Source organism: Streptomyces sp. NPDC019531 (assembly GCF_044903305.1).
GTDB lineage: Bacteria > Actinomycetota > Actinomycetes > Streptomycetales > Streptomycetaceae > Streptomyces.
Window position 1 is genome coordinate 278,141 of the sequence record NZ_JBJDQL010000003.1, and the last position, 57,671, is coordinate 335,811.

General features: G+C 67.5%; 50 protein-coding genes and 2 pseudogenes (2 of these 52 running past the window's edge). 23 read left to right on the top strand and 29 right to left on the bottom strand.

Translation table 11 applies throughout. The features are described 5' to 3' along the window. The 7 genes from gyrA to dnaA all read right to left on the bottom strand — a co-directional run. Positions 1-1,789: the 5' portion of a DNA gyrase subunit A gene (gene gyrA, locus ACI2L1_RS05575; protein WP_404738002.1), read on the bottom strand. It extends 824 nt beyond the left edge of the window; 1,789 of the gene's 2,613 nt are visible here — the first part of the coding sequence; it begins with the start codon at positions 1,787-1,789; its stop codon lies beyond the left edge, outside the window. Positions 1,790-1,831: 42 nt separating this feature from the next. Beyond that, positions 1,832-3,904, bottom strand: a complete 2,073-nt coding sequence (gyrB, locus tag ACI2L1_RS05580; protein WP_404738003.1) for a DNA topoisomerase (ATP-hydrolyzing) subunit B — start codon at positions 3,902-3,904, stop codon at positions 1,832-1,834. Between the two features lie 372 nt (positions 3,905-4,276). After that, on the bottom strand, positions 4,277-4,837 hold the full coding sequence (locus tag ACI2L1_RS05585; protein WP_404738004.1) for a DUF721 domain-containing protein: 561 nt from the start codon (positions 4,835-4,837) through the stop codon (positions 4,277-4,279). Beyond that, positions 4,834-5,955 carry a DNA replication/repair protein RecF gene (gene recF, locus ACI2L1_RS05590; protein ID WP_404738005.1) on the bottom strand — a complete coding sequence of 374 codons (1,122 nt, stop codon included), beginning with the start codon at positions 5,953-5,955 and terminating at the stop codon, positions 4,834-4,836. The genes ACI2L1_RS05585 and recF overlap by 4 nt, the downstream gene beginning before the upstream one ends. A 64-nt stretch (positions 5,956-6,019) precedes the next feature. Beyond that, positions 6,020-6,895, bottom strand: a complete 876-nt coding sequence (gene gnd, locus ACI2L1_RS05595; RefSeq protein ID WP_404738006.1) for a phosphogluconate dehydrogenase (NAD(+)-dependent, decarboxylating) — start codon at positions 6,893-6,895, stop codon at positions 6,020-6,022. Positions 6,896-7,032: 137 nt separating this feature from the next. Continuing rightward, complete coding sequence (dnaN, locus tag ACI2L1_RS05600; RefSeq protein WP_053847949.1) at positions 7,033-8,163, bottom strand: DNA polymerase III subunit beta; 1,131 nt, start codon at positions 8,161-8,163, stop codon at positions 7,033-7,035. An 870-nt stretch (positions 8,164-9,033) separates the two neighbouring features. After that, a complete protein-coding gene (gene dnaA, locus ACI2L1_RS05605) occupies positions 9,034-11,016 on the bottom strand; it encodes a chromosomal replication initiator protein DnaA (protein ID WP_404738007.1) in 1,983 nt (660 codons plus the stop codon). A 383-nt stretch (positions 11,017-11,399) separates the two neighbouring features. Between dnaA and rpmH the strand changes: the two genes are divergently transcribed. The 9 genes from rpmH (at position 11,400) to ACI2L1_RS05650 (ending at position 18,324) form a co-directional block, all read left to right on the top strand. Next, a complete protein-coding gene (rpmH, locus tag ACI2L1_RS05610; protein ID WP_005482975.1) occupies positions 11,400-11,537 on the top strand; it encodes a 50S ribosomal protein L34 in 138 nt (45 codons plus the stop codon). 21 nt (positions 11,538-11,558) lie between these two features. Continuing rightward, on the top strand, positions 11,559-11,930 hold the full coding sequence (gene rnpA / locus ACI2L1_RS05615) for a ribonuclease P protein component (protein WP_164433043.1): 372 nt from the start codon (positions 11,559-11,561) through the stop codon (positions 11,928-11,930). After that, the gene (yidD, locus tag ACI2L1_RS05620; RefSeq protein ID WP_404738008.1) at positions 11,927-12,280 is read left to right on the top strand and encodes a membrane protein insertion efficiency factor YidD; all 354 of its coding nucleotides are present in this window, start codon (positions 11,927-11,929) and stop codon (positions 12,278-12,280) included. The genes rnpA and yidD overlap by 4 nt, the downstream gene beginning before the upstream one ends. 3 nt (positions 12,281-12,283) lie before the next feature. Beyond that, positions 12,284-13,582, top strand: coding sequence for a membrane protein insertase YidC (gene yidC / locus ACI2L1_RS05625; protein WP_404738009.1), 1,299 nt, complete (start codon positions 12,284-12,286; stop codon positions 13,580-13,582). Between the two features lie 16 nt (positions 13,583-13,598). After that, complete coding sequence (locus ACI2L1_RS05630; protein ID WP_404738010.1) at positions 13,599-14,111, top strand: protein jag; 513 nt, start codon at positions 13,599-13,601, stop codon at positions 14,109-14,111. Positions 14,112-14,229: 118 nt separating this feature from the next. Continuing rightward, positions 14,230-14,946 (top strand): 16S rRNA (guanine(527)-N(7))-methyltransferase RsmG, encoded by a 717-nt coding sequence (gene rsmG, locus ACI2L1_RS05635; protein WP_404738011.1) that lies wholly within the window; start codon positions 14,230-14,232, stop codon positions 14,944-14,946. Between the two features lie 265 nt (positions 14,947-15,211). Continuing rightward, positions 15,212-16,285, top strand: coding sequence for a ParA family protein (locus ACI2L1_RS05640; protein ID WP_078935937.1), 1,074 nt, complete (start codon positions 15,212-15,214; stop codon positions 16,283-16,285). After that, positions 16,282-17,382, top strand: a complete 1,101-nt coding sequence (locus ACI2L1_RS05645; protein ID WP_404738012.1) for a ParB/RepB/Spo0J family partition protein — start codon at positions 16,282-16,284, stop codon at positions 17,380-17,382. Before ACI2L1_RS05640 ends, ACI2L1_RS05645 begins: the two co-directional genes overlap by 4 nt. Positions 17,383-17,706: 324 nt before the next feature. Beyond that, positions 17,707-18,324 carry a GNAT family N-acetyltransferase gene (locus ACI2L1_RS05650; protein ID WP_404738013.1) on the top strand — a complete coding sequence of 206 codons (618 nt, stop codon included), beginning with the start codon at positions 17,707-17,709 and terminating at the stop codon, positions 18,322-18,324. A 54-nt stretch (positions 18,325-18,378) separates the two neighbouring features. On the opposite strand, the gene trxA is transcribed toward ACI2L1_RS05650, so the two are convergent. The 7 genes from trxA to ACI2L1_RS05685 all read right to left on the bottom strand — a co-directional run bounded on the left by trxA (position 18,379) and on the right by ACI2L1_RS05685 (position 28,087). After that, on the bottom strand, positions 18,379-18,711 hold the full coding sequence (gene trxA, locus ACI2L1_RS05655) for a thioredoxin (RefSeq protein ID WP_003991504.1): 333 nt from the start codon (positions 18,709-18,711) through the stop codon (positions 18,379-18,381). Positions 18,712-18,754: 43 nt separating this feature from the next. Next, positions 18,755-19,723, bottom strand: a complete 969-nt coding sequence (gene trxB, locus ACI2L1_RS05660) for a thioredoxin-disulfide reductase (protein WP_404738014.1) — start codon at positions 19,721-19,723, stop codon at positions 18,755-18,757. Positions 19,724-19,890: 167 nt separating this feature from the next. Then, a complete protein-coding gene (locus ACI2L1_RS05665; RefSeq protein WP_404738015.1) occupies positions 19,891-20,784 on the bottom strand; it encodes an anti-sigma factor family protein in 894 nt (297 codons plus the stop codon). After that, positions 20,781-21,506 (bottom strand): RNA polymerase sigma factor SigM, encoded by a 726-nt coding sequence (sigM, locus tag ACI2L1_RS05670; RefSeq protein ID WP_404738016.1) that lies wholly within the window; start codon positions 21,504-21,506, stop codon positions 20,781-20,783. Before sigM ends, ACI2L1_RS05665 begins: the two co-directional genes overlap by 4 nt. A gap of 31 nt (positions 21,507-21,537) precedes the next feature. Continuing rightward, entirely contained in the window at positions 21,538-23,253 is a 1,716-nt protein-coding gene (locus ACI2L1_RS05675; RefSeq protein WP_404738017.1) for a protein kinase family protein, read from the bottom strand. Positions 23,254-23,372: 119 nt separating this feature from the next. After that, positions 23,373-25,673: a murein biosynthesis integral membrane protein MurJ gene (gene murJ / locus ACI2L1_RS05680; RefSeq protein WP_404738018.1), complete on the bottom strand. Its 2,301-nt coding sequence runs from the start codon at positions 25,671-25,673 to the stop codon at positions 23,373-23,375. Positions 25,674-25,717: 44 nt separating this feature from the next. Continuing rightward, positions 25,718-28,087, bottom strand: a complete 2,370-nt coding sequence (locus ACI2L1_RS05685) for a DUF6049 family protein (protein WP_404738019.1) — start codon at positions 28,085-28,087, stop codon at positions 25,718-25,720. A 257-nt stretch (positions 28,088-28,344) separates the two neighbouring features. Here ACI2L1_RS05685 and ACI2L1_RS05690 point away from each other — a divergent pair, with 257 nt between their 5' ends. Continuing rightward, a complete protein-coding gene (locus ACI2L1_RS05690) occupies positions 28,345-29,787 on the top strand; it encodes a CCA tRNA nucleotidyltransferase (RefSeq protein ID WP_404738020.1) in 1,443 nt (480 codons plus the stop codon). Between the two features lie 89 nt (positions 29,788-29,876). Here ACI2L1_RS05690 and ACI2L1_RS05695 read toward each other — a convergent pair whose 3' ends face one another. From ACI2L1_RS05695 to ACI2L1_RS05705, 3 genes are all read right to left on the bottom strand, one after another. Next, positions 29,877-31,151, bottom strand: coding sequence for an MFS transporter (locus ACI2L1_RS05695; protein WP_404738021.1), 1,275 nt, complete (start codon positions 31,149-31,151; stop codon positions 29,877-29,879). A gap of 88 nt (positions 31,152-31,239) precedes the next feature. Beyond that, positions 31,240-32,322 carry an inositol-3-phosphate synthase gene (locus tag ACI2L1_RS05700; protein WP_404738022.1) on the bottom strand — a complete coding sequence of 361 codons (1,083 nt, stop codon included), beginning with the start codon at positions 32,320-32,322 and terminating at the stop codon, positions 31,240-31,242. Between the two features lie 44 nt (positions 32,323-32,366). After that, complete coding sequence (locus ACI2L1_RS05705) at positions 32,367-33,047, bottom strand: helix-turn-helix transcriptional regulator (RefSeq protein ID WP_404738023.1); 681 nt, start codon at positions 33,045-33,047, stop codon at positions 32,367-32,369. Between the two features lie 352 nt (positions 33,048-33,399). Here ACI2L1_RS05705 and ACI2L1_RS05710 point away from each other — a divergent pair, with 352 nt between their 5' ends. After that, the gene (locus ACI2L1_RS05710) at positions 33,400-36,078 is read left to right on the top strand and encodes a transglycosylase domain-containing protein (RefSeq protein ID WP_404738024.1); all 2,679 of its coding nucleotides are present in this window, start codon (positions 33,400-33,402) and stop codon (positions 36,076-36,078) included. A gap of 104 nt (positions 36,079-36,182) precedes the next feature. After that, positions 36,183-37,685: a glycosyltransferase family 87 protein gene (locus tag ACI2L1_RS05715; protein ID WP_404738025.1), complete on the top strand. Its 1,503-nt coding sequence runs from the start codon at positions 36,183-36,185 to the stop codon at positions 37,683-37,685. Positions 37,686-37,766: 81 nt separating this feature from the next. On the opposite strand, the gene ACI2L1_RS05720 is transcribed toward ACI2L1_RS05715, so the two are convergent. From ACI2L1_RS05720 to ACI2L1_RS05730, 3 genes are all read right to left on the bottom strand, one after another. Further along, positions 37,767-38,798 (bottom strand): alanine racemase, encoded by a 1,032-nt coding sequence (locus ACI2L1_RS05720; RefSeq protein WP_355748755.1) that lies wholly within the window; start codon positions 38,796-38,798, stop codon positions 37,767-37,769. A gap of 74 nt (positions 38,799-38,872) precedes the next feature. After that, on the bottom strand, positions 38,873-39,991 hold the full coding sequence (gene femX / locus ACI2L1_RS05725; RefSeq protein ID WP_404738026.1) for a peptidoglycan bridge formation glycyltransferase FemX: 1,119 nt from the start codon (positions 39,989-39,991) through the stop codon (positions 38,873-38,875). 183 nt (positions 39,992-40,174) lie between these two features. Beyond that, on the bottom strand, positions 40,175-40,486 hold the full coding sequence (locus ACI2L1_RS05730; protein ID WP_404738027.1) for a hypothetical protein: 312 nt from the start codon (positions 40,484-40,486) through the stop codon (positions 40,175-40,177). Between the two features lie 263 nt (positions 40,487-40,749). Here ACI2L1_RS05730 and rpsF point away from each other — a divergent pair, with 263 nt between their 5' ends. From rpsF to rplI, 4 genes are all read left to right on the top strand, one after another. Continuing rightward, a complete protein-coding gene (rpsF, locus tag ACI2L1_RS05735) occupies positions 40,750-41,040 on the top strand; it encodes a 30S ribosomal protein S6 (RefSeq protein ID WP_007383258.1) in 291 nt (96 codons plus the stop codon). A 77-nt stretch (positions 41,041-41,117) separates the two neighbouring features. Continuing rightward, positions 41,118-41,720, top strand: coding sequence for a single-stranded DNA-binding protein (locus ACI2L1_RS05740; RefSeq protein ID WP_404738028.1), 603 nt, complete (start codon positions 41,118-41,120; stop codon positions 41,718-41,720). 55 nt (positions 41,721-41,775) lie between these two features. Beyond that, the gene (rpsR, locus tag ACI2L1_RS05745; protein ID WP_003949403.1) at positions 41,776-42,012 is read left to right on the top strand and encodes a 30S ribosomal protein S18; all 237 of its coding nucleotides are present in this window, start codon (positions 41,776-41,778) and stop codon (positions 42,010-42,012) included. Positions 42,013-42,030: 18 nt separating this feature from the next. Then, positions 42,031-42,477, top strand: coding sequence for a 50S ribosomal protein L9 (gene rplI, locus ACI2L1_RS05750; RefSeq protein WP_069759556.1), 447 nt, complete (start codon positions 42,031-42,033; stop codon positions 42,475-42,477). A gap of 138 nt (positions 42,478-42,615) precedes the next feature. Here rplI and ACI2L1_RS05755 read toward each other — a convergent pair whose 3' ends face one another. After that, entirely contained in the window at positions 42,616-43,953 is a 1,338-nt protein-coding gene (locus ACI2L1_RS05755) for an MATE family efflux transporter (protein WP_404738029.1), read from the bottom strand. Between the two features lie 459 nt (positions 43,954-44,412). On the opposite strand from ACI2L1_RS05755, the gene dnaB reads away from it, so the two are divergent. Continuing rightward, on the top strand, positions 44,413-45,891 hold the full coding sequence (gene dnaB, locus ACI2L1_RS05760; RefSeq protein WP_404738030.1) for a replicative DNA helicase: 1,479 nt from the start codon (positions 44,413-44,415) through the stop codon (positions 45,889-45,891). Between the two features lie 260 nt (positions 45,892-46,151). Then, positions 46,152-47,303: pseudogene (locus ACI2L1_RS05765) on the top strand (serine hydrolase domain-containing protein); the annotation flags it as partial. Between the two features lie 84 nt (positions 47,304-47,387). On the opposite strand, the gene ACI2L1_RS05770 reads toward ACI2L1_RS05765, so the two are convergent. Together ACI2L1_RS05770 and ACI2L1_RS05775 are read right to left on the bottom strand one after the other, a co-directional pair. After that, positions 47,388-47,840 (bottom strand): GNAT family N-acetyltransferase, encoded by a 453-nt coding sequence (locus ACI2L1_RS05770; RefSeq protein ID WP_404738031.1) that lies wholly within the window; start codon positions 47,838-47,840, stop codon positions 47,388-47,390. Between the two features lie 69 nt (positions 47,841-47,909). Further along, positions 47,910-48,023: pseudogene (locus ACI2L1_RS05775) on the bottom strand (MarR family transcriptional regulator); the annotation flags it as partial. Between the two features lie 142 nt (positions 48,024-48,165). Between ACI2L1_RS05775 and ACI2L1_RS05780 the strand changes: the two are divergent. Further along, a complete protein-coding gene (locus ACI2L1_RS05780) occupies positions 48,166-49,374 on the top strand; it encodes an MFS transporter (protein WP_404738032.1) in 1,209 nt (402 codons plus the stop codon). 70 nt (positions 49,375-49,444) lie between these two features. Here ACI2L1_RS05780 and ACI2L1_RS05785 read toward each other — a convergent pair whose 3' ends face one another. After that, positions 49,445-50,311, bottom strand: a complete 867-nt coding sequence (locus ACI2L1_RS05785) for a GNAT family N-acetyltransferase (protein WP_404738033.1) — start codon at positions 50,309-50,311, stop codon at positions 49,445-49,447. A gap of 208 nt (positions 50,312-50,519) precedes the next feature. On the opposite strand from ACI2L1_RS05785, the gene ACI2L1_RS05790 reads away from it, so the two are divergent. After that, complete coding sequence (locus ACI2L1_RS05790) at positions 50,520-51,152, top strand: HAD family hydrolase (RefSeq protein ID WP_404738034.1); 633 nt, start codon at positions 50,520-50,522, stop codon at positions 51,150-51,152. A 425-nt stretch (positions 51,153-51,577) separates the two neighbouring features. Further along, a complete protein-coding gene (locus ACI2L1_RS05795; protein ID WP_404738035.1) occupies positions 51,578-53,260 on the top strand; it encodes a globin domain-containing protein in 1,683 nt (560 codons plus the stop codon). Positions 53,261-53,272: 12 nt separating this feature from the next. On the opposite strand, the gene ACI2L1_RS05800 is transcribed toward ACI2L1_RS05795, so the two are convergent. The 5 genes from ACI2L1_RS05800 to ACI2L1_RS05820 all read right to left on the bottom strand — a co-directional run bounded on the left by ACI2L1_RS05800 (position 53,273) and on the right by ACI2L1_RS05820 (position 57,014). Further along, on the bottom strand, positions 53,273-53,755 hold the full coding sequence (locus ACI2L1_RS05800) for an NUDIX domain-containing protein (RefSeq protein ID WP_404738036.1): 483 nt from the start codon (positions 53,753-53,755) through the stop codon (positions 53,273-53,275). Between the two features lie 88 nt (positions 53,756-53,843). Then, the gene (locus ACI2L1_RS05805) at positions 53,844-54,764 is read right to left on the bottom strand and encodes a LysR family transcriptional regulator (protein ID WP_404738037.1); all 921 of its coding nucleotides are present in this window, start codon (positions 54,762-54,764) and stop codon (positions 53,844-53,846) included. A 238-nt stretch (positions 54,765-55,002) separates the two neighbouring features. Further along, entirely contained in the window at positions 55,003-56,142 is a 1,140-nt protein-coding gene (locus ACI2L1_RS05810) for a cystathionine gamma-lyase (protein WP_404738038.1), read from the bottom strand. Then, entirely contained in the window at positions 56,139-56,630 is a 492-nt protein-coding gene (locus tag ACI2L1_RS05815) for a low molecular weight protein-tyrosine-phosphatase (protein ID WP_404738039.1), read from the bottom strand. Before ACI2L1_RS05815 ends, ACI2L1_RS05810 begins: the two co-directional genes overlap by 4 nt. A gap of 6 nt (positions 56,631-56,636) precedes the next feature. Further along, a complete protein-coding gene (locus ACI2L1_RS05820) occupies positions 56,637-57,014 on the bottom strand; it encodes a phage holin family protein (RefSeq protein WP_404738040.1) in 378 nt (125 codons plus the stop codon). Between the two features lie 57 nt (positions 57,015-57,071). Between ACI2L1_RS05820 and ACI2L1_RS05825 the strand changes: the two genes are divergently transcribed. Next, positions 57,072-57,389 carry a cupin domain-containing protein gene (locus tag ACI2L1_RS05825; protein WP_404738041.1) on the top strand — a complete coding sequence of 106 codons (318 nt, stop codon included), beginning with the start codon at positions 57,072-57,074 and terminating at the stop codon, positions 57,387-57,389. A 159-nt stretch (positions 57,390-57,548) separates the two neighbouring features. After that, a protein-coding gene (locus ACI2L1_RS05830) for a DUF5326 family protein (protein WP_404738042.1) crosses the window boundary here: on the top strand, positions 57,549-57,671 show its 5' portion. It continues 90 nt past the right edge of the window; only the first 123 of its 213 coding nucleotides appear in the window; it begins with the start codon at positions 57,549-57,551; the stop codon falls past the right edge of the window.

The window sequence follows — 57,671 nt, forward strand, 5'->3', positions numbered from 1 at the left end:
CGGCGTCCGGCAGCTCGTACGCCTTGGCCCGGTAGACGCGGCCCTTGTTGGTGAAGAACAGCAGCCAGTGGTGCGTGGTGGACACGAAGAAGTGGTCGACGATGTCGTCTTCCTTGAGCTTCGTGCCGCGTACGCCCTTGCCGCCGCGCTTCTGGGCGCGGTAGTCGACGGTCTTGGTGCGCTTGACGTAACCGCTGCGCGAGACCGTGACGACGATGTCCTCCTCGGCGATGAGGTCCTCGATGGACATGTCACCGTCGTAGGGCACCAGCATGGTCTTGCGGTCGTCGCCGAACTTCTCGACGATCGCGGCGAGTTCCGCGCTGACGATGCCGCGCTGGCGGACCGGCGAGGCCAGGATCTCGTTGTACTCGGTGATCTTCGCCTGGAGTTCGTCGTGCTCCTGGATGATCTTCTGGCGCTCCAGGGCGGCCAGTCGGCGCAGCTGCATCTCGAGGATGGCGTTGGCCTGGATCTCGTCGATCTCCAGGAGCTCCATCAGGCCCGTGCGCGCGATGTCGACGGTGTCGCTGCGCCGGATCAGCGCGATGACCTCGTCGATGGCGTCCAAGGCCTTCAGCAGACCGCGCAGGATGTGCGCCCGCTCCTCGGCCTTGCGCAGCCGGAAGCGCGTACGGCGGACGATGACCTCGATCTGGTGCGCCACCCAGTGCCGGATGAACGCGTCCAGGGACAGCGTGCGCGGGACACCGTCGACGAGCGCCAGCATGTTGGCGCCGAAGTTCGACTGCAGGTCCGTGTGCTTGTAGAGGTTGTTCAGTACGACCTTGGCGACCGCGTCCCTCTTGAGCACGATGACCAGGCGCTGACCGGTGCGGGAGCTGGTCTCGTCCCGGACGTCCGCGATGCCTCCGACCTTGCCGTCCTTCACCAGGTCGGCGATCTTCTGCGCGAGGTTGTCGGGGTTGGTCTGGTACGGCAGTTCCGTGACCACCAGGCACTGGCGGTTCTGGATCTCCTCGACCTCGACGACCGCGCGCATGGTGATCGAGCCACGGCCGGTGCGGTACGCCTCCTCGATGCCCTTGCGGCCGACGACGAGCGCGCCGGTCGGGAAGTCGGGGCCCTTGATGCGCTCCATGAGCGCGTCCAGCAGCTCCTCGTGCGAGGCCTCGGGGTTCTCCAGGTACCACTGGGCGCCGGCCGCGACCTCGCGCAGGTTGTGCGGCGGGATGTTGGTGGCCATGCCGACCGCGATACCGGCCGAGCCGTTGATCAGCAGGTTCGGGAAGCGGGCCGGCAGGACGGTCGGCTCCTGGGAGCGGCCGTCGTAGTTGTCCGTGAAGTCGACGGTCTCCTCGTCGATGTCGCGGACCATCTCCATGGACAGCGGCATCATCTTGCACTCGGTGTACCGCATGGCGGCCGCCGGGTCGTTGCCGGGAGATCCGAAGTTGCCGTTGGAGTCCACCAGCGGCATCCGCATCGACCACGGCTGCGCGAGGCGGACCAGCGCGTCGTAGATCGAGGAGTCGCCGTGAGGGTGGTAGTTGCCCATGACGTCGCCGACGACGCGGGCACACTTGTAGAAGCCCTTCTCGGGCCGGTAACCGCCGTCGTACATGGCGTACAGGACGCGGCGGTGGACGGGCTTGAGACCGTCCCGGACGTCCGGCAGCGCACGGGACACGATGACGGACATCGCGTAGTCCAGGTACGAGCGCTGCATCTCCGTCTCGAGCCCGACGGGCTCGACACGCATCGCGACTTCGCCGCCCTCTTCAGGGGTGGCGGGACCAGAAGAGAAATTTGGAGTGTCGTCGGCCATTGCTGGTGAAGATCCTTCCTGGTGCGGTCAGCTGAGACCGACTCAGATGTCGAGGAAGCGGACGTCCTTGGCGTTGCGCTGGATGAACTGGCGGCGGGCCTCCACGTCCTCGCCCATCAGGACGGAGAACAGGTCGTCGGCCTGCGCGGCGTCGTCCAGGGTGACCTGGCCGAGGACCCGGTGCTCCTGGTCCATGGTGGTCACGCGCAGCTCCTCGGCGTTCATCTCGCCGAGACCCTTGAAGCGCTGGATGGAGTCCTCGCGGATGCGCTTGCCGCGCTGCCGGCCCAGCTCGATCAGCGCGTCGCGCTCGCGGTCGGAGTAGGCGTACTCGATGTCGTCCCGGCCCCACTTGATCTTGTACAGCGGGGGACGGGAGAGGTACACGTGTCCGGCCTCGACCAGCGGCCGCATGAAGCGGAACAGGAAGGTCAGCAACAGGGTGGAGATGTGCTGGCCGTCGACGTCGGCGTCCGCCATCAGGATGATCTTGTGATAGCGCAGCTTCTCGATGTCGAAGTCCTCATGGACCCCGGTGCCGAAGGCCGAGATCAGCGCCTGGATCTCCTGGTTCTGGAGGATCTTGTCGATCCGCGCCTTCTCGACGTTCAGGATCTTGCCGCGGATCGGGAGGATCGCCTGGTACTCGGGGTTTCGGCCGGACTTGGCCGAGCCGCCGGCGGAGTCACCCTCGACGATGAAGATCTCGCACTTGGTGGGGTCGTTCGACTGGCAGTCGGAGAGCTTGCCCGGCAGGGACGCGGTCTCCAGGAGGCCCTTGCGGCGGGTCAGATCACGGGCCTTGCGGGCCGCCACGCGCGCGGTGGCCGCCTGGATGCCCTTGCGGATGATGTCCGCGGCCTCGACGGGGTTGCGGTCCAGCCAGTCGGTGAGGTGCTCGTAGACGACCTTCTGGACGAAGGTCTTCACCTCGGTGTTGCCCAGCTTGGTCTTGGTCTGGCCCTCGAACTGCGGCTCGCTCAGCTTCACCGAGATGATCGCGGTCAGACCCTCGCGGATGTCGTCACCCGTGAGGTTGTCGTCCTTGTCGCGCAGCAGCTTCTTGTCGCGCGCGTACTTGTTGACGAGGTTCGTCAGCGCCGCGCGGAAGCCCTCCTCGTGCGTACCGCCCTCGTGCGTGTGGATGATGTTCGCGAAGGAGTAGACGCCCTCGGTGTAGCTGCTGTTCCACTGCATCGCGACCTCGAGGGACAGGAGCTTGTCCTTGTCCTCGGCCTCCAGGTCGATCACGGTGGGGTGCACCACGTCTCCCTTGCGGGAGTTGAGGTACTTCACGAAGTCGACGATGCCGCCCTCGTAGTGGTACTCGACGGTCTTGACCTCGGCCTTGTCGTCGGCGCCCGCCTCGTCCGCCCCGGTCGTGGCCTTCGCCGACTCGCGCTCGTCAGTGAGTTTGATCCTCAAACCCTTGTTGAGGAACGCCATCTCCTGGAAGCGGCGCGAGAGCGTCTCGAACGAGTACTCGGTGGTCTCGAAGATGTCGCCGTCGGCCCAGAAGGTGACCGACGTGCCGTGCTCGTCCGTCTCCTCGTGCTTGGCCAGCGGAGCCGTCGGGACGCCCAGCTTGTAGTCCTGGGTCCAGCGGTGACCGTCGGTCTTGATCTCGACGGACACCTTGGTCGACAGGGCGTTCACGACGGAGACACCCACGCCGTGGAGACCGCCGGAGACCGCGTAGCCGCCACCGCCGAACTTGCCGCCCGCGTGCAGCACGGTGAGCACGACCTCGACGGCCGGCTTGCCTTCGGAGGGGACGATGCCCACCGGGATACCGCGGCCGTTGTCGACGACGCGCACGCCGCCGTCGGCCAGGATCGTCACGTCGATGGTGTCCGCGTGGCCCGCCAGCGCCTCGTCGACGGAGTTGTCGACCACCTCCTGCACCAGGTGGTGCAGGCCGCGCTCACCGGTCGAGCCGATGTACATACCGGGTCGCTTGCGGACCGCGTCCAGACCCTCGAGGACGGTGATGGCGCTGGCGTCGTACGAGGCGGTTACCTCGCCGTTCGACGAGGTCGCCTCGGCGTCGGTGGACGGGATGTTCTCGTTGGGGTTGCCGGAATCGGCCACGAAGCGCCCTTTCTGGCACAGCACGAGCCAGGCTCGTCGGCGGGTTGCCGGAGCGGCTGCGGCATGTTGCGTTGGTAAGCCTTGATCAGCGTTGCTCAGCGTTTCCCGGGCGGTCCCCACGTTTGGGGCGGGATTGGCTTCCAGTCTACCGGTAGCGCCGACAGTGATGGGGGTTTGCCGGTACCTGAGTCCCCATGTGCCGCCCTCAACCGGCCTCTGCCGGGTCCCCATATACGGAGCGGGGCTCCAAGAGGCTCACGGAGGCACTCAGCGCTTCAGGCTGTCAACCCTCGGCTACTTGGGAGTCAGGTCGGGATTCGCAACCGCGTGCAGCGCTACGGCAAAGGCGTCGGCGGCGCCTCAATGGCACCGCCGACGCCCTCGATGTGATGTCCGTCACCCGTAGGTGTCGCCGGGCCCCGTGCTGCCCGGGGCGCGCAGCGGACCGTAGCGACGGGCGGGGCCGCCGGGACCGATCACCTTGATCAACTTCACCGCTCCGTGCCCGAGATCCTCGTTCAGGCGGGCCAGCAGTTGCGGAGCTCGGAGTCTGAGCTCGGTCGCCCATGCCGTCGAATCACAGCGCACCACCAGGACTCGTTCGTCCTCGTCGTACCTCTCCGGCGCGCAGTGCAGGGCGATGGCCTCGCCCACGATCTGCGGCCAGCGCCCCATCACCCCGCCCACCGCCGCGGGCGTCTCCCAGCCGCGCTCGGTGATCAAGCGGTTAATGGCGGCGCCGAACGCCATGGGGTCGCGTCCGTCGGCACGCGCGCCGGAGCGCAGTCCCCCTCCGCGGCGCGCCTGCCGCTTCTGCTGCGCCGCGTCCCCACGCGCGCGTGCCTGTTCCTTCGCGGCGCGAAGCGCCACACGCGCGAGGTCGACGCCGGAGGGCTCGGCCGGCTTGGGGTTCACGGCGGACTTGGGCTTCTCGACGGGGGATTGTTCGTCGCTCATACGCGCTCCACCGTCCCCTCGGACACGACGTACCGCGTCCCCGTCAGCACGTGCGGCACGTCGTCGTCGACCGCCGCCGTCACCAGGACCTGCTCACCGGGCGCGACCAGCTCGGCCAGGCGTTCCCGCCGCCGGGTGTCCAGCTCGGCGAACACGTCGTCGAGGATCAGCACCGGCTCGTTGCCCTCGGCCCTGAGCAGGTCGTACGACGCCAGGCGCAACGCCAGCGCGTACGACCAGGACTCGCCGTGCGAGGCGTATCCCTTGGCGGGCAGCTGACCGAGTTTGAGATTCACATCATCTCGATGAGGTCCTACGAGGGTGACGCCCCGCTCGATCTCCTGCTTGCGCGCCTCCGCGAGCGCCGCCATCAGCTGCCCGTAGAGATCCTCACGCGTGTGTGCCTCGCCCGGCGCGGACGGCTTGTACTCCAGGGCGACCGGGCCTCCGCCGGGCGCCAGCTGCTCGTACGCCTTGTCGGCCAGCGGCTGGAGCGCGGCGATCAGGTCGAGCCGCTGGGCAAGCAACTCGGCACCCACGCGCGCGAGATGCTGGTCCCACACATCGAGGGTGGACAGGTCCAGCGAGCGGCCGCCGTGCCGTCGCGCGAGCGCGGCCGACTTCAGCAAGGTGTTGCGCTGCTTGAGGACGCGCTCGTAGTCCGAGCGAACGCCCGCCATGCGCGGGGAGCGCGCGGTGATCAGCTCGTCCAGGAAGCGGCGCCGCTCGCCCGGGTCGCCCTTCACCAGCGCGAGGTCCTCCGGGGCGAACAGCACGGTCCGCACGATTCCGAGCACATCACGCGGTCTGACCTGCGAGGACCTGTTGATACGTGCCCGGTTCGCCTTACCGGGGTTCAGCTCCAGCTCGACCAGTTGCTGCCGCTCGCCCTGCCGAACCTGCGCCCGGACGATCGCGCGGTCGGCGCCCATGCGGACGAGCGGCGCGTCGGAGGCGACCCGGTGGCTGCCGAGGGTCGCGAGGTAGCCGATCGCCTCGACCAGGTTCGTCTTGCCCTGTCCGTTGGGGCCCACGAACGCGGTGACGCCCGGGTCGAGCGAAACCTCGACCCGGGCGTACGAGCGGAAGTCGGCCAGCGACAGGTGCGTGACGTGCATGGTCGGGCGCCGACCTCCCCCAGCTTGTGGACTGCTCTTGTGGATGGCGATGCAGTCCTGTGGATTACTTCGTCTCGACCGCGTGTCCGCCGAACTGGTTGCGCAGTGCCGCGATCATCTTCATCTGCGGTGAGTCGTCCTGGCGGGACGCGAACCGCGCGAACAGGGACGCGGTGATCGCCGGCAGCGGCACCGCGTGGTCGATGGCGGCTTCCACGGTCCACCGGCCTTCGCCGGAGTCCTGTGCGTAACCGCGCAGCTTCTGAAGGTGCTCATCCTCGTCGAGGGCGTTGACCGCCAGGTCGAGGAGCCAGGAGCGGATGACCGTGCCCTCCTGCCAGGAGCGGAAGACCTCCCGGACGTCGGTCACGGAATCGACCTTCTCCAGGAGCTCCCAGCCCTCGGCGTAGGCCTGCATCATCGCGTACTCGATGCCGTTGTGGACCATCTTCGCGAAGTGGCCCGCGCCGACCTTGCCCGCGTGTACCGCACCGGCGTCGCCCTTGGGCTTGAGGGCATCGAAGACCGGCTGCACCTTGGCGACGTTCTCCGCGTCGCCGCCGTACATCAGCGCGTAGCCGTTCTCCAGGCCCCACACACCGCCGGAGACGCCGCAGTCGACGAAGCCTATGCCCTTGGCGGCCAGTTCCGCGGCATGCTTCTCGTCGTCCGTCCAGCGGGAGTTCCCGCCGTCCACCACGACGTCACCGGGCTCCAGGAACTCGGCCAGCTCGTCGATCGTCGACTGGGTCGGTCCACCGGCCGGGACCATCACCCACACGACCCGCGGGCCCTGCAACGCGTCCACAAGCTCCTTGAGGCTGTGGACATCGGCGAGGTCCGGGTTGCGGTCGTATCCGATGACCGTGTGGCCCGCGCGGCGGATCCGCTCGCGCATGTTGCCGCCCATCTTGCCGAGGCCGACGAGACCGAGCTCCATCAGTTGTTCCTTAGGTTGCTGTGACGTGAGGGCACTTTTCGTACCCACGTCCGAGCCTAAACCCGGACGCGCACGCACACCTGAGGGCATACGCGCTCAAACGTATGCCCTCACCTGGGGCTTTCCTCGGCAACCGGTCAGCCGCTGAGGCGCACCGGCATGATCAGGTACTTGTACGCCTCGTCCGCCTCGGCGTCCAGGGCCGGCTTGCCGCTCAGCAGCGCGGGCTTGGTGGACGTCGTGAAGGAGAGCTGGGCCACCGGGGAGTCGATGGCGCTCAGGCCGTCCAGCAGGAAGGTCGGGTTGAAGGCGATCGAGATGTCGTCGCCTTCCAGCTGGGCGTCGACCCTTTCCACAGCCTGTGCGTCGTCGCTGGAGCCGGCCTCCAGGATCAGCACACCCTGCTCGAAACTGAGCCGCACCGGGGTGTTGCGCTCGGCGACCAGCGCCACACGCTTGACGGCCTCCACGAAGGGGGCGGTCTCGATCACCGCGACGGAGTTGAACTCCGTCGGGAACAGCGTGCGGTACTTCGGCAGGTCGCCTTCGAGCAGACGTGTGGTCGTACGGCGGCCCGCGCCCTCGAAACCGATCAGGCCCTCGCCCGCGCCCGAACCGGACAGCGCCAGGATGACGCTGTCGCCGCTCGTGAGCGCCTTGGCGGTGTCCAGGAGCGTCTTGGCGGGCACCAGGGCGACCGCGGACGCCTCGGGGTTCTCCGGCTTCCACAGGAACTCGCGGACCGCGAAGCGGTAGCGGTCGGTGGAGGCCAGCGTGACGGTGTCGCCCTCGATCTCGATGCGCACACCGGTCAGGACGGGGAGCGTGTCGTCACGGCCCGCGGCGATGGCCACCTGGGCGGCGGCGGAGGCGAAGACCTCACCGGGCACGGTGCCCGTGGCGCTCGGCATCTGCGGCAGCGCCGGGTACTCCTCCACAGGCAGGGTGTGGAGTGTGAAGCGCGAGGAGCCGCAGACCACGGTCGCCCGCACACCGTCTGTGGAAATCTCCACCGGGCGGTTGGGGAGGGCGCGGCAGATGTCGGCGAGCAGGCGGCCGGAGACGAGCACCGTGCCCTCCTCCTCGACCTCGGCCTCCACCGACACCCTCGCGGAGACCTCGTAGTCGAAGCTGGACAGGCTCAGCTGGCCTTCCTCGGCCTTCAGGAGAAGGCCGGCGAGGACAGGCGCCGGCGGACGGGCCGGGAGGCTGCGTGCCGCCCAGGCCACTGCCTCCGCGAGTACGTCGCGTTCCACCCGGATCTTCACTGTTGCCGCCTCCTGCTGTTGCCGGCGCTGCTCGGCCTGCCTGGCTTCGTCGTCTGTCTCGGTGTCGTCGGTCCCCGTGACGGGAAGGACACCGGGGAACAGTCTGACGCACCCCACTGACAGTAGGTGCCTCTCGGGGTCAAGTCGTGACGAGGGGCAGTCGGGAGCCGGACAGCGAGTTGTGCACAGGACCCGCTTCGAAACGGATTCCCAGCTCTCTCTAGTTGGGAGTAGTAGTAGGGGCTGTGGATACCGTGGATAACCCTGTTTTCCCAGCTCAGAGGGGGAATTTTGTCCACGGGCCCTGTGGGCGGAGGCGGTGGACAACCGGGCGTATCTGTGGAGAACAGAAAGTTCTGCACACTCCGTGCACAGCCTGAGGCGACTTCTCCCCAACGCCGTCCCCAGCTTTACCCACGTTTCCCACAGCCCAACCCGGCACCTTCGTGTGACGCCTTTCACTCGACCCGGTGAGGAGGCGCGTCGCGTTGCCGAACAGTGGACAGCCATGTGGAGAAGCCGCTGATCGCTGGGGACAACCGGGCCAGGTCTGTGGGTTGCCGGTGGACAACTCGATGCACAGCCTGTGGATCTTCTCGCTGTCCACAGTCTGTGGAGATCCTTCGTCCACGAATCCACAGCCACTTGACCTGGACTGATGGCCTTTCGGCAGGGAGCCTGTGGACCGCGATCTGGACAACTTCGCAGTCCCCAGGATGTGGACGGCAGAAAGTCGGCAGATCTGTGGAGAGAGGCCGTAACTCGGCAGCTAATCGAACAGTCGGCTACGGCGACATGACGAAGGGCGCCCTCGGGATGTCGTCCCCCAGGGCGCCCTTCGGTGCCGAAACCGTCGTAACTCTGCTGCTGTCAGCCGTTCTTGATGCGGTTCGTCAGCTCGGTCACCTGGTTGTAGATGGAGCGTCGCTCGGCCATCAGATTGCGGATCTTGCGGTCCGCGTGCATCACGGTCGTGTGGTCGCGGCCGCCGAACAGAGCGCCGATCTTCGGCAGCGAGAGGTCGGTCAGCTCACGGCACAGGTACATGGCGATCTGGCGGGCCGTGACGAGCGCACGGCCGCGCGAGGTGCCGCACAGGTCCTCGACGGTCAGGCCGAAGTAGTCGGCGGTGGCGCTCATGATGGCCGTCGAGGTGATCTCCGGGGCCGAGTCCTCGCCACCGGGGATCAGGTCCTTCAGCACGATCTCGGTCAGGCCCAGGTCCACCGGCTGCCGGTTGAGCGACGCGAACGCCGTCACCCGGATCAACGCCCCCTCCAGCTCGCGGATGTTGCGCGAGATGCGGGAGGCGATGAACTCAAGGACCTCCGGCGGGGCGTTGAGCTGCTCCTGGACCGCCTTCTTGCGCAGGATCGCGATCCGCGTCTCCAGCTCGGGCGGCTGGACATCGGTGATCAGGCCCCACTCGAAACGGTTCCGCAGCCGGTCCTCCAGCGTGACCAGCTGCTTGGGCGGCCGGTCGCTGGAGAGCACGATCTGCTTGTTCGCGTTGTGGAGCGTGTTGAAGGTGTGGAAGAACTCCTCCTGCGTCGACTCCTTGTCCGCGAGGAACTGGATGTCGTCGACGAGCAGGATGTCCATCTCGCGGTACCGCTTGCGGAAGCTGTCGCCCTTGCCGTCGCGGATGGAGTTGATGAACTCGTTGGTGAACTCCTCCGAGCTCACGTACCGCACGCGCGTGCCGGGATACAGGCTGCGTGCGTAGTGCCCGATGGCGTGCAGCAGGTGGGTCTTGCCGAGCCCCGACTCCCCGTAGATGAAAAGGGGGTTGTACGCCTTGGCCGGTGCCTCGGCGACCGCGACAGCCGCCGCGTGGGCGAAGCGGTTGGAGGCGCCGATGACGAACGTGTCGAAGAGGTACTTCGGGTTCAGCCGCGCGGTGGGCTCTCCGGGGCCGGACGCCGGCGCGGGCTGCGCGGCCAGCGGGCCGGGGGCGCCTGTGGTGGGCAGGCTGGAGCCCACGGGGCCCCCGCGGTGCACACGCCCGGAGCCGGAAGGCGGCTCGGGCAGGTCCCTACGGGCGTCCCGCTGGTCGTAGTCGGACCGTGGCTGGTCGTACTCGGGACGCGGCTCGTAGTCGGACCGCGGCTTGTCGTAGTCCGGCCGCTTGTCGTAGTCGGAGCGCGGGCTGTCGTAGGGCGGGCGGTCCATCGGCTGCGGACGGTAGTCCTGCGACGGGGTGCCGTACGACTCCTGCGGATACGGCTCCTGCGACGGGGACGCGTACGGGTCGCGCTCCGGGAAGCCGAGGCGCTGCTGCTGCCAGCCGTACTCGTCCTGCGAGGACCGCGGCCAGGCGCCGGGCTCGGGGCGCTGGTACTCCGAGGGATACGCGGGGCGGGCCGTCGGGAACTGGTCCGCGCGGGGGGCGTGGTCGCCCGCGGGGCCGGGACGGTGCTCGCCGCGGCCCGGGTGGGAGTCGTCGGCGCGGTGGCGGCCGTAGCCCTCGTACTGGCTGTCGTACTGCCCGTCGTACTGGCCTGAAGGGAGCTCGGGCTCCTCGTAGCGCTGCTGGGGCCGGGGGGCCGGGGGCGCGGGCGGTGCCGGGGGCTCGCCCGCGGAGTCGTCGACGGTGATCGCGATGCGGATCGGCCGGCCGCACTCGCGGCTCAGCGTCTCGCTGACGGCCGGGGCCAGCCGGCCCTCCAGTACGCCTTTCGCAAATTCGTTCGGTACAGCGAGCAGCGCGGTGTCGGCGACCAGCGCGAGGGGCTGGCAGCGCCGGATCCAGTGCTCGTCCTTCGCCTCCACACCCTGGACGCGGCCCTCACCGAGGAGTTGCTCGAGTACGCGTGGCCACACTGCGGCAAGATCGGCAGGTACGTCAGCCACAGGGCACGCTCTCTCACGGGTCCCACGAACGTGTGGTTGTGGGACGAGTCGGGATTCAACTGGGGTGGAGCCGAAACAGAGGGGTCAAGGGAACGAATCGGAGTTCAGCCACGGTAGTCAGGGCGACGGGTGCGGTTCAAGTTGTTGTCCCCAGCCTGTGGATAGTGTCTCCCGGTGACCACTGGTTTGACCGGATGGCGTAGCCGCGCGTACCGTAACCAGGTCGAGTTGTCGATGGCTGCTGCCGCCTGCCTCCGATGGGCACAGATCGCGTCAGGTGATCGGGAAGCGGTGCACACGGGCGTAACTGCGAGCTACTCGTGGGCGCACGGTGACAGCCAGGACGGCACCCGCCACCACCGATTGATTTCTGGAGCCCCCGAGTGAGCAAGCGCACCTTCCAGCCGAACAACCGTCGTCGCGCCAAGACCCACGGCTTCCGTCTGCGGATGCGTACCCGTGCCGGTCGCGCGATTCTCGCGAACCGCCGCAGCAAGGGTCGCGCCAGCCTGTCCGCCTGAGTCTGATCAGGTCATGACGTCGTGCTGCCTACCGAGCATCGGCTGAGGCGGCGCGAAGACTTCGCGACCGCGGTACGGCGGGGACGCCGGGCAGGCCGCCCGTCCCTCGTCGTCCATCTTCGTAGCGGTGCCACGGACCCGCACGCGCCTGGGGAGAGCGCTCCCCCGACGCGTGCGGGTTTCGTCGTGAGCAAGGCCGTGGGCGGCGCTGTCGTGCGCAACAAGGTGAAGCGCAGGCTTCGTCATCTGATGCGCGACCGGGTCTCCCTGTTGCCCCCCGGTAGCCTGGTAGTCGTACGAGCGTTGCCCGAGGCCGGCGACGCCGACCATGAACAACTGGCCCGAGACCTGGACGCCGCCCTTCAGCGGCTGCTGGGAGGGGGCGCGCGATGAAGTACCCGCTACTGGCGCTGATCAAGCTGTACCAGTGGACCATCAGTCCGTTGCTCGGGCAGGTGTGCAAGTACTACCCGTCGTGCTCCCACTACGGCTACCAGGCCATCGACCGGCACGGTGCGATCAAGGGAACGGCACTCACCGCCTGGCGCATCCTGCGGTGCAATCCGTGGTCGCTGGGTGGTGTGGACCATGTCCCGCCGCGCAAGCGTCCGCGGTGGCACGAAATGCTGCGTAACGCCTGGCGTGCACGCAGGGGCGGGCCCTCCGCCGCCGACTCGGCCACCGAGGGACAGACTCCTTCGAGCCCGGCCGCCGAGACTCCGTCCCATGCCCAAGGAGCATGATTAGTGGACACGATTGCCAGTCTTTTCAGCTTCATCACCACACCCGTCTCCTGGGTCATCGTCCAGTTCCACAAGATGTACGGGGCCATCTTCGGCCCCGACACCGGGTGGGCCTGGGGCCTGTCCATCGTGTCCCTGGTGATCCTGATCCGGATCTGTCTGATCCCGCTCTTCGTCAAGCAGATCAAGTCGACGCGCGCGATGCAGACGCTCCAGCCGGAGATGAAGAAGATCCAGGAGCGCTACAAGAACGACAAACAGCGTCAGTCCGAAGAGATGATGAAGCTGTACAAGGAGACGGGCACCAACCCGCTCTCCTCGTGCCTTCCCATCCTGGCGCAGTCCCCGTTCTTCTTCGCCCTGTACCACGTGCTCAACGGCATCGCGACGGGCGACACCATCGGTGTCATCAACGAATCGCTGCTGGCCAGCGCTCGTAAGGCGCACATCTTCGGTGCGCCGCTGGCCGCGAAGTTCACCGACAGCTCCTCCGATGTCGTGTCGCTCGGTGCCACGCTCACGGATGTCCGCGTCGTCACCGCGATCATGATCATCCTGATGTCGGCGTCGCAGTTCTACACACAGCGTCAGCTGATGACGAAGAACGTCGACACCACGGTCAAGACGCCGTTCATGCAGCAGCAGAAGATGCTGATGTACGTCTTCCCGGTCATGTTCGCCGTCTTCGGTATCAACTTCCCGGTCGGTGTCCTCGTCTACTGGCTGACCACCAACGTGTGGACCATGGGCCAGCAGATGTACGTCATCCACAACAACCCGACCCCGGGTTCCAAGGCCCAGGCCGCCTACCTGGAGCGCCTCACCAAGCACGTCACGAACCACGGCAAGGCCCGCAAGCGCAGCGAGCGCACCATCATCAAGGCGATTGTCGCCAAGGGCCGTGACCGCAACGAGTTCGAGCGCAAGTTCATCAACGGTCTGAACAAGGCGGGTCTCGCCGCCCAGGCCGACGGCTCCGTGATCCAGAGCGAGTCCCAGGCCGCAGTCCAGACCGAGGACGGCACGCCGACCAGTGCGGCCGCCCCCAAGCGCCAGCAGCCCAAGCGGCAGAGCAAGTCCCAGCGTCAGGCGGGCGGTGCGGCCGGTGCCGCTTCGGGTGGTTCGAAGGCCGCCGATGACACCAAGTCGTCGGAGCCGACCTCGCTGAGCAAGTCCGACGAGCCCGAGGATGCCAAGCCCGCCGCTGCCGCCAAGAAGCAGCCCGGCGGCGGTACCCGCAGCAAGGCCCAGTCCGGACAGCGCAAGGGCCCGCAGCGGCCCAAGTCCCCGTCCAAGAAGTAAAGAAGGAGTCCATCCCGTGACGGAAGGCACCACCTCCGCCGCTGCCGAGGGCGCAGACACCCTGACCCGCCTGGAGCAGGAGGGTGAGATCGCGGCGGACTACCTCGAAGGTCTGCTCGACATCGCCGATCTCGACGGCGACATCGACATGGACGTCGAGGCCGACCGCGCCGCTGTCTCGATCATCAGCGACTCGGGCGGCCGCGACCTGCAGAAGCTGGTCGGCCGTGACGGCGAGGTGCTGGAAGCCCTGCAGGAGCTCACTCGCCTCGCTGTGCACCGGGAGACCGGCGACCGCAGCAGGCTGATGCTGGACATCGCCGGCTACCGGGCGAAGAAGCGTGCAGAGCTCTCCGAGCTGGGCGCCAAGGCCGCTGCCGAGGTCAGGAACACTGGCGAGTCCGTGAAGCTCAAGCCGATGACGCCGTTCGAGCGCAAAGTGGTGCACGACGCGGTCAAGGCCGCGGGCCTGCGCAGCGAGTCCGAGGGCGAGGAGCCTCAGCGCTTCGTCGTCGTACTTCCCGCCTGATCGGTCCCTACGTTCCTCCGGCCCCGTCTGTAGAGCAGGCGGGGCCGAACCTTGTCAGCCTGATAGTTCTGGTGGTCGGCGCCCGGTGCGCTGATGCGGTACGGAAGGAAGGATCCCCGTGACGGAGGCAGCGGAGCTTCCCCCCGCGCCCGAGCAGGCGCGAGAGGTGTTCGGCGATCGCTACGCGGACGCGGTGCGCTACGCCGAACTGCTGGCAGAGGCGGGTGTGCAGCGCGGTCTCATCGGCCCGCGCGAAGTGCCCCGCCTGTGGGAGCGGCATCTGCTGAACTGCGCGGTGCTCTCGGAGGTGGTCCCCGAAGGCGTGACGGTGTGCGACGTCGGCTCCGGTGCCGGTCTGCCCGGTATCCCCCTGGCCCTTGTCCGCGAAGACCTGAAGATCACGCTGCTGGAGCCGCTACTGCGACGCACGACTTTCCTGACGGAGGTCGTGGAGCTGTTGGGCCTGGACCATGTGACGGTCGTACGGGGCCGGGCCGAGGAGGTCATGGGCAAGCTCACCCCCGTGCATGTGGTGACGGCACGGGCTGTGGCTCCGCTTGACCGGCTGGCGACCTGGGGGATGCCTCTGCTGCGTCCCTACGGTGAGATGCTCGCTCTCAAGGGCGATACCGCGGAGGAGGAACTCAAGGCCGCGACCACAGCCCTGAGCAAACTCGGAGCAGTGGAGACTTCCATCCTGCATGTGGGTGAGGGAGTGGTCGACCCGTTGTCCACCGTGGTGCGAGTCGAGGTGGGGGAGAGTCCCGGTGGTGTGCGTTTCGCGGCCAAGCGTGCCAAGGCGGCTCGTACAGGACGCACTCGGCGACGTCGCTGATCCGTCCTGACGACGAGACGTACTCCACACAAGCTGCCAAACCTACACGCGCCGGAGTGTCGCGACAGAACGACCACTGCTGCTGTGCATCGTGTTTCACGTGAAACGTCGCTCACTGCTGCACGGCATCATCAGCCGAGGCCGCGCCGCGGCCGAACCCCGCGTCCGGAAGCCTCTCAGGTCACTCGGAGAGGTAACGGAGTTGTCCACAGAGGTGGATTTCTCCACAGAACAACAGGCCTCACTGGTTCACGACCCCGAAGACATGGGAGGCTCTGTTCATTGCGAGCCTGAAGTCGAGGAGAGTGAATCCTTGCGGTCCGACGCCAACATCGCGGGACCGATGACCGATCCGGTCCCCGGTCCCCGAACCGAGTCGATGGGGGAGGATGTTTCACGTGAAACACCGCCCCCGATGGACGACACTCCGATCGGTCGTGCTGCCCAACTGGCGGTGGAGGCTCTGGGCCGCGCCGGCGAGGGCCTGCCACGGCCCGAGCAGACCCGGATCATGGTCGTCGCCAACCAGAAGGGCGGGGTGGGCAAGACGACGACGACCGTCAATCTTGCCGCCTCGCTGGCTCTGCACGGCGGCCGTGTCCTGGTGATCGACCTCGACCCCCAGGGCAATGCGTCCACCGCGCTGGGTATCGACCACCACGCCGAAGTTCCTTCGATCTATGACGTCTTGGTCGAGAGCCGGCCGCTGGCCGAGGTCGTCCAGCCGGTCCCCGATGTCGAAGGCCTTTTCTGTGCTCCTGCCACCATCGATCTCGCCGGTGCGGAGATCGAGCTGGTGTCCTTGGTGGCACGTGAGAGCCGACTGCAGCGAGCGATCCAGGCGTACGAGCAGCCGTTGGACTACATCCTCATCGACTGCCCACCCTCACTCGGCCTGCTGACGGTCAACGCGCTCGTGGCCGGTGCGGAGGTCCTCATCCCGATCCAGTGCGAGTACTACGCGCTGGAGGGCCTGGGCCAACTGCTGCGCAACGTTGATCTGGTGCGCGGACATCTCAACCCCACCCTGCACGTATCGACCATCCTGCTCACCATGTATGACGGCCGGACGCGCCTCGCGTCCCAGGTCGCCGACGAGGTGCGCACCCACTTCGGCGACGAGGTGCTGCGGACGAGCATTCCCCGCTCCGTCCGTATCTCCGAGGCGCCGAGTTACGGACAGACGGTGCTGACCTACGATCCAGGATCAAGTGGTGCCCTGTCCTATCTTGAGGCAGCACGAGAGATCGCGCTGAAGGGCGTCGGCGTCAGCTACGACCCGACGCAGGCGCACATCGGTGCACAGAGCAACCCGAGCATGGTGGAGGGGATCCAGTGAGCGAGCGACGGAGGGGTTTGGGCCGTGGTCTGGGCGCACTGATCCCCGCTGCCCCGACGGAGAGGACGCCGGGCCCGGCGGCCGTGGGGGGCGCTGGTTCCGCCTCCCCGTCGGCCGTCCCGGTGCTGACGAGCGACCGTGGGGTGGCTGCGGCGAAGGTGGCCACGCTGCCGCCTGTTTCAGATGAAACCGAGGAGCCGTCGGTCAACGGCTATGGGGAGACACCCGCGCCCCCCATGGGCGCCCACTTCGCGGAGCTCCCTCTCGACTCCATCACGCCGAACCCGCGTCAGCCGCGTGAGGTCTTCGACGATGACGCGCTGCAAGAGCTGGTCACTTCCATCAAGGAAGTCGGTCTTCTCCAGCCGGTCGTCGTACGGCAGGTCGGTCCCGCGCGGTACGAGCTCATCATGGGCGAGCGGCGCTGGCGGGCCAGCCGTGAAGCCGGCCTGGAGGCGATCCCGGCGATCGTACGGGCCACGGAGGACGACAAACTCCTCCTGGACGCTCTCCTGGAGAACCTGCACCGCGCTCAGCTGAACCCGCTGGAAGAGGCCGCGGCCTACGACCAGTTGCTGAAGGACTTCAACTGCACCCACGACCAGTTGGCGGACCGCATCGGCCGGTCCCGCCCGCAGGTCTCCAACACACTGCGTCTGCTGAAGCTCTCGCCGGCAGTCCAGCGCCGAGTGGCCGCCGGAGTGCTCTCCGCCGGACATGCCCGGGCACTGCTCTCCGTCGAGGACTCGGAGGAGCAGGACCGGCTGGCCCACCGGATCGTGGCCGAGGGACTCTCGGTACGTGCCGTCGAGGAGATCGTGACGCTCATGGGGTCGCGGCCGCAGACCGCTCAGCGCTCGAAGGGGCCCCGGGCCGGCGCCCGAGTCTCCCCGGCGCTGACCGATCTTGCGACCCGTCTCTCGGACCGCTTCGAGACTCGGGTGAAGGTCGACCTGGGGCAGAAGAAGGGCAAGATCACGGTCGAGTTCGCCTCCATGGAGGACCTGGAGCGGATCCTCAGCTCCCTCGCCCCCGGCGAAGGGCCGGTTCTGCAGAAGAGCTTGTTGGACGACGAGGCCGAGGAGACGGACGGCTGAGCCAGGCCTCGCCGGGGTGTACCACCAGGGCAAAGCATGAAAGCGGGCTGTGTCCGGTGTGTACCGGACTCAGCCTGCTCTTTGCTTTCAGGCGGTATCGATGGAATCGGTGTCTGGATACGATGCGACTGGGTGCAGCACATCCACCCGGCAGTACCTCTGAGGGGAGGCAGGGGCCATGCGAACGATGAGCCGAAGCGGACTGGTGAGCGCGGGCCTGGGACTTGGGGCGGTCGGGGGATTCGTCGGCAGCCTGCTCAGGGGACGGAGCGCTCTGACGGCCGCCCGCGATGCGGCGGGCGAAGGAAGGGAGGAACAGCCTTCATGGGGCGTCGGTTCGTACCGCTCACGCTGGACAACCTTCCGGACCTTCCCCAACGCTGTCGCTCGTGTGTCTTCTGGGAGCTGGACCCAGTCAGCGGAGAAGCTGCGGTAAAGGCAGGAACATCCGTCCTGGAGAAGGAAGCCTGGATCTCCGCCGTACTGCTGGACTGGGGGTCGTGTGGACGGGTCGTGTATGTCGACGACGTACCGGTCGGCTTCGTTCTCTACGCTCCCCCCGCGTACGTTCCGCGCTCGACGGCGTTTCCCACGAGCCCTGTCTCTCCGGACGCCGTCCAGTTGATGACGTCGTTCATCATGCCGGGCTATCAGGGGCAGGGACTGGGCCGGGTGATGGTACAGACGGTCGCCAAGGATCTGCTGCGGCGAGGCTTCAAGGCGATCGAGGCCTTCGGTGACGCCCGCTGGAAAGAGCCCGCCTGTCTGCTTCCCGCGGACCACCTCCTGGCCGTGGGTTTCAAGACGGTCAGGCCCCATCCCGCTTACCCCAGGCTGCGGTTGGAGCTGCGTACCACGCTCTCTTGGAAGGAAGACGTGGAGATGGCACTGGACCGGCTTCTCGGGGCGGTACAGAAGGAACCAGCGCTGCGACCCCTGTAAGACAGTGGGGGCCGACCCTCCTGGGTCGGCCCCCACCATGTTTCACGTGAAACGTCACTCGGCGATGAAGTCCTCAAGGTCGCGGACGATCGCGGCCTTCGGCTTGGCCCCGACGATGGTCTTGGCGACCTCGCCACCCTGGTACACATTGAGCGTGGGGATGGACATGACGCCGTACTTGGCGGCCGTACCCGGGTTCTCGTCGATGTTCAGCTTGACGACCTCGATCTTGTCGCCGTACTCGGCGGCGATCGCCTCAAGGGAAGGCGCGATCTGGCGGCACGGACCGCACCAGGCGGCCCAGAAGTCCACCAGGACGGGCTTGTCGCTCTTCAGGACGTCCTGCTCGAAGGAATCGTCGGTCACATTCTTCAGGGTGCCGGCCACGGCGGGCTCCTTAGCTGGTTGGTGCGGTGGGGCGGGATGGGGGTCAGACAGCGGTCTTCTCGGGCTCGGCCTTCTCCTCGTCCGCAAGGGCGGCGAGGAAGCGCTCGGCGTCGAGAGCGGCGGAGCAGCCGGTGCCGGCCGCGGTGATCGCCTGGCGGTAGGTGTGGTCGACCACGTCACCGGCGCCGAAGACACCGGTCAGGTTGGTGCGGGTCGAGGGCGCTTCCACCTTCAGGTAGCCCTCCCCGTCCAGCTCCAGCTGGCCCTTGAAGAGCTCGGTGCGCGGGTCGTGGCCGATCGCGATGAACAGACCCGTGACCGCCAGGGCGCTCAGCTCGCCGGTCTTGAGGTTGCGCAGCTTCAGGCCCGAGAGCTTCGGGTCGCCCTGGATCTCGGCGACCTCGCTGTCCCAGACAAACTTGATCTTCGGGTCGGCGAAGGCGCGCTCCTGCATCGCCTTGGAGGCGCGCAGAGTGTCACGGCGGTGGACGATCGTCACGGACTTGGCGAACCGGGAGAGGAAGGTCGCCTCCTCCATCGCGGTGTCACCGCCACCGATCACGGCGATGTCCTGGTCCTTGAAGAAGAAGCCGTCACAGGTGGCGCACCACGAGACACCGCGGCCGGAGAGGGCGTCCTCGTTGGGGAGGCCGAGCTTGCGGTGCTGCGAGCCGGTGGTGACGATCACGGCCTTCGCCTGGTGGACCGTGCCTGAGGTGTCGGTGACGGTCTTGATCTCACCGGTCAGGTCGACGCTGACGATGTCGTCCGGGACGAGCTCGGCACCGAAGCGCTCGGCCTGGGCACGCATGTTGTCCATGAGCTCGGGGCCCATGATCCCGTCCTGGAAGCCAGGGAAGTTCTCCACCTCGGTGGTGTTCATCAGCGCACCGCCGGCGGTGACGGCGCCCTCGAACACCAGCGGCTTCAGCGACGCGCGCGCGGTGTAGAGCGCCGCCGTGTAGCCGGCGGGCCCGGAGCCGATGATGATCACGTTACGGACGTCGCTCACGGCTTGGTTCCTCGTCTCTGGACTGCGTCGTCGGACCGGTGGAGCCCCTTTAGAACTCTCACCCCACCCAACGGATCCTAAGGGGCGCGCATTCCCGGTGTGTCCGGGCACACGGAGAGGCCTCACCGTACGAAATACCACGGAGGAAGGAGACGAAGCGTGAGCACTCAGGAGTGCGCGTAGGACTGCTTCAGCAGAATCTTCGCCTTGCCGGCGGGCGCATCCTTCAGGCAGGAGGCATCCATGAGGTAGGCGGTAACGCGGCTGCTGTTGGCGGGGTCGCGCAGTACCACCAGAAGAGCGTCCGTCCCCTTGTAGACACCGTGGTCCGTTGCGAGGGGAGTGCCGGTACTGTCGAGGCCCTTCTGGATGCACGGAGGCACCTCGGGCGTCACCAGTACCCTGGGGCCCCCGGTGGTGGGGATGCCTAGCGCTCCTATGTCGGTGTGCGGAGCCTCGGACCCACCGCTCGTACTCTTCTCGCTGAGCAGCTGGGAGACCTCCTTCTCCAAGCTGCCGGCGGAGAAGGTGTCGGCAGAAGTGGTCGCCTGTCCGCGTGCCGTGTCGTCCGACTTGCCGTCGTTCAGCGCCGACAGCAGGACGGAACCGAATCCCAGGGCGGCGACCGTGAAGACGGCGCCGAGGACGGTGGCCTTGCGGCGCCCGCCCCTCTTGCGGTCCTTGCGGCCAGGGCCAGTGGTAGCGCTGCGGGCGTGTCCTGTGGGTCGGTCGCCGGTGGGCGATGTTTCACGTGAAACATGTGCGTTCTCGGCCGGTGCCGGTCCGTTCACCGCCTCGGGGGCCGTGGCTTGCAGCAGAGCTTCCGCGGCGAGGGCGGCGTCGATCCTGCCGGCGACGTCGTCAGGCATCCGGGGCGGGCCCGGCAGTGTCCCGAGCAGTCCGCGGATCTCCTCCAGCGATGCGTGAACGTCGGCGCAGAGATCGCACTCGTCCAGATGCCGACGTACATCCGCCGTCCTGGAGGCGGGAAGAAGGCCTTCGGTGAGGTCGGAGATCTCCGCGACATCCGGGTGCCCGGCTGTGTCTGTCGAGGAAGTCACGCTCGCCCACCTCCGCCCTTCACTGCAGCTGAATCGCTTGTTCCCGAGTCCGGCGGGCCTTCTGACGGAGGTCCCGCTGCGGGTGGGACGGATGTCCCCTGGGTCCGGTTCCGTGCAACGCCCGGTTCTCGACTGCCTCCGGCGTTTTCCGGCCGCAGATGAGTGAGAAGGGGGAGAAGTCTGGCTCTGCCTCTCGCGCAGCGGCTCTTCACCGTCCCTGTCGGCACGTCGAGCATGCGGGCGGCTTCAGCGACGGGGTAGCCCTGCATGTCCACCAGGACGAGTGCGGCGCGCTGGTCGGGCGGGAGGGTACCGAGTGCTTCCAGGAGCTGGCGGTGGAGGTCATTGCGCTCGGCGGGTGCCGAGGCCTCCTCGTGCGGCTCCAGGAGCTGCTCCAGGCGCTCGGTGTCGTCCACGGGGGAGGTCTTGCGGGAGGCTGTCTTTCTGGCCCGGTCCAGGCAGGCGTTCACCGTGATCCGGTGCAGCCAGGTCGTGACCGCCGACTGGCCCCGGAAGGTGTGGGCGGCCCGGTAGGCGGACACCAGGGCGTCCTGGACGGCGTCAGCGGCTTCCTCGCGGTCCCCGAGCGTGCGCAGGGCCACGGCCCACAGCCGATCCCGATGCCGCCGCACAATCTCGCCGAAGGCGTCGGGGTCGCCGTCTACGTGACGGGCCAGGAGGTCCTTATCGCTCGTGTCGCCGTACGTGGTGTCATCTGCCATCGGACCCCCTCCCCTTGTCTGCGGTGGTGTCTCAGCCGGTGAACTTCACGTTGGTGATGGCCTGCTTGTAGCCGGGAGTGCTGTAGTTCGCGGAGTCGTTCCCGGAGTAGGGCAGCGCGGTGAGCCATACCAGTACGTACCGCGACTTCACCGGTTTGCCGACCTTCACCGTGGCTGTCGTGCTGCTGGTCGTGACCGAGCCGATCTTGTCCATCGAGTCCAGCGAGGATGGCGTGAGCGAGTCGGCCGCGTACAGCTCGGCCGTGGTGTGGTTGCCGCCGTACCGGAGCGACAATGTCGCGGCCGACACCTCCTCGGCGGAGCCGAGGTCGTAGACGATGCCGACGCCTGGTTTGATCACTATGTCCGGACCGTCGTTGTAACTGTTGGTCCGCCACCCTGTGGTCATGCTGCCGTCGTACGTCAGCTTCACGTCGCCGGGATGCTGAGCGTCACCCTCGGCCACGTACTCCTCGGCGCCTGCGATGCTGAGCGTCGTGGTCGGCTTCGGCGCCGTGCTGTTCTTGTCGCCGTCGTCGGTCGTCTGGGTCTGGTTCTCGTCCGACTTGCCGCCCTGGTCCATCAGCGCGTCCGCCAGTTGCCAACTGCCCAGGCCCAGTGCGGCGATGAGGAGGGCCGAGACGGCCCACTTCAGGGCTCGGCCCGTGCGGCTCTGGAGGGGCGGGGGTGGCGCCGGAACCGGCTGGGTGACGCCGGGGCGCGGTGCCGGGCGGCCGTACGTGCCCTGCTGGTACGTCGTGCGCTGGTACTCGGGCGGTGCGGTGAACGTCGGCTCCGGTGGGCGGATGCGGGGCATCTCACCGATCGCCTTGACGAGTTCCTCGGGCGTGGTGCACGCGGACTCGTGCCGGGAGGCCGTCGCACCGTCGTTCGCGAGTGCCCGCATCGACAGTTCGGACAGCCCGCGGTGGACACCCGCCCGCACCTGGTCGGGTGCGATGAGGCCGACGTCCTTCGGGAGACCGGCGAGGCCATAGGCATCGCTCTCGTACGGCCAGCGCTGGGTGAGCGCCGCGTACAGGAGGGCGCCGATCGCCTCGGTGTCCGTGCGCTGCGGGGTCTCCGAACTGACGCCCCGCAGCGCGGCGTTCACGGCGAGGCCGCGGATGCGCCACTGACCGCTGGATGTCCGCAGCACCGCGTTCGGGTTCAGCCGCAGGTGTGCGAGCCCCTCGCGGTGGGCCGCGGCCATGGCGGAGGCCACCTGACTGACCATCTGGTAGGCGTCATAGACCTCCAGCGGGCCAGGGGCGAGGAGCGTGGTCAGCTCGGTCGCGTCGGGCAGCCATTCGTGGACGACGTAGACGAGGTCGTTCTCCTCGACGGCGTCCAGGACCTGGACGAAGCGCGGGTCGCCCAGCAGCGCGGAGGAACGCGCCGCGGCCAGGACGGAACGCGCCCGCGCATGGTCCGCGGGCAGGATGTGCACGCCGACGGCGCGACGGAGTTTCTCATCGACGGCACGCCAACTGCTGAAGCCGTCCAGACGGGTGACGCACTCCTCGAGACGGTAGCGTCTGGCGAGTTTGTGGCCGCTGTGCAACTCCGGCGGTGACGACTTGCCAGGACTCTCGGTCCCGCCACTCCCCTGTGCCTCGACGTCTTCCGTGTCCCGCTCCCGGTTCTTGGCCACGCCGTCGGCCGTGGACTGGTCCGCCTTGGCGGTCAGCGGCTCGTCACCGCTGTTGTCTGCCACGTCGACGGCAGCCGTGCTCCGTTCCGCCACCGTCGTTCCCTGCCTCCCCATTCGTTGCGCGCCGTGCGACGCAGAATCCAATTGTGCCCACAGTCCGCCGCTATGCACGACACACGGTGGCGGACGATGGTTGTGCGCGTACCCCAGGCTCAGCGCCCCAGACGCCCCCGGACCATGCCGACCAGCGAGTTCAGCTCCTCGATGCGCATCTTGCGCGCTGCGACGAAGAAGATCCCGAGCAGGACCGCACCGCCCGCGATCAGCGCGGCGAGCGAACCGACGACCCCCTGACCGAGCGAGTGGGCGATGCCGTAGCAGGCCGCTCCGCTGAGCAACGCCGCCGGGACGGAGGCAATGCAGAGCCGGGCGTAGGTCCGCAGGACGCGGTTGCCGTCCAGGTCGCCGCCGAGACGCTTGCGCAGCCGGTTCCAGGCGACACCGACACCGATCGCGTAGGCGAGACCGTACGAGGCCGCCATGCCCGCCACGGCCCAGCGGGGCGCCAGCACCACGTAACACAGCGCAGAGGCGCCCGCGTTGACCGCTGCCACGATGACCGTGTTGTAGAAGGGGGTGCGGGTGTCCTCGTATGCGTAGAAGGCGCGCAGCACGACGTACTGCACGGAGTAGGGGATCAGGCCGAGGGCGAAGGCCATCAGCATGAAGCCCATGTTCGTGGCCTCGCTGGTGCCCGAGGAACCGAAGATCAGCGTGCACATCGGGATGCCGAGGGCGACGAAACCGAAGGCGATCGGCACGATCGCGACGGCCGTGGTGCGCAGGCCCTGGGAGATGTCGTCCCGGACGGCTCCGCTGTCGTCCTCGGCCGCCGAGCGGGCCAGGCGTGGCAACAGTGCCGCCATCAGGGAGACGGTGATGATCGCCTGCGGTAGTCCCCAGATCAACTGGGCGTTGGCGTAGGCGGCGAAGCCGGTGCCGTCGACCGGGGAATCCTTGCCCGCCGCGGTGGACAACTGCGAGACGACGATCGCGCCGGCCTGGTTGGCCAGGACGAACAGGACGGTCCACTTGGCCAGCGTCACGGCCTTGCCGAGGCCGTGGCCCCTCCAGTCGAAACGCAGCCGCATCCGGAAGCCGGTCTCGCGCAGGTACGGGATCATCGCCAGCGCCTGGACCACGAGGCCGAGCAGGACGCCGATGCCGAGGAGACGCTGTCCCTCCGGCGGGATGTTCGTGACCTTCATTCCGGAGTCGGCGGCGGTGCCGTAGACCCACATGAACATGCCGAGGGTCACGATGATGACGATGTTGTTCAGGACCGGGGTCCACATCATCGCGCCGAACTTCCCACGCGCGTTGAGGATCTGCCCCATCACCACGTGGATGCCCATGAAGAAGATCGAGGGCAGGAAGTAGCGGACGAAGGTGATGCCGACCTCGTTGGCCGCCGGGTCACTGGCCACCGAGTCCGACAGCAGACGGATCAGGAACGGGGCACCGAGGATCGCGAGACCGGTCAGCACGCCGAGCGCCACCATGACCAGCGTCAGCAGCCGGTTGGCGTACGCCTCGCCGCCGTCCTCGTCCTCCTTCATGGCGCGCACGAGTTGTGGCACGAAGACGGAGTTGAGGCCGCCGCCGACCGTCAGGATGTAGATCATCGTCGGTAGCTGGTAGGCGACCTGGAAGGTGTCACCGAGCAGACCGACGCCGAGCGCCGACACGATCAGCGCCGAGCGGATGAAGCCGGTGAGGCGGGAGACCATCGTGCCGGCCGCCATCACGGCGCTCGACTTCAGCAGGCCTCCTGCCTTGCCGCCCTTCTTCGCGGGAGCCGCGGGAGCCGCGGGAGCCGCGGTGGCAGAAGGAGCCGCTTGAGCACCGGCCGGGACGGTGCCCAGGTTCATGGTCTCGTCGGCCGGGGGCGCGGGGGCCGTGGGGGCCTGGAACTGCGGCGCAGGCGACGGCCCTCCCGGGGCCGCTGCCGGACCCGGCACCGACGGCGGATCCGTCGGACGGCTGCCGCCCTGCTGCTGGTCGCGGAAGAGGTGCGCGAAGGCGTCCGGCTCGTGCCGGTTCTCGCCGGCCTGGGTCACCAGGTCGTCGACCCCCACGAACTGCGTGGTGCGGGGATTGTCGCCGTACGGCAGGAACTGCGTCGGCCCCTCTGGCTCGGGCGCCGGGGTCTGGGCCCACACCTGAGGGTCGGGGGCGTACGGCGACTGGGGCGGCTGGGAGTACAGAGGCTGCTGCGGCTGATGGGTACCCGGAGGAGGCGGGGGGTGTGCGGCACGGTCGTAGAGGGCCTCGGCGACCGGGTCCTGGGAGTAGAGGTCCTGTGCCCGGTAGGGGTCCTGGTCGTAGGCGTCCTGGAGGTACATGTCCGCGGGAGCCTGCGGCGGTACCTGGCCGTGCTCGGGCGGCGGGCCCTCGGGGCGACCCGAGCTGCCCGCGCCCTGACCGCGATCACCGTCGTACGGCGCGTTCATGGTTACCCCACCTCATCGTCCCGGGCCCACCGGCCACGACATCCTCAACGGTCCACTCTCTCACCCGTGCCGGACGGGTCGGCGCTTTCCGTTGCGGTGTCCGCTGTCAGGTCACTCGGCTGCTCCGGGGCGTCTGCCCCGGCCCCGGTGCCGGACTCCTCCTTGAGACGGTCCTCGGGGCCCTCGGGGCTCTCCGGGCCGTCCACGGCCTCGCTCGCCTCGTCGTCGGGGCCGCTCTGCTCGGCCTCACGCGCGGCCGCGCGCTTGCGCTGGGTGTACATCCTGAATCCTGCCAGCACCAGCAGCAGGACACCGCCGCCGATGACCAGCATCACCGTGGCCGTGAACTCGGTGACCTTCACGTCGAACCTGACCTCGTCGCCGTACGGCTGGCCGTCTTCCGTGTACAGCTGTGCGATCACCGAGGCCTGGCCGTTGGCGTTGGCCGTCGTGGTGAACTTCACCGTCTGGCTGTGGCCGCCCGAGACCTCGACCGGCTGCTCGTAGTAGGAGGAGCCACCGATCTCGAGCCGGTTCGGGCTCAGCGAGGTCAGTCGCAGCCTCAGGTGTTCCACGCCCTGCACCAGGTTGTTCTGGACCGTCACCGGGATCGTGGCGCTACGGCCGGAGAGTTTGGTCTCCGACTTTTCGATCAGGCTGACCTGGGAGGTCAGTTCGTCGAGGTAGTCCTCGACATCGCTGCGGAAGCCGCTCGCCTCGGTGGCGCGGCCCCGCCACGAGGTGGACATCTCGCGGTTCACGGCCCGCCCGAGGGGGGTCACGACGCGGGACTCGTCAGAGAGGATCACCTTGAAGTTGTCGAGCTTGTCCTGCGTGCGTGCGATCTCCTGGAAGGCCGACTTCGGCAGTTCCTGCTTGCGCAGCGAGGAGGGGTAGGCGGAGGCAGAGGGCACCTTGGTGGTGGCCCCTGGGTCGGGCTTGGCCGCGGCCGCGGCCGTGAGCTTCTGGGTCTCGGACCAGTTTCCGCTCTGCAGAGCGGTGATGGCCTCGGCCATGGCAGCGGCCTGGCTCGCCGTGGGCATGCGCTGCGGGGCGACGACGATGCTGCGCTGCTTGTCCGTCTGGAGATCGAGAGCAAGGCTCTGGGCGAGGAACCGCTGGACGGCGAGAGTGGCGGCGGAAGCCTTCGTCAGATCGCCCTGGAACGACGTCGACAGCCGTGCGTCCGCGACCACCGCCGTGGCGCCGGCGCCGATGGGGCGGGCCGCGGAGGGCGTGTACGACAGGCCGCCGGTCTCGTTCAGACTGTCGCTGCGCGCGATCACCTTGTCGGCGCCCGCGGAGGTGGCGACCTTGACGATCGACGGGTCCACGGCGCCGTCCACGGGCCAGGCAAAGTCGGTGCTCGGTGTCACGTGGAGCACGGTCTTCACCGTGGTAGCCGCGACATCGGTGCCCTCGTCGAGATGACCGAGCGAACCGGTGACGCTTGTGCCGTTGTGGGCCAGGGAGGCGAGATCGGGGTCGGCGAAGGGCAGCGCCACGACCTCCTGGTCCTCGACCGCCTTCTGCAGCCTCGCCAGCCACTGCTTGGCGATCGCCTGGTGAGTGCCCGTCGTCGTGGTGTCGCCCTCACCCTGCACCCGGTAGGTGCGCGTCATCGCGTCGACGGACGCCAGCAGGTCCGGGTCGATCACCCAGGTGACGTCGAGGCTCTCGCCCAGCGACAGCATCCGGTCCAGTCGCCCGCCCGCCGAGATCTCCTCGGCCAGGTCGTCGTTGAGGAAGACGGGCGTCTGCTGGGCGTTGGCCCCGGTCTCCGCCGTCATGTGGGCGGTGGAGACGAGCGGCCACAGGAACGTCGTCTTCGTCTTCGTGTCCGCCTCGTCGGACTGCCAGGGCAGGAACGTGCGCTGGATGCCGAGCATCCGGTCCCACGGCTGCGCGGAGGTCTTGCCCGAGAGAGAGACGGCGAACTGGTAGACGCCGGCGTCGCCGAGGTCCAGTTCGTCGACCGGTACGGAGATGGAGAAAGGCTGGGCGATCCCGGGGGTCAGCTTCGAGAACTTCTGGACGTACTTGCCACCGACCTCGGATCCCGCGGGGTCCTGGAGGGAGTCGCTGTCGTCGGTGGCGGTGTCGATCGACGAGCGGGTGGTCAGCTCGGGACCCACATGCAGTCCCACATGGGCGGCCGTGACGGCCTGCTTGCCGTTGTTGGTCACCGTCCCGGAGACGGTGACCGTGTCACCGTCCGTAGGCAGGCTGGGGCTGAGTGTGTCGACAGCGACGGACACCGAACCGGAATTGTCGGCGGCGTGAGCGGGTGTGGCAGCGGGCAGCTGGCACAGGCCGGCCAGCAGGGGCACCCCTGCCAGCAGGGCCCCGGTGCGCCGCAGCCAGCGGCGGGCAGGTGAGGGACTCGTCCCCTGGAAGTCTGCCGCCTCGGCCACGCGCTCGCCCGTCCCTCGTCGTCGTCAGTGGTCGTCGGAATGTGCGTCCACGCATGGTAACGATGCGCGCTGAGAGGAAGTGCCGCGGACTGTTCCACAAGATCGGCGGACACCGCCGCGCTGTCCCGAATGTGCCTGTATAAAGAGGAACACGCCCGTGAGTCTCCGGAGCAGAGCTTGTGCAGGTCTGGACGGCGAGTCTGTGCACGTTTAATGGAGGCGCTCGCAGCCGCCCGGGCCACGTACCCTCTTCTGTTGTGCCGAACGCCAACGAAGACAACCTCAGTGCCCCGAGCCAGGTGCAGGACCACGCGGTGAACGAGCTGCTCCCGGTCGCCCCTGTCGCCGACGACCTCGCCCTGCGCTTCCAGGAGGCCGGGTTCTCGCTCGCCCTGGTCGGCGGGTCGGTCCGGGACGCACTGCTCGGTCGGCTCGGCAACGACCTGGACTTCACGACCGACGCCCGCCCTCAGGACGTACTGAAGATCGTACGGCCGTGGGCGGACGCTGTGTGGGACGTCGGGATCGCCTTCGGCACGGTTGGGGCGCAGAAGGACGGCTACCAGATTGAGGTGACCACCTACCGGTCCGAGGCGTACGACCGGACCTCACGCAAGCCCGAGGTGTCGTACGGCGACTCCATTGAGGAGGACCTCGTCCGGCGTGACTTCACCGTGAACGCGATGGCCGTCGCCCTCCCGGAGAAGAAGTTCATCGACCCGCACGGCGGCCTCGACGACCTCGCGGCACGTGTGCTGCGCACTCCGGGCACTCCGGAAGCCTCCTTCTCGGACGACCCGCTGCGCATGATGCGGGCCGCGCGTTTCGCGGCGCAACTCGACTTCGAGGTGGCACCGGACGTGGTCACCGCGATGGAGGAGATGTCAGGGCGCCTGGAGATCGTCTCCGCCGAGCGGGTGCGGGATGAACTGAACAAACTCATCCTGTCCGCCCATCCACGCAAAGGCCTGACGCTGCTGGTCGACACGGGGCTCGCCGAGCACGCCCTGCCCGAGCTTCCGGCCCTGCGCCTGGAGAGCGACGAACACCACCGACACAAGGACGTCTACGAACACACGCTGATCGTCCTGGAGCAGGCCATCGAGCTGGAGAAGGAAGGGCCCGACCTGGTTCTCCGCCTGGCCGCCCTGCTCCACGACATCGGTAAACCGCGCACCCGCCGTTTCGAGCAGGACGGCCGGGTCTCGTTCCACCACCATGAAGTGGTCGGAGCGAAGATGACCAAGAAGCGGATGACGGCGCTCAAGTACTCCAACGAACTCGTGAAGGACGTCTCCCGGCTCGTCGAACTGCATCTGCGGTTCCACGGGTACGGCACCGGGGAGTGGACGGACTCGGCTGTCCGCCGCTATGTGCGGGACGCGGGTCCGTTGCTCGACCGGCTCCACAAGCTGACCCGCTCGGACTGCACGACCCGGAACAAGCGCAAGGCGGCCGCGCTGTCGCGTGCGTACGACGGTCTGGAGGAGCGGATCTCCCAGCTTCAGGAGCAGGAGGAGCTGGACTCGATCAGGCCTGACCTCGATGGCAACGAGATCATGGAGATCCTCGGTGTCGGGCCGGGGCCTGCCGTGGGGCGCGCGTACAAGCACATGCTGGAGCTTCGCCTGGAGAATGGGCCGATGGAGCGCGACGAGGCAGTGGCAGCGCTCAAGGAGTGGTGGGCCGAGCAGGGCTGAGGTTATGGAACGGAGTCCATGTTTCACGTGAAACATGGACTCCTGGTCCGTCGGCCGAGGGGTGGTGTTTCACGTGAAACATCGCCCCATCATCGTTCCGCCGCTCTCTTTCGTTCCTTCGTCATCGCCACGGCGACTGCTGCGTAGATGAAGGCGACGGTGACCACCAGGGTCACCGAGCGACCGTCCGGCGGCAGGAGCAGGGCGGCTACGCCGGCGGCGCCCACGAAAGCGATGTTGAACAGCACGTCGTAGACGGAGAAGATCCTGCCCCGGAACCCGTCTTCGACGGAGGACTGCACGATGGTGTCCGTGGCGATCTTCGCGCCCTGAGTGATCAGACCCAGGACGAACGCCGCGATGAGCATGGGGACCGTGGTGAAGGGGAGCCCGAGGCTGGGCTCCAGCACGGCAGCGGCTGCCGCGCACACGATGATCCAGCGCTCCGGTCCGACTCTTCCCGCGGCCCATGGGGTGAGTACGGCGGCGCCGAAGAAGCCGGCGCCGGAGATTCCCAACGCCAGCCCCAGCAGGGCGAGTCCATCGTCCGGATCGGACGTCAGGGTGTATCGGCAGAGCATCAGCACCATGACGAGCAGGGCGCCGTAGCAGAACCGCATCAACGACATGGCGCCGAGAGCCCGGGCGGCCGGTCGACGAGCGGGTGCGGCCAGGTGGCGTACGCCTGCCGCCAGGTCGCGGGCCGTTCCGGCGAGCGCCGCGCCGAGGCGGGGCCGGATCAACTCGCGGTCGGGGCCCAGCAGTTCCGGTGGGATACGCAGGGCGGCGAGTGCACCGGACAGGTACAGTCCCGCTCCCAGGAGCACCACGGCCGCGTCGGAGTCGGCGACCAACAGGCGTACGACGAAAGCGAGTCCGCCCCCTGCGGTCGCCGCGAGGGTTCCGGCTGTCGGGGAGAGGGAGTTGGCGATCACCAGCCGCTCCTCGTCGACGACGCGCGGCAGCGCCGCGGACAGGCCGGACAGGACGAAGCGGTTGACGGCGGTGACGCACAGGGCGGAGATGTAGAAGAGCCAGTCCGGGACGCTGCTGAGCATCAGGACGGCTGTCGCCGATGCCAGCAGGGCACGCACGAGGTTGCCGTAGAGGAATACCTGGCGGCGGCTCCAGCGGTCCAGGAGAGCGCCGGCGAAGGGGCCCACCAAGGAGTAGGGCAGCAGCAGGACCGCCATCGCGGAGGCAATCCCGGTGGCCGAGGTCTGTTTCTCCGGGGAGAAGACGACGTAGGTGGCGAGCGCGATCTGGTAGACACCGTCCGCGCCCTGGGAGAGCAGACGCACGGAGAGCAGGTGTCGGAAATCCCGGAAGCGCAGCAGGATCCGCAGATCACGCACGACGGACATGGGGCACAGCCTCACATACGGGGAGGGTCCCCGGGCGATACAACCCGGGGACCCTCTGTAGCCCTGGCAGGAGCGTTTTGAGTGAGCCTCAGCGCTCGACTTCACCCTTGATGAACTTCTCGACGTTCTCGCGGGCCTCGTCGTCGAAGTACTGGACCGGCGGGGACTTCATGAAGTAGCTGGAGGCCGACAGGATCGGGCCGCCGATGCCGCGGTCCTTGGCGATCTTCGCGGCGCGCACAGCGTCGATGATGACACCGGCCGAGTTCGGGGAGTCCCAGACCTCGAGCTTGTACTCCAGGCTCAGCGGGACGTCACCGAAGGCACGGCCCTCGAGGCGGACGTAGGCCCACTTGCGGTCGTCGAGCCACTGAACGTAGTCGGACGGGCCGATGTGGACGTTCTTCGCGCCGAGGTCCCGGTCGGGGATCTGTGAGGTGACGGCCTGTGTCTTGGAGATCTTCTTGGACTCCAGGCGCTCGCGCTCGAGCATGTTCTTGAAGTCCATGTTGCCGCCGACGTTCAGCTGCATCGTGCGGTCCAGGACGACACCGCGGTCCTCGAACAGCTTCGCCATGACGCGGTGCGTGATGGTCGCGCCGACCTGCGACTTGATGTCGTCACCGACGATCGGGACGCCCGCCGCGGTGAACTTGTCCGCCCACTCCTTGGTGCCGGCGATGAAGACCGGAAGGGCGTTGACGAACGCGACCTTGGCGTCGATGGCGCACTGGGCGTAGAACTTCGCCGCGTCCTCGGAGCCGACGGGCAGGTAGCAGACGAGGACGTCGACCTGCTTGTCCTTGAGGATCTGGACGACGTCGACCGGGGCCTCGGCGGACTCCTCGATGGTCTCGCGGTAGTACTTGCCGAGGCCGTCGAGGGTGTGACCGCGCTGGACGGTCACACCGGTGTTCGGCACGTCGCAGATCTTGATGGTGTTGTTCTCGGAGGCGCCGATGGCGTCGGCGAGGTCGAGACCGACCTTCTTCGCGTCCACGTCGAAGGCCGCGACGAACTCGACGTCACGGACGTGGTAGTCGCCGAACTGTACGTGCATCAGCCCGGGGACCTTCGACGCCGGGTCGGCGTCCTTGTAGTACTCGACTCCCTGAACCAGCGACGCGGCGCAGTTGCCCACGCCGACGACGGCTACGCGAACCGAACCCATTCCGGTTGCTCCCTGTGTGTACGAGTGAGGCCCTGGCAGGGACCTCACGTGGCGGTGTCGCCGGACGTATCCGGACCGGGGGTGTCCCCGGGCCGGGGCAGGACGCCCGGCGCTCCCTCTGTGGTGTCGCGAGCGGGTTCTTCACGGGCGGGACTCTTCATGTCCCGTCCGGCCCGCTCGCTCTCGATGAGCTCGTTCAGCCAGCGCACTTCGCGCTCCACGGACTCCATCCCGTGGCGCTGGAGCTCAAGCGTGTAGTCGTCGAGGCGCTCCCGGGTGCGCGCCAGCGAGGCACGCATCTTCTCCAGTCGCTCCTCCAGCCGACCGCGGCGGCCTTCGAGGACTCGCATGCGGACGTCGCGCGAGGTCTGCCCGAAGAAGGCGAAACGAGCTGCGAAGTGCTCGTCCTCGTATGCGTCGGGGCCGGTCTGCGAGAGCAGTTCCTCGAAGTGCTCCTTACCTTCCGCCGTCAACCGGTAGACGATCTTGGCGCGACGCCCTGTGAGTGGTGCGGCGAGGGCGTCCTCGGTGGTGTTCCCTGGTTCCTCGATCAACCAGCCGTTGGCGACCAGCGTCTTGAGGCAGGGGTAGAGCGTGCCGTAGCTGAAGGCTCGGAACACGCCCAGTGATGTATTGAGACGTTTGCGCAGCTCATAGCCGTGCATCGGGGACTCACGGAGCAGGCCGAGTACGGCGAATTCGAGGATCCCGGAACGCCGGCTCATCGTCGCCTCCTCGTCACTGTCTCGCACCGATGTATCGACTCGATACATCAAGACGATAGAACGCCCTTCCGGAAGCGACAAGTGGGGGGATGGTGAACGGGATCACATCAATGATTCATGCGAACCAAGTTGTCTGATTTGGGGTGAACTTCGGGACTCGGCGGGTTTTGACGGTGCGTAGTCTGTGCGGCATGCACAGCACCGGGAAACGAGTGACGCCTGGGGGGCGTCGCTGTCCCGGGTGCGGTACGGATGAATGCGGAACCGACCACATCCGTACTTCGGGGGGACCGGAAACCAGCCGCCGTTTCCAGGCGCGCAAGGGTGCGCCTGCCCGAGGAGTAGTCCTTCGATGAGCGAGCACCGTCGCAAACAGCCGCAGCCGCAGGGAGGCGGACGTGCCGCGGCCCGACGCGGCCAGTCCGGCTCGTCCTCCGGCCGCCGTGCGGCTCCGCGAGGCGCCACCGGGTCTCTTTCCGACTCCTATGGGACGAGCTCCCAGGAGTCGGCTTCCTATGGTTCGGGAGGCGAGGAGCGTTCGTACGGCAGCCGTGCCGAGGCCCGCCGTGCGTCCCAGAGAAGCGCGGGCGGTGGTCGCCGCAGAGCGGCAGAACCGGGCCGTGGCGGTCGGCGCGGGGCGCCGACCGGGCGGGGACGGGCCTCCGATCCCGGCAGGAAACGTCTCATCGACTACCCGCGCGCGGGCAAGTACGGCGCGGCGCGCTGGATGCCGTCCTGGAAGCTGGTGACGGGCCTGTTCATCGGCTTCATCGGAAGCCTGGTCGCGGTCGCCGGTGTCGGGTACGCGCTCGTGAGCGTCCCGAACGTCGCCGAGACCGCTACGGCGCAGAACAACGTCTACTACTGGTCGGACCAGAGCGAGATGGTCTCCACCGGCGGTGAGACGAACCGCCAGATCATCAACCTCGCGCAGATCCCGAAGGCGATGCAGTACGCCGTCGTCTCGCAGGAGAACAAGACCTTCTACACCGACAGCGGCATCGACCCCAAGGGCATCGCCCGCGCCGTGTTCAACATGGCCAGGGGCGGCGACACGCAGGGTGGCTCCACCATCACCCAGCAGTACGTCAAGAACGCGCGCCTGGACGACCAGTCCCAGACCGTCACCCGCAAGTTCAAGGAGATCTTCATCTCCATCAAGGTGGGTGCCACGGTCGACAAGGACGAGATCATGGAGGGGTACCTGAACTCGGCGTACTACGGTCGCAACGCCTACGGCATCCAGGCGGCCGCGCGCGCGTACTTCAACAAGGACGCCATCAAACTGAACCCGGGTGAGTGTGCCTTCCTGGCAGCCATGCTCAAGGGCGCCACGTACTACGACCCCGCGGGCGCGACGTCCATCGACCCGACGGGCGCCACGGCTGAAGCCAACCAGCGGCGGGCCCTGCGGCAGATGCAGGACACTCTCGACAAGATGGTCGAGTACGGCCACCTCAACGCGACGGAGCGGGCCAGGTACACGGCGCTTCCCAAGTGGCAGAACCCCCGGTCCAACACCCAGCTCAAGGGACAGATCGGCTATCTGGTCGACCTCGCCAAGGCGTACCTGATCAACAACAAGATCGTCAGTGCCGACAAGCTTCAGCAGGGCGGCTACTCGATCTACACGACCTTCGACAAGAACAAGGTCAAGGAGCTCGAGGCGGCGGTCTCGAAGGTCCGCAAGGAGAACATCGATCCCAAGAAGCGCCCGACGAAGGACACCTATGTCCAGTTCGGCGGAGCGTCCGTGGAGCCGGCCACCGGTGCGATCCGGGCCTGTTATGGCGGCGAGGACGCGACCACGCACTTCACCAACAACTGCGACTCGACCGGTGCCCAGGTCGGTTCGACGTTCAAGACCTTCGTACTCGCCGCGGCCATGAAGTGGGGGGTGCGCGACAAGGACCTGGGTGAGAGCCAGGCACAGGACGAGCGCACCGTCGTCAATGCCAAGAGCCTGTTCAGCGGTCAGAACGACCTCAAGATCAAGAACTATGACGGTTCGATCTGGAAGAACGAGGAGGGCAAGGAGTGGCTCCAGGAGAACGACGGCAAGCAGTCCTACGGCTCTCCGCCCAAGTACCAGATCGACCTTCGTGAGGCGATGCGGGAGTCGGTGAACTCCGCCTTCGTGCAGCTCGGCATGGACGTCGGTCTGGACAAGGTGAAGGAGTCGGCCATGGACGCGGGCCTCAAGGAGAACAGCCTGGCCGGCACCAACTACCCGTCCTTCTCCATCGGTATCTCCGACCCCAGCGCGATCCGCATGGCGGGCGCCTATGCCACGTTCGCGGCGAGCGGCAAGCAGAACGAGCCGTACTCCGTCGAAAAGGTCACAAGTAAGGACGGTGACGTCTTCACCCACGAGGCGAAGCCCAAGCAGGTCTTCGAGGAGAAGGTCGCCGACAACGTCACCGACGTCCTCAAGACCGTGGTCGAGGACGGCACGGGTACCAACGCCCAGCTGACCGGCCGTGAGGTGGCGGGCAAGACCGGTACCACCGACGGCAACAAGTCCGCCTGGTTCGTGGGATACACCCCGCAGCTGTCCACGTCGATCACCATGTTCCGGATGGACGACAACGAGAGCAACAAGAACCGCACGTTCCTGGAGATGTACGGAACGGGTGGCCAGGAGAAGATCCACGGCGCCTCGTTCCCGTCCGAGATCTGGCACGACTACATGGAGCAGGCACTGAAGGGCGAGAAGTCGATCGACTTCCCGACCCCGGAGCCCATCGGTGAGATCCTCAACGACGAGCCGAGCCCGACGCCTACTCCGACACTGACTGAGACCGAGTCGGCCACACCGACCCCCACTCCGACGCCCAGCCAGACGTTCGTCAGTCCGACGCCCACGGTAACCGAGACGTGCCGGTTCGCCTGGCAATGTGACAATTCGGGCGGCACGGACACCGGGGGCACCGACGGCGGTGTGACCTCGACACCGACGGCCACATCGACGGACGAGAACGGCAACAACGGCAACAACAACGGCGGTCTCTTCGGCGGATCGAGCGGTTAGCCGCCTATGCCCCGTCGAGGCTGTTTCACGTGAAACATGGGCCGTCGCACCCAGGTGCGGCGGCCCTCGGCGTATTCCTAGTCTCGTACGGCAGGATGTACGGCATGCCCAGTGCTGAATCGACGCCAGCGAGCGTGCACGAGCCGGACCTAGTGCGTCCGAGCAAGGACGACGAGATCGCCAGGAGCGGCAGCGAGTTCATCGGAGGCCCCCTCGGGCGACGTGCCCTGCTGGGTACGTCCTGGTGGACCCCCGTCCGGGTCATCGCGCTCGTGGCCATCGGCGTCTTCGCGCTCGGCCTGGTCCAGAAGGCCCCCTGCTACGACGGCGGCTGGTTCTTCGGTGCCAGCACCCAGTACACCCATGCGTGCTACTCGGACATCCCGCACCTCTACCAGGGACGCGGCTTCGCCGACGGTCTCGTCCCGTACTTCGACAAGCTCCCCGGTGACATGCAGTACCTCGAATACCCGGTCCTGACCGGTGTGTTCATGGAGGTCGCCGCCTGGCTCACACCCGGCAGCGGCAGCATCCAGCACCAGGAACAGTGGTACTGGATGGTCAACGCCGGGATGCTGATGGTCTGCGCGGCCATCATCGTCGTCTGCGTGAGCCGTACGCACGCTCGTCGCCCGTGGGACGGCCTGCTGGTCGCTCTGGCCCCCGCCTTCGCGCTGACCGCCACCATCAACTGGGACCTGCTGGCGGTCGCTCTGACGGCTTCCGCGATGCTGATGTGGGCGCGGGGCCGCTCGCTAGCCTTCGGCGTCCTCCTGGGGCTCGCCACGGCCGCCAAGCTCTATCCCGTCTTCCTGCTCGGGCCGCTGTTCGTGCTGTGCTGGCGGGCGGGCAAGTGGCGGGACTTCGGCACGGCCCTGGGCGGGGCGGTCGTGTCCTGGCTAGTGGTGAACGTGCCGGTGATGCTCTTCGCCTTCGACGGGTGGTCGAAGTTCTACACGTTCAGCCAGGAGCGGGGCGTGGACTTCGGCTCCTTCTGGCTGATCCTGGCCCAGAACTCGACCGACCCGCTGAGTACCGACACCGTCAACACACTCGCCACGCTGCTGATGCTGCTGAGTTGCGCGGGCATCGCGGCGCTCACCCTGACCGCCCCGCGCCGGCCACGTTTCGCCCAGCTCGCGTTCCTGATCGTCGCCGCGTTCATCCTCACCAACAAGGTCTACTCACCCCAGTACGTCCTGTGGATGGTGCCGCTGGCTGTGCTGGCCCGGCCGAAGTGGCGGGATTTCCTCATCTGGCAGGCGTGCGAGGTGGCGTACTTCCTGGGGATCTGGATGTACCTCGCGTACACGACCAGCGGCAACGCCCACAAGGGTCTGCCGACCGACGGCTACCACTGGGCCATCGGATTGCATCTCCTGGGGACGGCGTACCTGTGTGCGATGGTCCTGCGCGACATCCTCATGCCGGAGCGGGACGTCGTGCGGCGGGCCGGCGACGACGATCCCTCGGGCGGTGTGCTGGACGGAGCGGAGGACGTCTTCGTACTCGGCCCAGCCGCCCATCCGCCGCGGCACGCGGCCCAGTTCGACGGACCGCAGGTGGAGTGGGGCAGCGAGCCGGGGGCCAACGGCCGTTCGCTCTGAGCGAACACATCTGGGTGTCACACGCGAAAGGCCGTACAGGTCACATGCCCTGTACGGCCTTCTTGCTGCCTCTACGCCGTCTCAGCGGTCGACGATCCGGTCGAACTGCGTGGTGGTGTGCCGCAGATGGGCCACCAGCTCCTCGCCCACCTTCGGCTCGGGGGCGTCCGAGGGGACGAACAGGATGGAGACCTGCATGTGCGGCGGCTCGGCGAACCAGCGCTGCTTGCCGCCCCAGACGAATGGCGAAAGGTTCCGGTTGACCGTGGCCAGGCCGGCGCGGGCGACGCCCTTGGCACGCGGCATGACGCCGTGCAGGGCCTTCGGGGCCTCCAGGCCCACACCGTGCGAGGTTCCTCCCGCCACGACGACCAGGAAGCCGTCGGAGGCCGCTTTCTGCTGCCGGTAGCCGAAGCGGTCCCCCTTGGAGACACGGGTGACGTCCAGGACCGCGCCGCGGTACTCGGTGGAGTCGTGGTCCCCGAGCCACAGCCGGGTCCCGATGCGAGCGCGGAAGCGGGTCTGAGGGAACTGCTGCTGAAGCCGGGCGAGGTCCTCGGCTTTGAGATGGCTGACGAACAGGGTGTGCAGGGGCAGGCGGGCCGCCCGCAGCCGGTCCATCCAGCCGATGACCTCCTCGACGGCGTCCGAGCCGTCGGTGCGGTCCAGCGGCAGGTGGATCGCGAAGCCCTCCAGACGGACGTTCTCTATGGCGGCGTGCAGCTGCGGCAGGTCCTGCTCGCTGATGCCGTGCCGTTTCATCGAGGACATCACCTCGATGACCACCCGCGCGCCCACGAGGCCATACACGCCGTCGATGGACGACACCGAGCGGATGACCCGGTCGGGCAGCGGAACGGGCTCCTCGCCGCGCCGGTACGGCGTCAGTACCAGCAGATCACCGCCGAACCAGTCCTTGATGCGCGCGGCCTCGTAGGTCGTGCCGACGGCGAGGACGTCCGAGCCCAGCCGGGTCGCCTCCTCCGCAAGCCGCTCGTGCCCGAAGCCGTAGCCGTTGCCCTTGCAGACCGGGACGAGCCCCGGGAACTGCTCCTGCACGTGCTTGTGGTGCGCCCGCCAGCGCGCGGTGTCGACGTAGAGCGTGAGCGCCATGGCCGGACCCGGAACCTTTCTAGTGGCTGCGGTGTATCAGAGGTATGCGAGCTATTGAAGCGAAGAACGCGACGTCAGCGGCGCGACATGTAGATGTCGAGCGCCTTGTGGAGCAGCTTGTTGAGCGGGAAGTCCCACTCGCCGAGGTACTCGGCGGCCTGGCCGCCCGTGCCCACCTTGAACTGGATCAGGCCGAAGAGGTGGTCCGTCTCGTCCAGCGAGTCGGAGATGCCGCGCAGGTCGTAGACGGTGGCGCCGAGCGCGTAGGCGTCGCGCAGCATCCGCCACTGCATCGCGTTCGAGGGCCGGACCTCACGGCCGATGTTGTCGGAGGCGCCGTAGGAGTACCAGACGTGCCCGCCGACGATCAGCATGGTCGCTGCCGACAGGTTCACGCCCTCGTGCCGGGCGAAGTACAGCCGCATCCGGTTGGGGTCCTCGGTGTTGAGGGCCGTCCACATCCGCTGGAAGTACGACAGCGGGCGGGGCCGGAAGTGATCGCGCACCGCTGTGATCTCGTACAGCCGCTGCCATTCCTCAAGGTCCTGGTAACCGCCCTGGACGACCTCGACACCGGCCTTCTCAGCCTTCTTGATGTTGCGGCGCCACAGCTGGTTGAAGTTCTTGTGGACCTCTTCCAAAGACCGGTTCGCGAGCGGCACCTGGTAGACGTAGCGGGGCTGTACGTCACCGAAGCCGGCCCCGCCGTCCTCGCCCTGCTGCCAGCCCATCCGGCGGAGCTTGTCGGCGACCTCGAAGGCGCGCGGCTCGATGAAGTCGGCCTCGATGTCGCGCAGGCGCTTCACGTCCGGGTTCTGGATGCCCGCCTTGATGGAGGTGGCTTCCCAGCGCCGGATGATCACCGGCGGGCCCATCTTCACGGAGAAGGCGCCCTGCTGCCTGAGATGCGCGAGCATCGGTTCCAGCCACTCGGTCAGATTCGGCGCGAACCAGTTGATGACCGGGCCCTCGGGCAGATAGGCGAGATAGCGCTTGATCTTCGGCAGCTGACGGTAGAGGACGAGACCCGCGCCGACGATCTCGCCGGTCTTGTCGAACCAGCCGAGGCTCTCGGAGCGCCACTCCGCCTTGACGTCTGCCCAGGCAGGAACCTGCATGTGGCTCGCCGAGGGCAGGCTCTGGATGTACGCCAGATGCTGCTCGCGGCTGATCGTCCTCAGGGTCAGGCTCATTCGGGGCGCTCCTCGGGCTGGTGTGTCCCCATGGGTACAGGGGCTCCGGCTCTCGCGCCGAAGCCTACTGCGCCTTGCGAGCGCCCTGACTGGGCGTACGGAACCTGCGCCCCGGCTCATGGGCTGCCGAGGCGTAACGCGGTGCTTTGGGTGATGTCGGGGGGACCGTGCCCGTGGCGTCAGTCAGAAGACTCCACCGAAGAGGCCGCCGTGCGCCATGCCGAGGAAGAAGCCGACCGCTGCGGCGCCGAGACCGAGGATCAGTCCGAAGCGCTCTCGGGTCGTCTCCGAGATCCACTGGCCGTACGCACCGGTGAGGATGCCCACGAGACCGGCCCAGGAGCTGAGCAGGTGCAGGTTGTGGAACATCGCCGAGACGAAAGCCGTGATGCCCAGCACCAGGGTCACCGCGAGCAGCGTGTCCTGGAGGGGGTGGGGCTTACCGTCCGTGGCGAAAAGGCCTCCGGCGGTGTTGGGTCGCATTGCCTGTGCCATAGGGCACCTCCTGCGGAAGACGGCGCATCGTAGCGCCATACACACCCGATGTGTACAGAGTGACCGTCCTCCGGGCCGGATTTCAACCGGAAGCCGGTGTGCGGGTAGTCTGTACCGTCTGCACGGTGTCTGCCCATGTCACGACCGGGTCTACCGCGAGGAAGCCTCGATTGTCAGTGGCGGCCGATACCGTTGCGTACGCATCACGACCCTCCTGCCACGGAACGACCGTGGCCGCTGAGTCCAAAGGAGGTGGGTTCCACATGCGTCACTACGAGGTGATGGTCATCCTCGACCCCGATCTGGAGGAGCGCGCTGTCGCCCCCCTGATCGAGAACTTCCTCTCCGTCGTCCGTGAGGGCAACGGAAAGGTCGAGAAGGTCGACACCTGGGGCCGTCGTCGGCTCTCGTACGAGATCAAGAAGAAGCCCGAGGGCATCTACTCGGTCATCGACCTGCAGGCCGAGCCTGCGGTCGTCAAGGAGCTCGACCGCCAGCTGAACCTGAACGAGTCGGTCCTCCGGACCAAGGTCCTCCGCCCCGAGACCCACTGAGCTTCCCAGCTCAGCTGATCCCGGGATTCGAGTAGCAGCAACCAAGCAGCCAGAGCAAACCCGCCGAGAGGTTCCCCATGGCAGGCGAGACCGTCATCACGGTCGTCGGCAATCTTGTCGATGACCCCGAGCTGCGCTTCACCCCCTCCGGTGCGGCGGTCGCGAAGTTCCGTGTCGCGTCCACTCCCCGCACCTTCGACCGTCAGACGAACGAGTGGAAGGACGGCGAAAGCCTCTTTCTGACCTGCTCGGTCTGGCGTCAGGCGGCGGAGAACGTCGCCGAGTCGCTCCAGCGAGGCATGCGCGTCATCGTGCAGGGCCGGCTGAAGCAGCGGTCCTACGAGGACCGTGAGGGCGTCAAGCGCACGGTCTACGAGCTGGACGTCGAGGAAGTCGGCGCCAGCCTGCGCAGTGCTACGGCCAAGGTCACCAAGACCGCCGGCGGTGCCGGACGAGGTGGCCAGGGCGGTTACGGCGGCGGTGGCGGTGGCGCCCAGGGCGGCGGCAGCTGGGGCGGAAGCTCCGGCGGCGGTCAGCCGGGCGGCGGCGCTCCCGCCGACGACCCGTGGGCGACCGGCGCTCCCGCCGGTGGCAACCAGGGCAGCGGTGGCGGCGGCTGGGGTGGAAACTCCGGCGGCGGTGGCGGCGGTGGCGGCTACTCGGACGAACCCCCCTTCTAGGCCTCTGGCCGGAGGGTGGGTCACCCACACTTCTTGATCACACAGGAGAAACACCATGGCGAAGCCGCCTGTGCGCAAGCCTAAGAAGAAGGTCTGCGCTTTCTGCAAGGACAAGGTCACGTACGTGGACTACAAGGACACGAACATGCTGCGGAAGTTCATTTCTGACCGCGGCAAGATCCGTGCCCGCCGCGTGACCGGCAACTGCACGCAGCACCAGCGTGACGTCGCCACGGCCGTCAAGAACAGCCGTGAGATGGCGCTGCTGCCCTACACCTCCACCGCGCGATAAGGGAAGGGTGACCGACTAATGAAGATCATCCTCACCCACGAGGTCTCCGGCCTCGGTGCCGCGGGCGACGTCGTCGACGTCAAGGACGGCTACGCTCGCAACTACCTGATCCCGCGGAACTTCGCGATCCGTTGGACCAAGGGTGGCGAGAAGGACGTCGAGCAGATCCGTCGTGCTCGCAAGATCCACGAGATCCAGACCATCGAGCAGGCCAACCAGGTGAAGGCCCAGCTCGAGGGTGTCAAGGTCCGCCTGGCCGTACGCTCCGGCGACGCCGGTCGTCTCTTCGGTTCCGTCACCCCGGCCGACGTCGCTTCGGCGATCAAGGCTTCCGGTGGCCCCGAGGTCGACAAGCGCCGCATCGAGCTGGGTTCGCCGATCAAGACCCTCGGTGCCCACGAGACGTCCGTGCGTCTGCACCCCGAGGTTGCCGCCAAGGTCAACATCGAGGTCGTCGCGGCCTGATCGCTGCGCTTGGCTTGAGCAGTCGCCAAAGGGGCTGCACCTCCAGGGGTGCGGCCCCTTTCGCATGCTCGAAGCGCTCGTGGAGCACATGGTGTTTCACGTGAAACGTGATGGCCCTCGATGTTTCACGTGAAACGGTCAGCGAGTCGCGCCGGTGACGATCCAGTGGCCTGAGCGGGTTCGCAGCCCGAGCGTCAGCATGCGGACCGTCATCATCAGCGTCATCGCTGCCCACACGGCCGTGAGGCCTCCGCCCAGTTCAGGGATGAGCAGAGCGACCGGGGTGAAGACGGCCAGGGTGATCACCATGGCCCAGGCGAGGTAGGGCCCGTCACCTGCGCCCATCAAGACGCCGTCCAGAACGAAGACGACACCGCAGATCGGCTGGGAGAGTGCCACGATCAGTAGAGCGGGCAGGGCGGCGTCTTTGACCGTGGGATCACCGGTGAACAGGGGCAAGAACAGCGGTCGGGCGAACACGACCAAGACGCCGAGGATGACGCCGACCGCGATGCCCCACTCCACCATCCGACGGCAGGCCTGGCGGGCGCCGTCGATGTCATCGGCTCCCAGATGGCGCCCGATGATGGCCTGCCCGGCGATGGCGATGGCGTCGAGTGCGAAGGCGAGCAGGCTCCACAAGGACAGGATGATCTGATGGGCGGCGATGTCGGCGTCCCCCAGGCGAGCCGCCACGGCCGTGGCGATCATCAGGATCGCCCTCAGGGAAAGCGTGCGGACCAGCAGAGGTACGCCGGCTTGGGCCGAGGCCCTGATGCCGGAGGCATCGGGACGCAGAGAGGCACCATGCTTGCGAGCTCCGCGGACGACGACCACGAGATAGGCGGCTGCCATTCCGCACTGGGCGATGACCGTGCCCCAGGCGGAACCCGCGACGCCGAGGTCGGCGCCGTAGACGAGGCCTGCGTTGAGGAGTGCGTTGGCGACGAAGCCGGCGATGGCGACGTGGAGAGGGGTTTTGGTGTCCTGCAGTCCGCGGAGCACACCGGTCGAGGCGAGTACGACGAGCATGGCCGGGATGCCGAGGGCGGAGATCCGTAGGTAGGTGGTGGCGTAGGGGGCCGCGGTGTCGGAGGCGCCGAAGAGTTCCACGATCGACGGCGCGGCGGGCAGGAAGACGGCGATGACGGCAGCGCCGAGCACCAATGCCAGCCAGATGCCGTCCATCCCCTGGCGGATGGCTGCCTGGAGATCGCCGGCCCCTACGCGTCGGGCAACGGCGGCCGTGGTGGCGTAGGCGAGGAAGACGAAGACACTGACGGCCGTCGTGAGGAGAGCCGAGGCGATGCCGAGGCCGGCGAGTTGTGCGGTGCCCAGATGGCCGACGATCGCGCTGTCGGCCATGACGAAGAGAGGCTCCGCGACGAGTGCGCCGAAGGCCGGAACGGCGAGTGCGATGATCTCGCGGTCGTGCTGTCGCCGGGTTGCCTTGGGGAGCGCAGACGCCTGTGTCATGTGCACCAATCTAACCGTCCACAGGTAAGAGATGCAATTGACTTTAGACCCTTACTAACCTTCGGGCGGCGCGTCCCGCCGTGTGCAGCTCGAACTGATCTTGAGCCGACCGGGAAAGTTTTTCTTCTGCACAGCCGGTGGACGGTGAAGCTGCAGGTCAGGGAGGTTCCTTGAGGGGCATGCGGCGCTTGTTCACAGGCCTGTCCACCGGGTCGTGCACAGGTTTTGAGGAGTTCTCCACAGCACCCGGGCCGTCGTCCACATGGCCTGTGGATAACCAGATTGGCTGACGGTGCCCGCGGGCCTACGGTGGTCCGGCGCCCGCTCCGTCCGTCGGCCTGGAAAGCAGCACAAAACCGACGCGCCAGAACCGGAGTTGGGCGTCTCATTTGTCAGTGCCGTGCCGTAGAAATGAGAAGCACGGCGAGGTCCGCTCGGCGGACGGGAGGAGGTGGCTCGGTGAGCATTTCCGAGCCCTTGGACGACCCGTGGGCCGACAGCGGTCCCAGTGATCGTCTGCCCTCCTCGCGCCGGCGCGGCGACGGGGGCCGGGGCCGCGACGAGCAGCACGACCGAGGCCGGGACAACGGCGAGTGGGACGGCGCAGGTACGGCTTTCGAGCGGGTCCCGCCCCAGGACCTGGACGCGGAGCAGTCCGTCCTCGGCGGCATGCTCCTGTCCAAGGACGCCATCGCTGACGTGGTCGAGGTCATCAAGGGCCACGACTTCTACAAGCCCGCTCATGAGACGATCTTCCAGGCGGTCCTGGACGTCTACGCCAAGGGTGAGCCGGCCGACCCCATCACGATCGCCGCCGAGCTCACCAAGCGCGGCGAGATCAACAAGGTCGGCGGCGCATCGTATCTGCACACCCTCGTCCAGACCGTGCCGACGGCGGCGAACGCCGAGTACTACGCCGAGATCGTCCACGAACGTGCCGTCCTGCGGCGTCTGGTCGAGGCCGGCACGCGTATCACCCAGATGGGATACGCGGCCGACGACGACGTCGACGAGATCGTCAACCGTGCCCAGGCCGAGGTCTACGCGGTCACCGAGCAGCGCACCAGCGAGGACTATCTGCCGCTCGGCGACATCATGGAGGGCGCGCTCGACGAGATCGAGGCGATCGGCTCGCGCAGCGGCGAGATGACGGGGGTGCCCACCGGCTTCACGGACCTCGACTCGCTCACCAACGGCCTGCACCCGGGCCAGATGATCGTCATTGCGGCCCGCCCCGCCATGGGCAAGTCCACCCTCGCACTGGACTTCGCCCGCGCGGCCTCGATCAAGAACAACTTGGCCAGCGTGATCTTCTCTCTCGAAATGGGGCGCAACGAGATCGCGATGCGTCTCCTGTCGGCCGAGGCGCGGGTGGCCCTGCATCACATGCGTTCGGGCACCATGACGGACGAGGACTGGACCCGGCTGGCGCGCCGGATGCCCGAGGTGTCCTCCGCGCCGCTCTACATCGACGACTCCCCGAACCTGTCGATGATGGAGATCCGTGCGAAGTGCAGGCGGCTGAAGCAGCGCAACGACATCAAGCTCGTGATCATCGACTATCTGCAGCTGATGCAGGCCGGTGGCTCCAAGCGCTCCGAGAGCCGTCAGCAGGAGGTTTCGGACATGTCCCGTAACCTCAAGCTCCTGGCCAAGGAGCTGGAGGTCCCGGTGATCGCGCTCTCGCAGCTCAACCGCGGTCCCGAGCAGCGCACCGACAAGAAGCCGATGGTGTCCGATCTGCGTGAGTCCGGCTCCATTGAGCAGGACGCCGACATGGTGATCCTGCTGCACCGCGAGGACGCCTACGAGAAGGAGTCACCGCGCGCCGGCGAGGCGGACATCATCGTGGGCAAGCACCGTAACGGCCCCACAGCGACGATCACCGTCGCCTTCCAGGGCCACTACTCGCGCTTCGTGGACATGGCACAGACCTGATGTCGTTCACTGTGGGGTCTCAGATTTCGCGGCACAAGCTCAGCCCCGATGGCACGTCGGTGACACTTATGCCGTCTTCTTGAGACTCGCTGGTCGAGGAGTTCACCCTTTCGGGTGAGAGGGATTCCGGCCCGCTCCGGCCCGCCAGAGTTCCGCTGACGCCCTTGGCTGTGCGGGGCATTGCCCGTGGCCTGGGGGTGCGCGATGGACGGCCCTCAGGAAGAACTGCTCCCCGGCACGCGCCGGGCGCTGCTGCACCGGAGGGGATCCTGGACCTCGGTGACCCGTTGGAGAAGTACGTGCCCGGTACCGGGGCGGGGGAGCCGTCGCCGAACTGCTCGCCCACACCAGCGGATTGGCGGCCGAGTCCCCCGCGCCGTGGTGGGAGCTTACGTCCGGGTCTCTGCGTCCCGAACTCACCGATGTCCTGGGCGAGTAGCCATTCCTGCACCCGGTGGGGCGGCGCTTCCACTACTCGAACCCCGGCTACACCCTGCTGGGAGCACTCGTCGAGAAACTACGCGGAGCACCGTGAGAGGAGACGCTACGGCGTGAAATCCTCACACCTCTGGGCCTCGACCGCACTAGCTTCCGTCCGGAAGCGCCGCATGCGGGCGGCTGGGCGGTTCACCCGTGGGCCGATGTGATGCTCCCGGAACCCTCCGAGGACCTCGGGCGCATGGCTCCTGCAGGGCAACTCTGGTCCACCACAGCTGACTTGGCCCGCTTCGCGATTTTTCTGGCGAACGGTGACGACCAGGTACTGACTGCGGAGACCGCACGGAAGATGTGTACGCCCGCGGCACCGGCCGAGTCCGGAGATCTGGCTGGCCGACGGTGCCTCGTACGGGCTTGGGCTTCAGCTTCAGCACCGCGACGGCCGACTGCTCGTGGTCCATTCGGGCTCCCTGCCGGGCTTCCTCGCGAACCTCACGATCGGTGTGGCGGACGATGTCGCCGCCGTCGTGTTGGCCAACTGCACCTCAGACCCGTCGCTGTCCGCCGTAGGGGCCGATCTCGTGTGGATCGTCGCCGAGGCCGAGCCCAGGATTCCCGAGCCGTGGCGGCCTTTTTGTGAATTCGGCCTGCCCGCACTGGAGTTGGCGGGGCAGTGGTACTGGGGGACGAACGGATTTGCCCTACGGTTCACGGTGGACGGACTCACCTCGCTGGAGCCCCTGTCGGGCGCTGGCCGCCGCTCGCGGTTCCGGGACAACGGCGACGGCACCTGGACCGGGTTGGAGGGCTACTTCCAGGGGGAGCTCCTGAAGGCTGTACGGCGGGCCGATGGATCCGTGGACCATCTCGACCTCGGCTCGTTCGTGTTCACTCGTCAGCCGTACGAGGAAGGGGCTTTCGTGCCGGGTGGAGTGGATCCTGAGGGGTGGCGGGGCATCGGTTGGACACCCTGACTCGATTTATTCGATCGGCTGATCAGCGCTCTGTTTCACGTGAAACAGAGCGCTGGGTGTGCCGCGGGGGAGCAGCCGCAGGAACTACAAGGACAGCTTGAAGCCCACATGTGAGGCCATGAAGCCGAGCCGTTCGTAGAAGCGGTGGGCGTCCGTGCGTGTGTTGTCGGACGTCAGCTGCACCAACTGACAGTTCTGACGCCGGGATTCCTCGATCGCCCACTCGATGAGCCGGGTCCCGAGGCCACTGCCACGCTCGTCGGCGTGGATACGCACTCCTTCGATGATTGACCTGGTGGCACCGCGCCGCGACAGCCCTGGAATGACCGTGAGCTGAAGCGTGCCGACCACGCGATCCTCCCGTGTGGCGACGACCAGATGCTGGTTCGGGTCGGAGGAGAGGCGTTCCAGTGCGGTCAGGTAGGGGGCAAGGTCGTCGGGTGACTCGCGCTGGGCGCCCAGGGGGTCGTCGGCGAGCATGGCGACGATCGCGGACACGTCGTCCGTCGTGGCAGGCCGAATTTCAAGATCTCCCATGACCGCACCCTAGGCGGTGGTCCTAGGCGCGGGGGAACGCTGGGCGGCTTGGGCGGGGGCTTGCTCGTTGTCGTGTCCGGCCTGGAGGGCCTTCTCGATGTGTGCCTCCATCCGGCCGTGCGGCAGGCAGAGAGTGCACCGTCCCTGCGCGAGGGCGGTCAGCGCGGGGTCCGTCGCCGTCATGGGGCCTGCTTCCTTCGCCGGGGGCGATTGTCGGGTACAGGAGCGAACCGAGATAGTCGTCGCTTGCAAATATAGCGCGCATGCAACTATTGTGGCCGTGCGAAACATGCTCCTGCAATCGTCTGGGAAGGTGTCATCCCCCATGCCGCTCGCGCTTCTGGCCCTTGCGATCGGGGCCTTCGGAATCGGTACGACCGAGTTCGTGATCATGGGGCTGCTGCCCGAGGTCGCGGACGACTTCGGGGTCTCCATTCCCACCGCCGGCTTCCTGGTGACCGGCTACGCGCTCGGCGTCATGCTCGGCGCCCCACTGATGACCGCCCTTGGCACCAGGATCTCCCGCAGGCGGATGCTGATGCTGCTGATGGGACTGTTCATCGTCGGCAACCTGCTCTCCGCCTTCGCCCCCGTCTTCGCCGTCATGCTGATCGGCCGCGTGGTCGCCTCTCTCGCCCACGGAGCCTTCTTCGGTATCGGCTCGGTCGTCGCCGCGGACCTGGTCGCCCCGGACAAGAAGGCCGGCGCCATCGCCATGATGTTCACCGGCCTGACCGTCGCCAATGTCGTCGGCGTCCCGCTCGGCACTCTCATCGGCCAGACCGTCGGCTGGCGGTTCACCTTCACGATCGTCGCGGCACTCGGCGTCGTCGGTCTGGTCGGCATCGCCAGGCTCGTCCCCGACCTGCCCCGGCCCGAGGGCGTGCGCCTGCGTGACGAACTGGCCGCCTTCAAGAACGCCCAGGTGCTGCTTGCCATGGCGATGACCGTCCTCGGCTTCGGCGGTGTGTTCGCCGCCATCACCTACATCGCGCCGATGATGACCCATGTCGCCGGTTTCGCCGACGGCTCGGTGACCTGGTTGCTGGTCCTCTTCGGACTCGGCATGGTCGGTGGCAACCTCGTCGGCGGCAGGTACGCCGACCGCGCCCTGATGCCGATGCTGTACGTCTCCCTCGGCGCCCTGGCCGTCGTACTCGCGCTCTTCACGCTCACCGCGCACAACAAGATCCTGGCCGGCGTCACCGTCATGCTCATCGGTGCCCTGGGTTTCGCGGCGGTGCCGCCGCTGCAGAAGAGGGTCCTCGATCAGGCGCACGAGGCCCCCACACTCGCTTCGGCCGTCAACATCGGTGCCTTCAACCTCGGCAATGCTCTCTCCGCCTGGCTCGGCGGCCTGGTCATCTCAGCCGGCTTCGGCTACACCGCCCCCAACTGGGTGGGCGCCGCCCTGGCCGCGGCGGCTCTCCTCCTCGCGTTTCTCTCGGCCGCGCTGGAGCGCCGGGACAGCGTGCCCGGCCCCGTGGTCTCGGGGGCGACGCCCGCCCGACAGCGGGCTGCCCTGCATCGCTGACGAGCCCAGCACGACGACGGCGCCGGTTTCCCCGGACTCAGGGAAACCGGCGCCGTCGTACAGGTATGGCTCAGACCGCCGCCACCGTCAACGGAGCGAACCGTCGGCTCCAGTCGCCTGGCAGCTCCGCGAGCCCATACGTCATGACCGAGTTGAAGGTGACCGACGCCAGACCACGTTCCTTGGCCCACGCCCGCAGCTCTTCGTGTCGTACGTCGATGTCGGTGCGCAGCGGGCGGTCGGTAGCGGCGGCCAGTGACGCGAGGAGCGCCTGTGCCGTCTCGGTGTCGCGGGCGATCAGTGGACCCACGACATGGGTGTGCATGTTGGGCCAGGCGGACGCGTATCCGGTGATCCGGCCGCTCTCCTCGGCAACGCGCAACTGGTCGGCGAAGGCGGGCAGCCGGGTGATGAGATGCGTGCGATCCGTGCCGAGCACCTCCTCGTCGAGCCGGAGGATCGCGGCGAGGTCCTCTGCGGTGGCCGCGCGTGTGCTCACCGCGGGCCCAGGGCCGCCCGGCGTGAAATGGCCACGGAGCATCTCCGCCCGGCCGGAGACCTTGAAGCCCAGGTCCTCGTAGAGCGGACGACCGAAGGGCGTCGCGTGCAGAGTCAGCGGCGTGGTCCCCATCACGGAGAGGACGTGATCCATGAGACGTCGTCCGATGCCCTGGCGGGCGTGCCGTGCGGCGACCAGAACCATCCCGATCGCTCCCAGGTCGGGCTGCTCGTACGGGCCGTACTCCGTGACCACGCAGGCGGCGACGAGACCTCCGTCGGGGTCGTCAATGCCGTACCCCTTTCCGGCCGCGAGGAGGAGGCCCCACTTGTGCTCCTCGCGCGGCCACCCCCGGTCCTCGGACAAGTCTGCGCAGACGGTGAGGTCGCGGAGCGTCAGACGGCGAATCGGGAGGGCAGCGAGAGAAGGAGTCGGCACGCGGGTCAGGCTGTCCGACGGTTGGCCTCGGCGTCCACCTGTTTCCCGGGGCACGTACGAGCTTTTGGCCATGTCGTAGTCAAGCGCACAGGATGCGATCAGATGCGGGGTGTTTCACGTGAAACATCGGAGAACGGCGACCGTCCGGTGATCGACCGGAAGGGCCGTGCAACCCCATCGACCTTTTGTGGATCACTAGTCTCAGGGCATGGCGAGACTTCATCTCTTTGACCTTGACGGCACTTTGCTCCACGGAACCAGCGCACCCGTGGAGATATCCCGGCAACTCGGGCTGGAGTCCGAGACCGTGGCCCTCGATCAGGCGATCGGCGCAGGGCTGATTGGCCCGCCCGAGTACGCGCAGCAGGTGTACGCGCTGTGGGCGTCCCTGACCGAGGCGCACATCGTCGCGGCGTTCGACGAAGCTCCGTGGCTGGCCCGGATCCGTGACGTCTGGTCGGAGATCAGGGGGCGGGGTGACTACTGCGCGGTCGTGTCGCTCTCGCCGTCCTTCTTCGTGGACCGGTTGATCGGCTGGGGAGCTCATGCCGCCCACGGGTCCCGTTTTCCGGCCGTCCCCTTCACCGAGTCCCTGGATCCGGCCGGAGTACTCAGCGCCGCCGCCAAGGTGTTGATCGCGGACCGGCTGTGCGAGCAGTTCGGAGTGACGCGGGCGGACTGTATTGCCTATGGCGACTCATCCTCCGACAAGGACCTGTTCGCCGCAGTGCCGATCTCTGTAGCGGTCAATGCGGACCATCATCTGTCCGATATCTCGACCCACTCCTACAAGGGCATGGATCTGTGGGAAGCCTATGAATTGGTGCGTAACACCCGGTAATTCAGGCAATTCACGGTTCGCCTCGTGAACACCTTGCGATCAATTCGTGGAGGAGGAGGGGGAGACTTGTGTGCGGAGCCGCGACCGGTAGGGTCAACTCCGGTTCTTGTCCGCACTGGAGTGCGACCACCCCGGTCAGGGACGAGAGCAAGGCAATGCAGCCTAACGGGACGGAGAGATCGAAGACCCGCATTTGTGGTTATGCGGCCAGGCATCCGTACGAGGTGGGAAGCTGCCGGGAGAGTGCTGCGGTTAATGTCACACTCTCGCCTACTTGTCCGTACGGACTGTGAATATGGGTTGAATGTGGCCGTGTTGGCCGTGACGCCGAGCAGGGAAAGCACGCCGTCTGCGGGGGAAAGCAGGCACCTTCCGACCGAGGAAGTGCGCAGACCGACCGAAAGATGTTCGAGGCGAGGCACACCATGGACGCTCCGACCACCATGCCGGCCGACAACGGCACTTCCGGGGGCGGGGGCGGTTGGTTCACTCCGCGCAAGCAGCCGGCGGCGGCGCCCGGTGCCGAACAGGAGACGGTAGAGGGCGGCAGGCTGGCCGCGCTGCGTCCGGTCGGCAAGCTGGCGGCGGGCGCCTCGCCGGGGACCCTGGCAGATACCGAACCGGACCCGTCGGCCCAGGGCACAGGGCTGTCAGGCGCGGCGACCGACCGCGAAGGAAGAGCACCTGGCGAGGACATGGCGACCCCGGTCGAGGAGACAGCTGTCGGCCAGAGGGCGGCCCAGGTCGCCGAAGCACCCGCCGAAGGGATACCGGTCGTCGAGACACCGGCTCAGAAACGGCCGGAGGAGACGCGGGCCCCGACGCATACACCGCAGATGCCATCAGGTGCCCCCGCCCGGCACCTGACTGCGCCAGACACCTCCTCCACCAGCCCTAACGTCCCTGTCCAGCACGCCTCCCCGCTCCAGGGCACCACCGCGGCAGCCGCCCTCACCTCCCCGCCGTTCCCGGGCCTGCCCCCGAGAGACCAGCCGCCCTCCCCGGACGCCGTCCTCATCCGCCGGACCATGGCCGAGGTCGCCCCCGTGGCCGACAAGGTCACGTCGTACTTCTACGCGTTGCTCTTCGTACGCCACCCCGATCTGCGTCCGCTGTTCCCCGCCGCCATGGACGCCCAACGGGACCGCCTGCTCAAGGCGCTGCTGACCGCCGCCGAACACATCGACAACACACCGGTCCTGGTCGACTACCTGCAGAACCTGGGCCGTGGCCACCGCAAGTACGGCACCCGACCCGAGCACTACCCAGCGGTCGGCGAGTGCCTCATCGGCGCGCTGAGCAAGTACGCCTCCGGTATCTGGGACGCAGAGACGGAAGCGGCCTGGGTCCGGGTGTACACGACGATCTCGCAGGTGATGATCGACGCGGCAGCCGCGGACGAACTGCGCGCGCCGGCCTGGTGGTTCGCGGAGGTCGTGTCGCACGACCTGAGGACACCGGACGTCGCCGTCGTCACCGTGCGGACCGATCAGCCCTACCCGTTCCTCGCCGGCCAGTACACGAGCCTGGAAACGCCGTGGTGGCCGCGCATATGGCGGCACTACTCCTTCGCCTCGGCGCCCCGCTCCGACGGCCTGCTGTCGTTCCATGTGAAGGCCGTCCCCGCGGGCTGGGTCTCGGGAGCCCTGGTACACCGTGCAAGGCCCGGCGACATCATCCGTCTCGGCCCGCCGACCGGCTCGATGACCGTGGACCACACCACCGACAGCGGACTGCTCTGCCTGGGCGGTGGCACCGGCATAGCCCCGATCAAGGCGCTGGTCGAAGACGTCGCCGAGCACGGTGCACGACGGTCGGTCGAGGTGTTCTACGGCGCCCGCACCGACAACGACCTGTACGACATCGACACGATGCTCAGGCTCCAGCAGTCCCACCCCTGGCTGTCGGTCCGCGCGATCGTCGACCGGCGGGCCCATCTCCAGCTGCCGGACGCCATCCGCGAGTACGGCCCCTGGCATGAGTACGACGCCTACCTGTCGGGCCCGCCCGGGATGATCCGCAGCGGGGTGGACACGCTCAGGTCCATCGGGATCCCGTCGGAACGCATACGCCACGACTCCGTGGAGGAACTCGTCCTCACACAGTGACCGGACGAGGGCTCAGCCCAGGTCCGGTGCGTGCATGGCCCGTACGCCCTCGATGTTGCCATCCAGATAGTGCCGCAGGGAGAGCGGGACGAGATGGACAGAGGCGATCCCGACGCGTGTGAACGGCACCCGTACGATCTCGTACTCCCCGACGGGCTCGTCCACTTCGGGTCCGTGCCGGAGCGAGGGGTCCATCGACTCCAGGTGACAGACGAAGAAGTGCTGCACCTTCACTCCGGTCGCACTGCCGCCGTCGCCGATATGTTCGACGGTGTCCACGAAGCAGGGCACCACGTCGGTGACCTTGGCGCCGAGTTCCTCGTACACCTCGCGGTGCAGGGCGTCGACGACGGTCGTGTCCGTCGGCTCGACTCCACCACCGGGAGTCAGCCAGTAGGGATCCATGCCGGGCTTGGTGCGCTTGATCAGGATCAGGTCGTCACCGTCGAGCAGGACGGCACGGGCGGTGCGCTTGACCACGGGTCGGACGGTCATGGGAGGAATGTGGCCCGGATGGTTCCACGTGAAACATCGCGGGCCGTCACCGGTTGGGCTCGCTGTGTGAACAGCATGAAATCCCTGCTCAGCACCAGTCGGCAGCCGCCCGCAGCAGCCACTCGTGCGCCCGCGCGATATGCGGCATGGCCAGCGTCCCGGTACGCACCACGAGGAAGTACGTCCGCAGCGGCGGCACCGTGGGCTCGTGCAACGCGACGATGTCACCACGCTCCAGGGCGACAGCGCACAGATAGCGCGGCAACACCGCGAGCCCGGCGCCCGCGATCGTGCAGGCGAGCACCGCGCGCAGATCGGGGACGACGACAGTGCCCGGGGCTGCCGGACGGGAGTCGAAGACGGAGGCCCAGTAGCGCGAGACGAAGGGCAGCGACTCGTGCACCTCGACCACGGGGACGTTCTCCAGCACCGATGCTCGCTTGGCTGCGGGAACGTTCTCCGCGGACTCCTTGAAGCCGATCTGATCGGCCCAGCGCGGAGCGGCGACCAGGACGTGCTCCTCGTCGCAGAGCGTGCTCGCCGTGAGCAGTGCACCCCGTGGGCGGGCCGTGCAGATGGCCAGATCGTGATGCCCGGCGGCCAGGCCCTCCAGGGTCTCCTCGGCGTTGCCGAAGGAGGCGCGCAGGGCGAAGCCCTGGCCGTCCTCACCGGTCAGCTCGGTGAGCGCGGGCAGGGCCCGCTCGGCGGTGAACTCGGGAGGGCCCGCGAGATGCAGAGTGCGCAGGGACGACTCGTCGTCGAGGCCGGTCTCGGTGATCTCCACCAGGGCGTCGAGATGTGGGGCCGCCTTGTGGGCGAGCTCGTCGCCGATGGTCGTCGGGGTCACCCCGCGGGCCTGCCGTAGGAACAGAGGGCGGCCCAACTGCCGTTCCAGCGTGCGGATCTGCGAGGTGACGGCCGGCTGCGACAGCCCGAGCAGGGCGGCGGCGCGGGTGAAGGAACCGGCCCGGTGCACCGTCACAAAAGTGCGCAGCAAGGCCAGATCCATGGCGACGCCCTCCCCTTCCCCGCCCTTCTCCCGCCCCGGGCAGGGGCCCAACTATAAATAAGTCGATAGGTCTCTGTCGCTACTGTGATTGGACACTGACACAGAGTCAACTAGCCTTGTTCGCGCGGTTCTTCGCGCGCAGAACCGGGGCGGTCCGAGCCACGAGGGGGGAGGCTCGGACCGTCCGTTGTACGTAGCCGGGCATGGCCGGGCGTCCGTAAAGCCGCTGTTGAAACGGTCAGCCGGCCGACTCGTCCAGCGCACGCAGCACATCCGCCACCAGGTCCTCGGGATCCTCGGCGCCGACCGAGAAGCGGATGAAGCCCTCCGGCACGTCGTCCCCGCCCCAGCGTCCACGCCGTTCGGCCGTGGAGCGCACCCCGCCGAAGCTCGTCGCGTCGTCCACGAGTCGCAGCGCGTCGAGGAACCGGTCGGCACGCGCGCGCGTGGGCAGCGTGAAGGAGACCACGCACCCATAACGTCGCATCTGCTGGGACGCGATCTTGTACGAGGGGTCGTCGGGCAGTCCCGGGTAACGCAGACCGGCGATCTCGGGACGCTGCCCAAGCGCCTGGGCGAGCACGAGCGCGCTCGCGTTCTGTCGGTCCACCCGCATCTGGAGCGTGGCGATCGAGCGATGCGCGAGCCAGGCCTCCATCGGCCCCGCGATCGCCCCGACGATCTTCCGCCAGCGACGTACGGCGTCCATGCTCTCGCCCTCGCGGCCGCTGACGTACCCCAGGAGGACGTCTCCGTGCCCCGTGAGTTGCTTGGTGCCGCTCGCTACGGAGAAGTCCGCGCCCAGCTCCAGCGGGCGCTGTCCGAGCGGCGTGGCGAGCGTGTTGTCGACGGCGACGAGCGTCCCACGCGCGTGTGCCGCCTCGACGAGCCGTCGGATGTCGCATACGTCGAGCCCGGGGTTGGACGGACTCTCGATCCACAGCAGTCGCGCGCCCTCCAGGACGTCGAGCTGGGCGTCGCCGCCGGTCGGCGCGGTGCGCACCTCGATGCCGTACGCCTCCAACTGGGCACGTACGAGAGGCAGTACCTGGTAGCCGTCGCTGGGCAGGACGACCGTGTCCCCGGCGCGCAGCTGAGAGAAGAGCACGGCGGAGATGGCGGCCATGCCGGAGGCGAAGACAAGCGTCTCCACGCCGTCCTGTGCGGGCGCCTCCAGCTCGCCGATGGCGCTCTCCAGCAGGTTCCAGGTGGGGTTCGTGTCGCGGCCGTAGGTGTTCGGCCCTTCGACCTCCCCCGGCAGATGGAAGTGGGCGGCGAACGCCGGACCGGGCAGGGTCGGTTCGTTCTTGACCGCCTCGGGCAGTCCTGCCCGTACCGCGCGCGTGCCCTCCCCGTCGTCCGCAGCCCTGTCGCTCATGCCACCCGTCCTTCCGTCTGCTCGCGTACCTCGGCGAGCAGGCCCTCGCTCGCCGCCTCCACCATCTCAAGGCACTCATCGAAGCCGTCCCGGCCTCCGTAGTACGGGTCCGGAACGTCGAGGTCGCCGCCCGCCATGGGGTCGTACGAACGCAGCAGCCGCACCTTTCCGGCGTCCTGCGGGGTGGGTGCGAGGCGCCGCAGAGCCTTGAGGTGGCCGGCGTCGAGGGCGATCACGAGGTCGAGGCGGGAGAACCAGGACGGCTGGAACTGCCGGGCCGTATGAGCGCTGTCGTAGCCGTGTTGCTCCAGTACCGACACGGTGCGCGGGTCGGCGCCGTCGCCCTCGTGCCAGCCGCCCGTGCCGGCGCTGTCGACCTCGACCAGACCATCCAGGCCGGCTTCGGCTACCCGGGCGCGGAAGACCGACTCGGCCATCGGGGAACGGCAGATGTTTCCGGTGCAGACGAAGCAGACACGGTAGGCCATGCCTCCTCAGTCCTCGTCGGGCAGGACGACGTGCAGGGCCCAGGACACGATCGAGATGATCAGGCCGCCCAGGACGGCGGTCCAGAACCCCTCGACGTGGAAACTCAGGTCGAGCTTGTCGGAGACCCATGAGGTCAGCAGCAGCATCAGCGCGTTGACGATCAGGGTGAACAGGCCGAGCGTGAGGATGAACAGAGGGAAGGTCAGCACCTTCACGACCGGTTTGACCAGGAAGTTCACCAGGCCGAAGACCAGGGCGACGAGGATCAGCGTCCAGACCTTCTTGCCGGTGCTGTCACCGGTCAGGGTGATCTTGTCGAGCAGCCAGACGGCGACCGCCAGGGCACCCGCGTTGGCGATCGTCTTGACTAGGAAATTCTTCATGTGTCTGATCGTGGCAGAAGAGATCGGTTACGGACACGGCGAGGGCGGACTAAGTCGATGAAGGCATTCCGGTTGGATGAACTGGAGGCGGAGCGCACCGCCAATGACGGCGCCTACCTGCAGTTCCTGCGTGAGCGGAACATGTCGGTCGGCCTCTACGCCCTCGACGCCGGCGCTCAGGACCCGCAGCAGCCGCATCGGCAGGACGAGGTCTACTTCGTGGTGAGCGGCCGCGCGGCGATCACCGTGGGCATGGAGACCACCCAGGTCGCGCGCGGCAGCGTGGTCTACGTCCCGGCCGGCGTCGCCCACAAGTTCCACCACATCAGCGAGGACCTCAGGGTCATGGTCGTGTTCTCTCCCCCGGAGAGCTGACCTGCGGTCTCAGGGTTCCCTAGGGGTTCGGTCAGGGGAGGACAAGGGATGCGAGGCCCCCGCGGGGGCACCTGTCGGCCCTAGCATCGAGTGCAGGACATTGGTGGATCCGGTACCAGATGGGCCGGACAGTGCCGGACTTTCAGAGAGGTTAGGACGATGGGAGAGATCTTCGCGGGGATGCCGTGGTGGGTGAAGTGGATCGCGGTGCCGGTCATCGCCCTGGTCGTGTTCGGCGGACTCATAGCAGCGGTCGTCGGCTTCGTCATTGGCCTGCTCTTC

Bases quoted from the DNA above. Each gene is read 5' to 3' on its own strand.
- ACI2L1_RS05705 (WP_404738023.1), bottom strand. From the start codon at position 33,047: ATGAGCCGGCGTTCCGGGATCCTCGAATTCGCCGTACTCGGCCTGCTC.
- ACI2L1_RS05795 (WP_404738035.1), top strand. From the start codon at position 51,578: ATGGACGCTCCGACCACCATGCCGGCCGACAACGGCACTTCCGGGGGC.
- ACI2L1_RS05640 (WP_078935937.1), top strand. From the start codon at position 15,212: ATGGGAGGCTCTGTTCATTGCGAGCCTGAAGTCGAGGAGAGTGAATCC.
- ACI2L1_RS05730 (WP_404738027.1), bottom strand. From the start codon at position 40,486: ATGGCACAGGCAATGCGACCCAACACCGCCGGAGGCCTTTTCGCCACG.
- yidD (WP_404738008.1), top strand. From the start codon at position 11,927: ATGAAGTACCCGCTACTGGCGCTGATCAAGCTGTACCAGTGGACCATC.
- rpsR (WP_003949403.1), top strand. From the start codon at position 41,776: ATGGCGAAGCCGCCTGTGCGCAAGCCTAAGAAGAAGGTCTGCGCTTTC.
- ACI2L1_RS05700 (WP_404738022.1), bottom strand. From the start codon at position 32,322: ATGGGTTCGGTTCGCGTAGCCGTCGTCGGCGTGGGCAACTGCGCCGCG.
- ACI2L1_RS05695 (WP_404738021.1), bottom strand. From the start codon at position 31,151: ATGTCCGTCGTGCGTGATCTGCGGATCCTGCTGCGCTTCCGGGATTTC.
- ACI2L1_RS05585 (WP_404738004.1), bottom strand. From the start codon at position 4,837: ATGAGCGACGAACAATCCCCCGTCGAGAAGCCCAAGTCCGCCGTGAAC.
- ACI2L1_RS05805 (WP_404738037.1), bottom strand. From the start codon at position 54,764: ATGGATCTGGCCTTGCTGCGCACTTTTGTGACGGTGCACCGGGCCGGT.
- recF (WP_404738005.1), bottom strand. From the start codon at position 5,955: ATGCACGTCACGCACCTGTCGCTGGCCGACTTCCGCTCGTACGCCCGG.
- ACI2L1_RS05825 (WP_404738041.1), top strand. From the start codon at position 57,072: ATGAAGGCATTCCGGTTGGATGAACTGGAGGCGGAGCGCACCGCCAAT.
- ACI2L1_RS05710 (WP_404738024.1), top strand. From the start codon at position 33,400: ATGAGCGAGCACCGTCGCAAACAGCCGCAGCCGCAGGGAGGCGGACGT.
- ACI2L1_RS05780 (WP_404738032.1), top strand. From the start codon at position 48,166: ATGCCGCTCGCGCTTCTGGCCCTTGCGATCGGGGCCTTCGGAATCGGT.
- ACI2L1_RS05810 (WP_404738038.1), bottom strand. From the start codon at position 56,142: ATGAGCGACAGGGCTGCGGACGACGGGGAGGGCACGCGCGCGGTACGG.
- ACI2L1_RS05800 (WP_404738036.1), bottom strand. From the start codon at position 53,755: ATGACCGTCCGACCCGTGGTCAAGCGCACCGCCCGTGCCGTCCTGCTC.
- ACI2L1_RS05740 (WP_404738028.1), top strand. From the start codon at position 41,118: ATGGCAGGCGAGACCGTCATCACGGTCGTCGGCAATCTTGTCGATGAC.
- ACI2L1_RS05820 (WP_404738040.1), bottom strand. From the start codon at position 57,014: ATGAAGAATTTCCTAGTCAAGACGATCGCCAACGCGGGTGCCCTGGCG.
- ACI2L1_RS05815 (WP_404738039.1), bottom strand. From the start codon at position 56,630: ATGGCCTACCGTGTCTGCTTCGTCTGCACCGGAAACATCTGCCGTTCC.
- gnd (WP_404738006.1), bottom strand. From the start codon at position 6,895: ATGGAGCTCGGTCTCGTCGGCCTCGGCAAGATGGGCGGCAACATGCGC.
- rplI (WP_069759556.1), top strand. From the start codon at position 42,031: ATGAAGATCATCCTCACCCACGAGGTCTCCGGCCTCGGTGCCGCGGGC.
- sigM (WP_404738016.1), bottom strand. From the start codon at position 21,506: ATGGCAGATGACACCACGTACGGCGACACGAGCGATAAGGACCTCCTG.
- ACI2L1_RS05770 (WP_404738031.1), bottom strand. From the start codon at position 47,840: ATGGGAGATCTTGAAATTCGGCCTGCCACGACGGACGACGTGTCCGCG.
- ACI2L1_RS05720 (WP_355748755.1), bottom strand. From the start codon at position 38,798: ATGGCGCTCACGCTCTACGTCGACACCGCGCGCTGGCGGGCGCACCAC.
- rpsF (WP_007383258.1), top strand. From the start codon at position 40,750: ATGCGTCACTACGAGGTGATGGTCATCCTCGACCCCGATCTGGAGGAG.
- ACI2L1_RS05790 (WP_404738034.1), top strand. From the start codon at position 50,520: ATGGCGAGACTTCATCTCTTTGACCTTGACGGCACTTTGCTCCACGGA.
- femX (WP_404738026.1), bottom strand. From the start codon at position 39,991: ATGAGCCTGACCCTGAGGACGATCAGCCGCGAGCAGCATCTGGCGTAC.
- ACI2L1_RS05650 (WP_404738013.1), top strand. From the start codon at position 17,707: ATGGGGCGTCGGTTCGTACCGCTCACGCTGGACAACCTTCCGGACCTT.
- ACI2L1_RS05715 (WP_404738025.1), top strand. From the start codon at position 36,183: ATGCCCAGTGCTGAATCGACGCCAGCGAGCGTGCACGAGCCGGACCTA.
- murJ (WP_404738018.1), bottom strand. From the start codon at position 25,673: ATGAACGCGCCGTACGACGGTGATCGCGGTCAGGGCGCGGGCAGCTCG.
- ACI2L1_RS05755 (WP_404738029.1), bottom strand. From the start codon at position 43,953: ATGACACAGGCGTCTGCGCTCCCCAAGGCAACCCGGCGACAGCACGAC.